45 protein-coding genes and 8 tRNA genes (1 of these 53 running past the window's edge) are annotated in these 57,671 nt (G+C 72.1%); 28 read left to right on the top strand and 25 right to left on the bottom strand.

Going from position 1 to position 57,671, the window contains the following annotated elements; genetic code table 11:
• From IE257_RS26395 to IE257_RS26365, 7 genes are all read right to left on the bottom strand, one after another.
• Positions 1-536, bottom strand: partial view of a response regulator transcription factor gene (locus IE257_RS26395; RefSeq protein WP_030390140.1) — the 5' portion only. 76 nt of this gene lie to the left of the window's left edge; 536 of the gene's 612 nt are visible here — the first part of the coding sequence; its start codon is at positions 534-536; the stop codon falls past the left edge of the window.
• Positions 533-1,777, bottom strand: a complete 1,245-nt coding sequence (locus IE257_RS26390) for a sensor histidine kinase (protein WP_189972416.1) — start codon at positions 1,775-1,777, stop codon at positions 533-535. Before IE257_RS26390 ends, IE257_RS26395 begins: the two co-directional genes overlap by 4 nt.
• A gap of 22 nt (positions 1,778-1,799) precedes the next feature.
• Complete coding sequence (locus IE257_RS26385; protein WP_189972415.1) at positions 1,800-2,561, bottom strand: ABC transporter permease; 762 nt, start codon at positions 2,559-2,561, stop codon at positions 1,800-1,802.
• Positions 2,558-3,508: an ABC transporter ATP-binding protein gene (locus tag IE257_RS26380; protein WP_189972414.1), complete on the bottom strand. Its 951-nt coding sequence runs from the start codon at positions 3,506-3,508 to the stop codon at positions 2,558-2,560. Before IE257_RS26380 ends, IE257_RS26385 begins: the two co-directional genes overlap by 4 nt.
• A 142-nt stretch (positions 3,509-3,650) precedes the next feature.
• Positions 3,651-3,723, bottom strand: a tRNA-Gly gene (locus IE257_RS26375).
• Between the two features lie 74 nt (positions 3,724-3,797).
• Positions 3,798-3,869: transfer RNA gene (locus tag IE257_RS26370), tRNA-Gly, on the bottom strand.
• 88 nt (positions 3,870-3,957) lie between these two features.
• Positions 3,958-4,275: a histone-like nucleoid-structuring protein Lsr2 gene (locus IE257_RS26365; RefSeq protein WP_189972413.1), complete on the bottom strand. Its 318-nt coding sequence runs from the start codon at positions 4,273-4,275 to the stop codon at positions 3,958-3,960.
• Positions 4,276-4,602: 327 nt separating this feature from the next.
• Here IE257_RS26365 and purS point away from each other — a divergent pair, with 327 nt between their 5' ends.
• The 5 genes from purS (at position 4,603) to IE257_RS26340 (ending at position 9,501) form a co-directional block, all read left to right on the top strand.
• Positions 4,603-4,848: a phosphoribosylformylglycinamidine synthase subunit PurS gene (purS, locus tag IE257_RS26360; RefSeq protein ID WP_030009438.1), complete on the top strand. Its 246-nt coding sequence runs from the start codon at positions 4,603-4,605 to the stop codon at positions 4,846-4,848.
• Positions 4,849-4,850: 2 nt separating this feature from the next.
• Positions 4,851-5,531 (top strand): phosphoribosylformylglycinamidine synthase subunit PurQ, encoded by a 681-nt coding sequence (gene purQ / locus IE257_RS26355; RefSeq protein ID WP_189972412.1) that lies wholly within the window; start codon positions 4,851-4,853, stop codon positions 5,529-5,531.
• Positions 5,528-7,777, top strand: coding sequence for a phosphoribosylformylglycinamidine synthase subunit PurL (gene purL / locus IE257_RS26350; protein ID WP_189972411.1), 2,250 nt, complete (start codon positions 5,528-5,530; stop codon positions 7,775-7,777). The genes purQ and purL overlap by 4 nt, the downstream gene beginning before the upstream one ends.
• Positions 7,778-7,851: 74 nt before the next feature.
• On the top strand, positions 7,852-8,643 hold the full coding sequence (locus IE257_RS26345) for a maleylpyruvate isomerase family mycothiol-dependent enzyme (protein ID WP_189972410.1): 792 nt from the start codon (positions 7,852-7,854) through the stop codon (positions 8,641-8,643).
• A gap of 51 nt (positions 8,644-8,694) precedes the next feature.
• Positions 8,695-9,501: an META domain-containing protein gene (locus IE257_RS26340; RefSeq protein ID WP_189972409.1), complete on the top strand. Its 807-nt coding sequence runs from the start codon at positions 8,695-8,697 to the stop codon at positions 9,499-9,501.
• Positions 9,502-9,526: 25 nt separating this feature from the next.
• On the opposite strand, the gene IE257_RS26335 is transcribed toward IE257_RS26340, so the two are convergent.
• Together IE257_RS26335 and IE257_RS39520 are read right to left on the bottom strand one after the other, a co-directional pair.
• On the bottom strand, positions 9,527-10,972 hold the full coding sequence (locus IE257_RS26335) for a sulfatase-like hydrolase/transferase (protein WP_229920669.1): 1,446 nt from the start codon (positions 10,970-10,972) through the stop codon (positions 9,527-9,529).
• A gap of 116 nt (positions 10,973-11,088) precedes the next feature.
• Positions 11,089-11,184: a putative leader peptide gene (locus IE257_RS39520; protein WP_324617183.1), complete on the bottom strand. Its 96-nt coding sequence runs from the start codon at positions 11,182-11,184 to the stop codon at positions 11,089-11,091.
• A 149-nt stretch (positions 11,185-11,333) separates the two neighbouring features.
• Here IE257_RS39520 and purF point away from each other — a divergent pair, with 149 nt between their 5' ends.
• Both purF and purM read left to right on the top strand, forming a co-directional pair.
• Complete coding sequence (gene purF, locus IE257_RS26330; RefSeq protein WP_189972407.1) at positions 11,334-12,851, top strand: amidophosphoribosyltransferase; 1,518 nt, start codon at positions 11,334-11,336, stop codon at positions 12,849-12,851.
• 91 nt (positions 12,852-12,942) lie between these two features.
• Positions 12,943-14,013: a phosphoribosylformylglycinamidine cyclo-ligase gene (purM, locus tag IE257_RS26325; protein WP_189972406.1), complete on the top strand. Its 1,071-nt coding sequence runs from the start codon at positions 12,943-12,945 to the stop codon at positions 14,011-14,013.
• An 87-nt stretch (positions 14,014-14,100) separates the two neighbouring features.
• Here the strand turns inward: purM and IE257_RS26320 are convergent, their stop codons facing one another.
• Together IE257_RS26320 and IE257_RS26315 are read right to left on the bottom strand one after the other, a co-directional pair.
• Positions 14,101-14,364 carry a DUF3073 domain-containing protein gene (locus tag IE257_RS26320; protein WP_030390150.1) on the bottom strand — a complete coding sequence of 88 codons (264 nt, stop codon included), beginning with the start codon at positions 14,362-14,364 and terminating at the stop codon, positions 14,101-14,103.
• A 290-nt stretch (positions 14,365-14,654) separates the two neighbouring features.
• The gene (locus IE257_RS26315; RefSeq protein ID WP_189972405.1) at positions 14,655-15,749 is read right to left on the bottom strand and encodes a Leu/Phe/Val dehydrogenase; all 1,095 of its coding nucleotides are present in this window, start codon (positions 15,747-15,749) and stop codon (positions 14,655-14,657) included.
• Between the two features lie 194 nt (positions 15,750-15,943).
• Here IE257_RS26315 and IE257_RS26310 point away from each other — a divergent pair, with 194 nt between their 5' ends.
• Positions 15,944-16,798 (top strand): DUF8083 family protein, encoded by an 855-nt coding sequence (locus tag IE257_RS26310; protein ID WP_189972404.1) that lies wholly within the window; start codon positions 15,944-15,946, stop codon positions 16,796-16,798.
• 567 nt (positions 16,799-17,365) lie between these two features.
• Positions 17,366-17,572, top strand: coding sequence for a developmental transcriptional regulator BldC (gene bldC, locus IE257_RS26305; protein WP_003949541.1), 207 nt, complete (start codon positions 17,366-17,368; stop codon positions 17,570-17,572).
• Between the two features lie 647 nt (positions 17,573-18,219).
• Here the strand turns inward: bldC and IE257_RS26300 are convergent.
• Together IE257_RS26300 and hrpA are read right to left on the bottom strand one after the other, a co-directional pair.
• Positions 18,220-18,293, bottom strand: a tRNA-Asp gene (locus IE257_RS26300).
• 82 nt (positions 18,294-18,375) lie between these two features.
• Positions 18,376-22,299 (bottom strand): ATP-dependent RNA helicase HrpA, encoded by a 3,924-nt coding sequence (gene hrpA / locus IE257_RS26295; protein WP_189972403.1) that lies wholly within the window; start codon positions 22,297-22,299, stop codon positions 18,376-18,378.
• Positions 22,300-22,410: 111 nt separating this feature from the next.
• Here hrpA and IE257_RS26290 point away from each other — a divergent pair, with 111 nt between their 5' ends.
• The 3 genes from IE257_RS26290 to IE257_RS26280 all read left to right on the top strand — a co-directional run bounded on the left by IE257_RS26290 (position 22,411) and on the right by IE257_RS26280 (position 24,606).
• Positions 22,411-22,830 carry a hypothetical protein gene (locus IE257_RS26290; RefSeq protein ID WP_189972402.1) on the top strand — a complete coding sequence of 140 codons (420 nt, stop codon included), beginning with the start codon at positions 22,411-22,413 and terminating at the stop codon, positions 22,828-22,830.
• Between the two features lie 217 nt (positions 22,831-23,047).
• On the top strand, positions 23,048-23,767 hold the full coding sequence (locus IE257_RS26285; protein WP_189972401.1) for a DsbA family protein: 720 nt from the start codon (positions 23,048-23,050) through the stop codon (positions 23,765-23,767).
• Positions 23,764-24,606: a cytochrome c biogenesis CcdA family protein gene (locus IE257_RS26280; protein ID WP_189972400.1), complete on the top strand. Its 843-nt coding sequence runs from the start codon at positions 23,764-23,766 to the stop codon at positions 24,604-24,606. Before IE257_RS26285 ends, IE257_RS26280 begins: the two co-directional genes overlap by 4 nt.
• Positions 24,607-24,643: 37 nt before the next feature.
• Here IE257_RS26280 and IE257_RS26275 read toward each other — a convergent pair.
• The 3 genes from IE257_RS26275 to IE257_RS26265 all read right to left on the bottom strand — a co-directional run bounded on the left by IE257_RS26275 (position 24,644) and on the right by IE257_RS26265 (position 24,928).
• Positions 24,644-24,720, bottom strand: a tRNA-Phe gene (locus tag IE257_RS26275).
• Positions 24,721-24,742: 22 nt separating this feature from the next.
• Positions 24,743-24,816: transfer RNA gene (locus IE257_RS26270), tRNA-Asp, on the bottom strand.
• A 39-nt stretch (positions 24,817-24,855) separates the two neighbouring features.
• Positions 24,856-24,928: transfer RNA gene (locus tag IE257_RS26265), tRNA-Glu, on the bottom strand.
• Between the two features lie 104 nt (positions 24,929-25,032).
• Between IE257_RS26265 and IE257_RS26260 the strand changes: the two genes are divergently transcribed.
• The 7 genes from IE257_RS26260 (at position 25,033) to IE257_RS26230 (ending at position 30,478) form a co-directional block, all read left to right on the top strand.
• The gene (locus tag IE257_RS26260) at positions 25,033-25,383 is read left to right on the top strand and encodes a metallopeptidase family protein (protein ID WP_030726307.1); all 351 of its coding nucleotides are present in this window, start codon (positions 25,033-25,035) and stop codon (positions 25,381-25,383) included.
• Between the two features lie 101 nt (positions 25,384-25,484).
• On the top strand, positions 25,485-25,952 hold the full coding sequence (locus IE257_RS26255) for a FluC/FEX family fluoride channel (protein WP_189972555.1): 468 nt from the start codon (positions 25,485-25,487) through the stop codon (positions 25,950-25,952).
• Complete coding sequence (crcB, locus tag IE257_RS26250) at positions 25,949-26,323, top strand: fluoride efflux transporter CrcB (RefSeq protein WP_189972399.1); 375 nt, start codon at positions 25,949-25,951, stop codon at positions 26,321-26,323. The genes IE257_RS26255 and crcB overlap by 4 nt, the downstream gene beginning before the upstream one ends.
• Before the next feature lie 134 nt (positions 26,324-26,457).
• The gene (locus IE257_RS26245) at positions 26,458-26,994 is read left to right on the top strand and encodes a hypothetical protein (RefSeq protein ID WP_189972398.1); all 537 of its coding nucleotides are present in this window, start codon (positions 26,458-26,460) and stop codon (positions 26,992-26,994) included.
• Between the two features lie 308 nt (positions 26,995-27,302).
• Complete coding sequence (locus tag IE257_RS26240; protein WP_189972397.1) at positions 27,303-29,510, top strand: DEAD/DEAH box helicase; 2,208 nt, start codon at positions 27,303-27,305, stop codon at positions 29,508-29,510.
• A gap of 218 nt (positions 29,511-29,728) precedes the next feature.
• A tRNA-Lys gene (locus IE257_RS26235) sits at positions 29,729-29,801 on the top strand.
• Between the two features lie 164 nt (positions 29,802-29,965).
• On the top strand, positions 29,966-30,478 hold the full coding sequence (locus tag IE257_RS26230; protein ID WP_189972396.1) for a GNAT family N-acetyltransferase: 513 nt from the start codon (positions 29,966-29,968) through the stop codon (positions 30,476-30,478).
• 92 nt (positions 30,479-30,570) lie between these two features.
• Here IE257_RS26230 and IE257_RS26225 read toward each other — a convergent pair whose 3' ends face one another.
• On the bottom strand, positions 30,571-31,845 hold the full coding sequence (locus tag IE257_RS26225; protein ID WP_189972395.1) for a hypothetical protein: 1,275 nt from the start codon (positions 31,843-31,845) through the stop codon (positions 30,571-30,573).
• Positions 31,846-32,158: 313 nt separating this feature from the next.
• Here IE257_RS26225 and IE257_RS26220 point away from each other — a divergent pair.
• From IE257_RS26220 to IE257_RS26210, 3 genes are all read left to right on the top strand, one after another.
• Positions 32,159-32,232, top strand: a tRNA-Met gene (locus IE257_RS26220).
• Between the two features lie 295 nt (positions 32,233-32,527).
• Positions 32,528-33,643: a PP2C family protein-serine/threonine phosphatase gene (locus IE257_RS26215; RefSeq protein WP_189972554.1), complete on the top strand. Its 1,116-nt coding sequence runs from the start codon at positions 32,528-32,530 to the stop codon at positions 33,641-33,643.
• A gap of 300 nt (positions 33,644-33,943) precedes the next feature.
• The gene (locus tag IE257_RS26210; RefSeq protein WP_189972394.1) at positions 33,944-34,975 is read left to right on the top strand and encodes a M23 family metallopeptidase; all 1,032 of its coding nucleotides are present in this window, start codon (positions 33,944-33,946) and stop codon (positions 34,973-34,975) included.
• On the opposite strand, the gene IE257_RS26205 is transcribed toward IE257_RS26210, so the two are convergent.
• The 4 genes from IE257_RS26205 to IE257_RS26190 all read right to left on the bottom strand — a co-directional run bounded on the left by IE257_RS26205 (position 34,884) and on the right by IE257_RS26190 (position 40,199).
• Positions 34,884-36,242, bottom strand: a complete 1,359-nt coding sequence (locus tag IE257_RS26205) for a PrsW family intramembrane metalloprotease (protein ID WP_189972393.1) — start codon at positions 36,240-36,242, stop codon at positions 34,884-34,886. The genes IE257_RS26210 and IE257_RS26205 overlap by 92 nt on opposite strands.
• A 43-nt stretch (positions 36,243-36,285) precedes the next feature.
• The gene (gene trmB, locus IE257_RS26200; protein ID WP_229920685.1) at positions 36,286-37,032 is read right to left on the bottom strand and encodes a tRNA (guanosine(46)-N7)-methyltransferase TrmB; all 747 of its coding nucleotides are present in this window, start codon (positions 37,030-37,032) and stop codon (positions 36,286-36,288) included.
• A gap of 138 nt (positions 37,033-37,170) precedes the next feature.
• A complete protein-coding gene (gene lhgD / locus IE257_RS26195; protein WP_189972391.1) occupies positions 37,171-38,403 on the bottom strand; it encodes an L-2-hydroxyglutarate dehydrogenase in 1,233 nt (410 codons plus the stop codon).
• A 44-nt stretch (positions 38,404-38,447) separates the two neighbouring features.
• Positions 38,448-40,199 carry an NsdA family TPR-like regulatory protein gene (locus IE257_RS26190; protein ID WP_189972390.1) on the bottom strand — a complete coding sequence of 584 codons (1,752 nt, stop codon included), beginning with the start codon at positions 40,197-40,199 and terminating at the stop codon, positions 38,448-38,450.
• 630 nt (positions 40,200-40,829) lie between these two features.
• Here IE257_RS26190 and IE257_RS26185 point away from each other — a divergent pair.
• Positions 40,830-43,067: an asparagine synthase-related protein gene (locus IE257_RS26185; protein ID WP_229920668.1), complete on the top strand. Its 2,238-nt coding sequence runs from the start codon at positions 40,830-40,832 to the stop codon at positions 43,065-43,067.
• Positions 43,068-43,104: 37 nt separating this feature from the next.
• Here IE257_RS26185 and IE257_RS26180 read toward each other — a convergent pair whose 3' ends face one another.
• Positions 43,105-44,412, bottom strand: a complete 1,308-nt coding sequence (locus tag IE257_RS26180; protein WP_189972388.1) for an MFS transporter — start codon at positions 44,410-44,412, stop codon at positions 43,105-43,107.
• 141 nt (positions 44,413-44,553) lie between these two features.
• On the opposite strand from IE257_RS26180, the gene IE257_RS26175 reads away from it, so the two are divergent.
• Both IE257_RS26175 and IE257_RS26170 read left to right on the top strand, forming a co-directional pair.
• A complete protein-coding gene (locus tag IE257_RS26175; protein ID WP_189972387.1) occupies positions 44,554-45,060 on the top strand; it encodes a MarR family winged helix-turn-helix transcriptional regulator in 507 nt (168 codons plus the stop codon).
• A 267-nt stretch (positions 45,061-45,327) separates the two neighbouring features.
• On the top strand, positions 45,328-48,663 hold the full coding sequence (locus tag IE257_RS26170) for an AfsR/SARP family transcriptional regulator (RefSeq protein ID WP_189972386.1): 3,336 nt from the start codon (positions 45,328-45,330) through the stop codon (positions 48,661-48,663).
• Here IE257_RS26170 and IE257_RS26165 read toward each other — a convergent pair.
• The gene (locus IE257_RS26165) at positions 48,650-50,647 is read right to left on the bottom strand and encodes a sigma-70 family RNA polymerase sigma factor (protein ID WP_189972385.1); all 1,998 of its coding nucleotides are present in this window, start codon (positions 50,645-50,647) and stop codon (positions 48,650-48,652) included. The two genes, IE257_RS26170 and IE257_RS26165, sit on opposite strands and share 14 nt — an antisense overlap.
• Before the next feature lie 148 nt (positions 50,648-50,795).
• A complete protein-coding gene (locus tag IE257_RS26160; protein ID WP_189972384.1) occupies positions 50,796-51,572 on the bottom strand; it encodes a TetR/AcrR family transcriptional regulator in 777 nt (258 codons plus the stop codon).
• A gap of 338 nt (positions 51,573-51,910) precedes the next feature.
• Between IE257_RS26160 and IE257_RS26155 the strand changes: the two genes are divergently transcribed.
• Both IE257_RS26155 and IE257_RS26150 read left to right on the top strand, forming a co-directional pair.
• Positions 51,911-53,329, top strand: a complete 1,419-nt coding sequence (locus IE257_RS26155) for an NAD(P)/FAD-dependent oxidoreductase (RefSeq protein ID WP_189972383.1) — start codon at positions 51,911-51,913, stop codon at positions 53,327-53,329.
• Positions 53,330-53,464: 135 nt separating this feature from the next.
• Entirely contained in the window at positions 53,465-55,279 is a 1,815-nt protein-coding gene (locus IE257_RS26150; RefSeq protein ID WP_189972553.1) for an ATP-binding SpoIIE family protein phosphatase, read from the top strand.
• Positions 55,280-55,359: 80 nt separating this feature from the next.
• On the opposite strand, the gene IE257_RS26145 is transcribed toward IE257_RS26150, so the two are convergent.
• Positions 55,360-56,682 (bottom strand): MFS transporter, encoded by a 1,323-nt coding sequence (locus tag IE257_RS26145; RefSeq protein WP_229920684.1) that lies wholly within the window; start codon positions 56,680-56,682, stop codon positions 55,360-55,362.
• A gap of 125 nt (positions 56,683-56,807) precedes the next feature.
• Here IE257_RS26145 and IE257_RS26140 point away from each other — a divergent pair, with 125 nt between their 5' ends.
• A complete protein-coding gene (locus IE257_RS26140) occupies positions 56,808-57,344 on the top strand; it encodes a MarR family winged helix-turn-helix transcriptional regulator (RefSeq protein WP_189972381.1) in 537 nt (178 codons plus the stop codon).
• Positions 57,345-57,671: the final 327 nt, after the last annotated feature.

Genomic DNA, 57,671 nt, shown 5'->3' with positions numbered 1-57,671 from the left:
GACAGGTAGTTCCGCACCGTTCCCTGCGACAGCGAGGCCCGCTCGGCGATCTCCGCGATCGGTGCCCCGTCCGCCGCGAGTTCGAGTACCTCCGCCTCCCGCGCGGTCAGCGGAGAGTCCCCCGCGCTGATCGCGTCGGCCGCCAACTCCGGGTCCACATAACGGCCCCCCGCGTGCACCGTCCGGATGAGCTCGGCCAGCCGCTGCGCCGAGACGGTCTTCGGGGCGAAGGCCCGCACCCCCGCAGCGAGGGCCCTCTTCAGGTGTCCCGGACGGCCGTGACTGGTCACGATCATGGTGCGGCAGCCCGGCAGTTCGGCCCGCAGGGATGTGGCGACACTCACACCGTCCGCCCCCGGCATCTGCAGGTCCAGCACCGCCACGTCCGGCCGGTGCGCCCGCGCCATCGCCAGCGCCTCGGGCCCCGAGGCCGCCTCCGCGACGACGAGCAGATCGTCCTCCAGTGCGAGCAGAGCGGCCAACGCGCCCCGGATCAGGTGCTCGTCATCGGCGAGCAGTACGCGTACGGGGCTCACGCCCGCACCTCCAGTTCTTGCGGTCGTCGATTCGGGATCTCCGCACGCAGCCGGAACCGGCCGTCGCCGACCAGGCCCGCCTGCAAGGTCCCGTCCAGGGCCGCGAGTCGTTCCCGCAGCCCGGCAAGGCCCGAGCCGGGCGGCCCGGCGGGGGCCTCGGGGGCCCCGTCGTTCTCCACCAGCAGGGTCACGGACCCCGTCTCCTCGGCGGTGAGCCGGATCAGGCAGCGGTGCGCGTCCCCGTGCCGCAGGATGTTCGTCGTCGCCTCGCGCACCACCCAGCCGAGGGCCGACTGGACCTCGGCGGGCAGCTCCGGCCCCCGCCCGGCCCGGAAGTCGACGCGACAGTCCATCCCGGCCGCGCTCAGCACCCCGCGCGCGCCCTCCAGCTCCACCGCGAGGTCCGCCTGCCGGTAGCCGCGCACCACGTCCCGCACCTCGCGCTGGGACTCCTGTGCGATCCGCTGGACCTCGATCATCTGCTCCACCGCCTCCGGCCGTTCGCGCCGGGCCAGCTGTATCGCCAGCTCGCTCTTGAGCGCGATCACCGCCAGGTTGCGGCCCATCACGTCGTGCAGGTCACGGCCGAACCGCAGCCGCTCCTCCGCCACCGCGAGCCGCGCCTGGACCTCGCGCGAGTGGTCCAGCTCGTAGACCGTTCGCAGCAGCCATGCCGAGAACCCGCAGGTGAAGATGAAGAACAGGGAGCCCAGCAGCACCACGACGGCGTAGCCCAGGGCCTCGCCGGCCGGCAGGCCCAGGGCGAGCGCGGTCAGTCCCGTCCCGGCCGCCGCGGCCGGGCCGACCCAGCGCATCTTGCGCACCGAGCGCAGGGCCAGCACCAGGGCGCCGGCCGAGAACCAGGTGAACGCCGGGAGCAGCATCGCCGTCACGCCCCGCTCGGGGATCTTCCCGGCCGCCTCCAGGGCGAGGACGATGAACGTCGCCGCGCCCGAGGCGACGGCCGTGACCACCGCCAGCCGGACCGGACGCTCGCGCCGGCCCACCACCCAGTGCAGGGACTCGGAGGTCAGCACCCCGCACAGCGCCGCGTGGCCGCACACCAGCGTGAACAGCAGGAGGGGCACCGTGTGCGAGCTCTTCCCCGCGGCGGCGGCCACCGGAACCATCCCGAAGGAGACGATCTCCAGTGCCACGAACAGGTAGAACGACCACCGGGTGTAGAGCTCGACCTTCCCCGCACTGCTGCGGTTCTTCCACCACCCCGTCATTTTCGACACGGTCCCCGTCCCCCGACTCGCTCTACCGGCGCGGTTCCCAGCGGAACCACCGCTGAACAGCAAACACGGTGTTCACCGTCCAGGCCAGCGTGACCAGGGCGGCCCCCACCAGGTCCGCGTCCCCCGCGCCGCTCCACCCGGCCCGTACGAGGGTCATCACCCCGCTCATCGGCAGCAGTTCGCACAGCCGGGCCACCGGGTCCGGCAGCGAGTCCGCCGGGACGAACAGCCCCGAGCCGAGCACGGTCGCCAGGAACAGCGGCAGCGTGGTGAGGCCGGCGGTTTCCACGGTGCGGGTGAGGGAGCTGGTCAGCGCGGACAGTCCGGCCAGCAGGACGATGCCGGCGAGGACGGCCGCCACCAGCAGCAGCGGGTTGCGCGGCATGCGTACGTTCAGGGCGGCGGCTCCCGCCACGGCGAGGACGGCGATCTGCCCGAGCGCCAGGGCGGCGGCGGGCAGGGCGGTCCCGGCGAGGATCTCCAGGTCGTTCGCCTCGCCGGTCCGCAGCCGCTTGAGGACGAGCTCCTCGCGCCGGGCGACGTAGGCGGAGACCAGGTTCATGTGGACGACGAGGATCAGCACCATGCCGGTCCCGCCGGTCAGGGTGGCCTCGCCGACCGCCTCGGCGCCCTCGGCCCCGCTGAGCGAGGAGCGCAGGACGAACACCATCAGCAGGGGCATCAGCACGGCGAGGGCGACGGCGGCCCGGTTGCGCACCAGCAGGGTGAGCTCGGAGCGGCCGAGTGCGGCGAGCCGCCCGGGGTTCAGGGTGAGCGTGTTCATCGCGGGGTCCCCGCCTTCGTGTCCTCGGTGCGGGCGCCGCCCGCGGTGCGGTGGTTCTCCGCGATCTCCAGGAACGCCTCCTCCAGGGAGGCGGACCGGGCGTCGAGCCCGATCAGTTCCGCGCCGCACTCCCTGGCCCAGCCCAGCAGTTCGGTCAGGTCGGCCTGGAGGTTCCCGGTACGGATCTCCACGCGCTGCCCGTAGGCAGCCGCGCGCAGCGCCAGCGGGAGCCGGGCCGCCGGGATCCCGGCCGGCAGGGTGAAGCGGATCCGGGCGGGCCGGGTGGCGGTCACCTCGGCCGGGCTGCCGGACAGGACGAGTTCCCCTTCGTGGAGCATCGCGAGGCGGTCCGCGAGCTCCTCGGCCTCTTCCAGGTAGTGCGTGGTCAGCAGCACCGTCGTGCCCTGCGCGCGCAGGTCCCGTACCAGCGCCCAGGTGTCCCGGCGCCCTTCCGGGTCCATTCCGGTGGTCGGTTCGTCCAGGAACAGCACCTCGGGCCGGCCCAGCAGGGCCAGCGCCAGGTCCAGGCGCCGCCGTTCACCGCCCGACAGCTGCTTGACGCGTACGGAGGACCGCGCGGCCAGGCCGACCAGCTCCAGCACCTCCGCCGCCGGGCGGGCGCCGCTGGTGACGCCGCCCCACATCCGGACGGTCTCGGTCACCGACAGGTCGGAGGGGAAGCCGCCCTCCTGGAGCATGACGCCGGTGCGCGGGCGGACCTCGGCCCGCCGCTTGTACGGATCGAGCCCGAAGACGCGGACCTGCCCACCGGTCGGCGCGGCGAGTCCCTCCAGCAGTTCGACGGTGGAGGTCTTGCCCGCGCCGTTGGTGCCGAGCAGGGCGAAGATCTCGCCCCGGGCCACGGAGAAGGAGACGCCGCGTACGGCCTCGAATCCTCCTGCGTAGCCGCGGCGCAGGTCCTCGGCCTCGATCACGGTGTCAGTCATGGTTCAAGGCTCGCGGCGCCGCGGCCGCATGAGCAGTGCGCACTGTCACCGCCGACCATGACATTTGTCAGGGCAGCAGCACCGCCGGCACGGGAAAACGAAGAAGGCCCCGATCGCAATGATCGGGGCCTTCTGCATACAGAGCGGACGACGCGACTCGAACGCGCGACATCCACCTTGGCAAGGTGGTGCTCTACCAACTGAGCTACGTCCGCATGCACTGCATTGCCGCGAGGCGATGCGTGCATCACTCTACCCGATCCACAGCAGTGGTTCGGAAGTGATGCAGAGCGGGTGACAGGGATCGCACACTGCGCCTTCCCTCTGGAAGAGGGATGTTCTGCTACTGAACTACACCCGCACGACCTCGGAGGCTTTGACCTGCGGCCTGGCCCCTTGGCGTGATCCACACACTAGCCGACGGATGGGGGTGCATGGCAAATCGACGCTCAGTGGGCCGCGTTGTAGGCCTCGTAGATCTTCTTCGGGATGCGGCCCCGCGGCGGCACCTCGTACTGGTTCGACCGGGCCCAGGCGCGGACGACCGCCGGGTCGGGGGCGACGGAGGTGTGCTTGAAGGCCTTCCCCGAGCGGGACTGGCGACGGCCGGCGGCCACGAAGGGGGCCAGCCCCTTCCGCAGTTTCTTTGCGTTCGCCACATTGAGGTCGATCTCGTACGACTTACCGTCCAGAGCGAACGCGACCGTTTCCGCCGCTTCCCCGCCATCGATGTCGTCGGAGAGCGTGACTACTACGCGCTGCACCACGGATATCGGTCCCTTCGTGCGACGTCACCACCTGCTGACGTGCGGTGATGTCGCCTGTGTGGATGTTTCGGGGCAATGCAACTTTCATCCGGAATCCGGAGTGATTCCTTTGTACCTCGATTCCCATTGCATTGCGAAGCCCAGTTAATTCTCTCCGCGTGTCCCGCCGCAATGCCGGGCGCGTGGTTTTCCGGGGGATTTTGCGAAGCGTTGGTGAAGCCGAAACGGCCCGGTGATCGCGGCCCCGGGATATCTATGCGCGTAGAAATTTTGGCCGGGTACGCTGATGGAACCGCCTTCGCACCAACCACCACACGGGAGTGCCCGATGGCACGCGTCGTAGTCGACGTCATGCTCAAGCCGGAGATCCTCGACCCCCAGGGCCAGGCGGTGCAGCGTGCACTGCCGCGCCTGGGCTTCGAGGGGATCGCCGACGTCCGCCAGGGGAAGCGCTTCGAGCTCGAGGTGGAGGGACCGGTCGACCAGGCCGCCCTCGACCGCATCCACAAGATGGCCGAAACGTTCCTCGCCAACACCGTCATCGAAGACTTCACCGTGAAGGTCGAGGCCTGACGGTGACCACTCGCATCGGAGTCGTCACGTTCCCCGGAACGCTCGACGACCGTGACTCGCTGCGCGCCGTCCGCCTCGCGGGCGCCGAGCCGGTCTCGCTGTGGCACCGCGACAAGGACCTGCACCAGGTCGACGCGGTCGTCCTCGCGGGCGGCTTCTCCTACGGGGACTACCTGCGCGCCGGGGCCATCTCCCGCTTCTCGCCGGTGATGGAGACCATCATCGAGCAGGCCAGGGGCGGCATGCCCGTCCTGGGCATCTGCAACGGCTTCCAGGTCCTCACCGAGGCCCACCTGCTGCCGGGGGCGATGCTCCGGAACAACCACCTGCACTTCATCTGCCGCGACCAGAAGCTGCAGGTGGAGAACGCGGAGACCGCGTGGACCGGCGACTACACCGCCGGCCAGGAGATCTCCGTACCGCTCAAGAACATGGACGGCCGCTACACCGCCGACGAGCGCACGCTCGACGAACTGGAGGCCGAGGGCCGCGTGGCCTTCCGCTACCTGGACGGCAACCCGAACGGTTCGCTGCGCGACATCGCCGGCATCACCAACGCCGCGGGCAACATCGTCGGCCTCATGCCGCACCCCGAGCACGCGGTCGAGCCGCTGATCGGGACCGGCCGCACCGACGGCCTCCCGTTCTTCACGTCGGTCCTGAAGAAGCTGGTTTCCGCATGACCCTCGACACCGTCAAGAACGCCACCGAGACCCCGGACTCCTCCCAGCCGTGGAAGGAACTCGGCCTCAAGGAGGACGAGTACGCCCGGATCCGGGAGATCCTCGGCCGCCGCCCCACGGGCGCCGAGCTCGCCATGTACTCCGTCATGTGGTCCGAGCACTGCTCGTACAAGAGCAGCAAGGTCCACCTGAAGCAGTTCGGTGAGAAGGCCCCCCAGAACGACGCCATGCTCGTCGGCATCGGCGAGAACGCCGGCGTCGTCGACGTCGGCCAGGGCTACGCGGTCACCTTCAAGGTCGAGTCGCACAACCACCCGTCCTACATCGAGCCCTACCAGGGCGCGGCCACCGGCATCGGCGGCATCGTCCGCGACATCCTCGCGATGGGCGCCCGCCCGGTCGCGGTCGTGGACCCGCTGCGCTTCGGCGCCGCCGACCACCCCGACACCCGGCGCGTCCTGCCCGGCGTCGTCGCGGGCATCGGCGGCTACGGCAACTGCCTGGGCCTGCCCAACATCGGCGGCGAGGTCGTCTTCGACGCCTGCTACCAGGGCAACCCGCTCGTCAACGCCGGCTGCATCGGCGTCATGAAGCACGAGGACATCCACCTCGCCAAGGCCTCCGGCCCCGGCAACAAGGTCATCCTCTACGGCGCCCGCACCGGCGGCGACGGCATCGGCGGCGTCTCGGTCCTCGCCTCGGAGACCTTCGACGACACCAAGCCGACCAAGCGCCCCGCGGTGCAGGTGGGCGACCCCTTCCAGGAGAAGCTCCTCATCGAGTGCACCCTGGAGATCTTCAAGGAGAAGCTGGTCGCGGGCATCCAGGACCTCGGCGGCGCCGGGCTCTCCTGCGCGACCTCCGAGCTCGCCTCCGCCGGTTCCGGCGGCATGCGGGTCGAGCTGGACACCGTGCCGCTGCGCGACGCGACGCTCTCGCCCGAGGAAATCCTCATGAGCGAGTCGCAGGAGCGCATGTGCGCGATCGTCGAGCCGCAGCACGTCGACCGCTTCATGGAGATCTGCGAGAAGTGGGACGTCATCGCCACCGTCATCGGTGAGGTGACCGAGGGCGAGCGCCTGGAGATCTTCTGGCACGGCGAGCAGATCGTGGACGTGCCTCCGGGCACCGTCGCCCACGAGGGCCCCGTCTACAACCGCCCCTACGCGCGCCCCTCCTGGCAGGACGCGCTCCAGGCGGACGACGCCGGCAAGCTGCCGCGCCCGCAGACCTCCGAGGAGCTGCGCGCCCAGGTCCTCGCGCTGGTCTCCTCCCCGAACCAGGCCTCCAAGTCCTGGGTCACCGACCAGTACGACCGCTTCGTGCAGGGCAACACCGTGCTCTCGCAGCCCGAGGACGCCGGCATGGTCCGCATCGACGAGGAGTCCAACCTCGGCGTGGCCATGTCCACCGACGGCAACGGCCGCTTCGCCAAGCTCGACCCGTACACGGGCGCGCAGCTGGCGCTGGCGGAGTCGTACCGCAACGTGGCGGCGACCGGCGCCAAGCCGCTGGCCATCTCCGACTGCCTGAACTTCGGTTCCCCCGAGGACCCGGACGTCATGTGGCAGTTCGCCGAGGCCTGCCGCGGGCTGGCGGACGGCTGCCTGGAGCTGGGCACCCCGGTGACCGGCGGCAACGTCTCCCTCTACAACCAGACGGGCGACATCGCGATCCACCCGACCCCCGTCGTGGCGGTCCTCGGTGTGATCGACGACGTCAACCGCCGCACGCCGATGGCGTTCGCGGAGGCCGGCCAGCTGCTGTACCTGCTGGGCGACACAGCCGAGGAGTTCGGCGGTTCGGCCTGGTCCCAGGTCGTCCACGACCACCTGGGCGGCATGCCGCCGAAGGTGGACCTGGGCCGCGAGAAGCTGCTCGCCGAGATCCTGATCTCCGCCTCGCGCGACGGCATGATCGACGCCGCGCACGACCTGTCCGACGGCGGCGTGATCCAGGCGCTCACCGAGTCCTGCCTGCGCGGTGGCAACGGTGCCCGGATCGTGGTTCCCGAGGGCCTGGACGCCTTCACCTTCCTGTTCTCCGAGTCCGCGGGCCGCGCCATCGTGGCCGTCCCGCGCAGCGAGGAGCTCCGCTTCACCGACATGTGCGGTGCGCGGGGCCTGCCGGTCGCCCGCATCGGTGTGGTGGACGGCGAGGAGATCGAGATCCAGGGCGAGTTCACGCTCCCGCTGGCCGAGCTCCGCGAGGCCCACGAGACGACGATCCCGGCCCTGCTGGCCTGATCCCACCGTCCGCGCCACGAGCCCCCGACCGGTCCTCCGGCCGGGGGCTCGTGGCTGCCAGTAGGGTCGGGGCCATGCCGCCCCGAGGGAAGAAGCCGCGTACCTACGACCCCGCCCGGATCCGGGCGGCCGTCACCGCGCAGTTCGCGCATGTCGGCCGTGCCGTCGGGGAGTTGGGGCCCGAGCAGCTGGAGCGGCCCAGCGGGCTCGGTGACTGGAGCGTCGCCGAACTCGCCGCGCACATCGCCTGGATCGCCGACTCGCTGGCCGGTGGCCTGGCCCGGCCGCCCGCCGCGGTCGTCGAGTTGTCGGCCGTCGAATGGCCCTTCGCCACGGCCTCCCTCGCCGGGAAGATCTCCGAGGCGGCCCGGGAGGCCCTCACGGGTGCCCCGCTGCCCGAGCTGTACTCCCGCGCGGCGGCCAGGATGGCCGGGGCGCTCGCGGCGCATTCCGGCGACCGCGTGCTGGACCTGTGGATCGGGGACATGACCCTGGCCGACTTCCTGGTCACCCGGACCGTGGAACTGGTGGTCCACACCGACGACCTGAACCGGGCCGCCGGACTGGACATCCCGATCGAGCGGCAGGCCCTGGCCGCCTGCACGCGGCTCCTCGCCGACGCCCTCGCGCTGAAGGCGCCGGGCGGTTCGGTCGAGGTACGCGTACCGCCCTTCGCGGTGGTCCAGTGCATCGAGGGCCCGCGGCACACCCGCGGCACCCCGCCGAACGTGGTCGAGACCGACCCGCTGACCTGGATCCGGCTCGCGACGGGCCGTACGGGATGGGCCGCGGCCCTCGACGAGGCGCACGTACGGGCCAGCGGCGAGCGGGCCGACCTGTCGGCGCTGCTCCCGCTGATGAGCTGAGGGGGGGCGGCCGCGGTGGAACCGCTCCGGCGCCCGGTCCGTCCCAGGGGCATGCGTACCTTCCGGCACGTCCACACCTCCGCGGGCCTGGCCCTCGTACTCGCGCTCGCCGTCGCCGGCTGCGGCCGGGAAGAGGCCGGCGGGAGCGCCCCGCTCCCCGACCCCGTCGGCTCCTGGGCCGTCGAGTCCCTGACCACGGGCGGTCGCACGCTGCACGCGCCTGATTCCGCCCGGCTGGAGTTCGGGCAGAACCAGGCCAAGGGGAACTACGGCTGCAACGGATTCACCGCGGTGGTCGCCTTCGCCGGCCCCTCCTCGGTGAACGTCACGCCCGGTCTCTCGACCACCATGGCCTGCGCGGACATGGAGTTCGAGACGGCCTTCGCCAAGCTGTTCCAGGGGAAGCTGACGATCGACCGGGGCCCCGACCGGCTCACCCTGAAGACCGCCGACGGGAGCACCATCGCCATGACCTCGGCACCCCCCGCCGCAGACGCCCCGCTCACCACGACCCCCTGGACCGTGGAGTCCCTGGTCAGCGGAGCGACCTCGGCCTCCCTGCCCGCCGAGGCGGCCGGGAAGGCCCGGTTCACCATCGCCCCGGACCTCGCGGTGAGCGGCAACCTGGGCTGCAACCGGTTCAGCGCCAAGGTGACCGTGGAGGGCTCCACGGTCACCTTCGGGCCGATCACCTCGACCCGAATGGCCTGCGAGGGCCCGGTGGGCGACGTCGAGCGGGCGCTGACCGAGCTGTTCGGCAGCGGCCCGCTGACCGCGAAGACCGAGGGCCGGACCCTCACCCTGACCGCGGCCGACGGCAAGGGCCTGAGCGCGAAGGCGGCCTCGGCCGCGGAATGACCCGCCGCGTCCGAGGGACCGGGGCTCAGGCCGGGTAGGGCAGGAGGCCGGCGTCGACCTTTTCCCAGGCCGCCCGCAGCGCGGCGAGCCGGGCCGGCTCCACGGCAACCCTGTCGGCCTGCTCGCGGAGGTCCCCGGCCAGGTTGAACAGCTGGTCCCTGCCCGTCTTGCCGCGGTAGTACTTCCAGTCCCCGCGGCGCAGCGCGCGCTCGCCCCGCACCCGCCAGAACAGGTCCCGCTCGGCCACCTTCTCGCCGCGCAGCAGGTATCCGGCCAGGCTCACCCCGTCCAGCGGGTAGGCCGGGTGCGGGCGGGCCCCGGCGACCTCCAGCAGCGTCGCCGTCCAGTCCGGGCTGAACACCGGGACGTGGCTGACCTGGCCGCCGTCCAGCCGGGCGGGCCAGCGCGCGATGTTCGGCACCCGGATCCCGCCCTCCTGGAGGGAGGCCTTGTTGCCGGACAGCGGCCAGTTGTACGAGAAGCGCTCGCCGCCGTTGTCGCTGGAGAAGACCACGAGGGTGTCCTCCTCCTGGCCCGAACGCTTCAGCGCTGCGAGCACCTTGCCGACCGAGCGGTCGAGGTCCTCGACCATCTCCTTGTACTTCTCGACCGAGCCGCCGTCCTGGTGCCACAGGGCGCGCCCGTCGCCCGCCTTGATCCGCCGGACGATCTCGGCGCTCTGTTCGGTGTCCCCGTCGGCGATCCACGGCCAGTGCGGGGTGGTGAAGTTGAGGTTCAGCAGCCACGGCTTGCCGTGGTGGTCGCGGGAGACGTACTCGCTCGCCCGCTCGGTGATGATCCGGGTGTAGTAGCGCAGGTCCTTGTACTCGGCGTCGCCCTCGTAGAGGTCGTACTCACCGCCCAGGCCCAGCTTGGAGTAGTACTCCAGCGCCCCGCCGAAGTTGCCGAAGAACTCGTCCCAGCCGGACTTGGTCGGGCTGTAGTCGGGCAGGTAGCCCGCGTGCCACTTGCCGATCAACGCGGTGGAGTAGCCGACGGACTTCAGCAGCGAGGCCAGCGTCGGGTGAGTGGGGTCCAGACCGGCCGACTTGTCGGCGATCGGCTCGGCCAGCCCGCCCTTGGTACGGGCCGGGTAGCGCCCGGTGTACAGGCTGAACCGGGTCGGCGAGCAGGTTGCGGAACCCGAGTAGGCGTCGGTGAACCGGACGCCCTGGCGGGCGAGGCGGTCCAGGTTCGGGGTCTCGATGTGCGGGGAGCCGTACGAGGAGAGGTCGGCCCAGCCCAGGTCGTCACCCAGGATGAACAGGATGTTCGGCCGGCGCGACGGCCGGTGCCGGCCGGCCCGGAACTCCCGCTCCTGCGGCGCGTTCTGCCCGGTCCCGGCCACCGCCTCGGGGGCCGGAGCGGCAGCGGCCGGGGAGGCGCCCAGCCCCACCGCCGCGGCGGCCGCGCTCACGCCGACCGCGCCGCCGAAGGCGCGCCGGGACAGGTTGGGTTCGTACGAGGTCACAGGTACTCCAAGGCATGGCCCACCGGCCGGCCCCGGGCGGCGCGGGACGGCGCGCGGCACGGCAGGGCAGGCTCGGGCAGGGATCAGGAAAGGAAAAGAACGAAAACGGCGTGTGACTACGCAGAACAGCGACAGATGGCGCTCGCGACACGGACAAGGTCCACGTGCCGGCGCTCGACGAGGGTGACGGTTCGGTCACCGAGGGGCTGCATGGGCCGAGAGCCTGTACGAATGCCCGTGGGCCTGTCAACAAGGGCATTCCGGATACCGAGACGGAATGGATCGGTCACCCTCTGTGCTGTGACATTTCCCGGCCGTCCCCAATTCGGACCAGTGGTCGATCTCGCCTACACTCGGAAGCGTGCCTCGTGGTGATGGACGACTCAACCACGACCTGCTCCCCGGCGAAAAGGGCCCCCAGGACGCTTGCGGCGTCTTCGGTGTCTGGGCTCCGGGTGAAGAGGTCGCCAAGCTCACCTACTTCGGACTGTATGCGCTGCAGCACCGTGGACAAGAGTCCGCGGGAATCGCTGTGAGCAACGGTTCCCAGATCCTCGTCTTCAAGGACATGGGCCTCGTTTCCCAAGTCTTCGACGAAACCTCTCTCGGCTCGCTCCAAGGTCATATCGCGGTCGGTCACGCCCGCTATTCGACCACCGGGGCCTCCGTCTGGGAGAACGCCCAGCCGACCTTCCGTGCGACCGCCCACGGCTCCATTGCCCTGGGTCACAACGGCAACCTGGTGAACACCGCCGAGCTTGCCGAGATGGTCGCCGACCTCCCCCGTCAGGACGGCCGCGCCACCCAGGTGGCCGCCACCAATGACACCGACCTGGTCACTGCCCTGCTCGCCGGTCAGACCGACGACGAGGGCAAGCCCCTGACCATCGAGGAGTCGGCCACCAAGGTCCTTCCTCAGGTCAAGGGCGCCTTCTCGCTCGTCTTCATGGACGAGGGGACCCTCTACACCGCCCGTGACCCGCAGGGCATCCGCCCGCTGGTCCTCGGCCGCCTGGAGCGCGGCTGGGTGGTCGCGAGTGAGACCGCCGCCCTCGACATCTGCGGCGCCAGCTTCGTCCGCGAGGTCGAGCCGGGCGAGCTCATCGCGATCGACGAGAACGGCCTGCGCACCTCACGCTTCGCGGAAGCAAAGCCCAAGGGCTGTGTGTTCGAGTACGTCTACCTGGCGCGCCCGGACACCGATATCGCCGGCCGGAACGTCTACCTCTCGCGTGTCGAGATGGGCCGGCGCCTGGCCAAGGAAGCCCCGGTCGACGCCGACCTGGTGATATCGACGCCGGAGTCCGGCACGCCGGCCGCCGTCGGTTACGCCGAGGCCAGCGGGATTCCGTACGGCGTCGGCCTGGTCAAGAACGCCTACGTGGGCCGGACCTTCATCCAGCCCTCGCAGACGATCCGCCAGCTCGGCATCCGGCTCAAGCTCAACCCCCTCAAGGAAGTCATCCGGGGCAAGCGCCTGGTGGTCGTCGACGACTCGATCGTCCGCGGCAACACCCAGCGCGCCCTGGTCAAGATGCTCCGCGAGGCCGGCGCGGCCGAGGTCCACATCCGGATCTCCTCGCCGCCGGTGAAGTGGCCGTGCTTCTTCGGCATCGACTTCGCCACCCGGGCCGAGCTGATCGCCAACGGCATGACGGTCGACGAGATCGCCACGTCGATGGGCGCGGACTCGCTCTCCTACATCTCGCTCGACGCGATGATCGAGGCGACCACCATCCAGAAGCCCAATCTCTGCCGTGCCTGCTTCGACGGCGAGTACCCGATGGAGCTGCCCGACCCGCAGCTCCTGGGCAAGCAGCTGCTGGAGTCCGAGCTCGCGGGCGGCACGGACGCCGCCGACGCGCTCCGTCGCCCGTAGCCCTGGCTCAACCTGCGCCGGGCCCTGTCTTTGAGGCTTCTCCCAGGGCCCGGCACCACACGCAGTAACGACACGAAAGCTCTCTCCTGTCATGACAGAGAAGACCACCGGTGCCAGCTACGCAGCCGCAGGCGTGGACATCGAAGCGGGCGACCGCGCCGTCGAGCTGATGAAGGAGTGGGTGAAGAAGACGCAGCGCCCCGAGGTCCTCGGTGGCCTCGGCGGCTTCGCCGGCCTCTTCGACGCCTCCGCCCTCAAGCGCTACGAGCGCCCGCTGCTCGCCTCGGCCACCGACGGCGTCGGCACCAAGGTGGACATCGCCCGCCAGCTCGGCGTGTACGACACCATCGGCCACGACCTGGTGGCGATGGTCATGGACGACATCGTCGTCTGCGGCGCCGAGCCGCTCTTCATGACCGACTACATCTGCGTCGGCAAGGTGCACCCCGAGCGTGTCGCGGCCATCGTCAAGGGCATCGCCGAGGGCTGCGTCCTCGCCGGCTGCGCCCTGGTGGGCGGCGAGACCGCCGAGCACCCCGGCCTGCTGGGTCCGGACGACTTCGACGTGGCGGGTGCCGGAACGGGCGTCGTCGAGTACGACCGCCTGCTCGGCGCGGATCGCATCCGTACGGGTGACGCCGTCATCGCGATGGCTTCGTCCGGCCTTCACTCGAACGGGTACTCGCTGGTCCGGCACGTCCTCTTCGACCGCGCCGGCATGTCGCTCGACCAGCACGTGGAGGAGCTCGGCCGGACCCTCGGCGAGGAGCTCCTGGAGCCCACCAAGATCTACTCGCTGGACTGCATGGCCCTCACCCGTACGGCCGAGGTGCACGCCTACTCGCACATCACCGGCGGCGGCCTCGCGGCGAACCTGGCCCGGGTCATCCCGGACCACCTGCACGCCACGGTCGACCGTACGACCTGGGCCCCCGGCGCGATCTTCGACCTGGTCGGCAAGGCCGGCCAGGTGGAGCAGCTGGAGCTGGAGAAGACCCTGAACATGGGTGTCGGCATGATGGCCGTCGTGCCGGCCGAGTCGGTGGACGTGGCCCTGACCGCGCTGGCCGACCGGGGTGTCGACGCGTGGGTCGCAGGAGAGATCCTGGACCGCGGCGACCGCACCGAGGGCGCGACCCTGACCGGTTCCTACGCGAGCTGAGCAGCACTGAAACCCGGCCCGGGGCGGATGCCCTGGACCGGGTTTCAGTCTCTTGTCTGTCGTGCTCCGTGCAGACGCCTCAGGGCGTCAAGCGCCGCGACGCTGTGCCGACGGCCCGGACTCTTCGTCCTCGTCGTCGTCATCGCTGTTGTAGAGGTCCGCGTACCGAGCGTACGGGTCGTCCTCGTCCAGCTCGTCGTCGTCTACCTCGACCGGCTCGCTGACAGGCAGCGGTTCCGCGGTCGATGCGCCCAGCTCGTTGGCCAGACGCGACAAGTCAGTCCCGCCGCTGCTGTACTTCAGCTGGCGGGCGACCTTCGTCTGCTTGGCCTTTGCCCGGCCGCGCCCCATGGCTCGACCCCCTCGGTGACGGGGCTCGACGGCCCCAGAGTCTGACACGCGTTCATGGTTCGGAGCGGGCTCTCCGTGGAGAGACCGTCCGTAGGGGTTTAACGGTACCTGCTTCCGCGGCCATACGGTACGCCGCCCGCATGACGCGCCCCGGTGCAGAACCAACAAGGCGCCCCGTCCTCGCTGGTCAGCTGCGATTTTAACCCTTTCCTGGCGGGCGACCCGCCGAAGTGCAGTGAGTTCCGTCTCGCCGCACCCCGGCGGGCGCACCCAGGAAGCCCTGTAAGGGCCTAGACCGCGCGCGTGGCGCGGCCGTCCGCCATCCGCTGCTCGGCGATCCGGTCGGCCGCCGCGGCCGGCGGGATCCCGTCCGCCTTCGCGCGAGCAAAGATCTCCAGGGTGGTGTCGAAGATCTTCGTGGCCTTGGCCTTGCAGCGGTCGAAGTCGAAGCCGCGCAGCTCGTCGGCGACCTGGATGACACCGCCCGCGTTGACCACGTAGTCCGGCGCGTAGAGGATCCCGCGGTCGGAGAGGTCCTTCTCGATGCCCGGGTGGGCGAGCTGGTTGTTCGCCGCGCCGCACACGATCGTCGCGGTCAGCGCCGGGACGGTGTCGTCGTTCAGGGCGCCGCCGAGCGCGCAGGGGGCGTAGATGTCCAGGCCCTCGGTGCGGATCAGCGCGTCCGTGTCGGTGACCGCGGTGACCTTGCCCGGGTGCTTGTCCAGGATCCGGCGCACGGACTCCTCGCGCACGTCCGTGATCACGACCTCGGCGCCGTCCTCCAGCAGGTGCTCGACCAGGTAGTGGCCGACCTTGCCGACGCCGGCCACGCCGACCTTGCGGCCGCGCAGGGTCGGGTCGCCCCACAGGTGCTGGGCGCTGGCGCGCATGCCCTGGAATACGCCGAAGGCGGTGAGGACCGAAGAGTCGCCGGCGCCGCCGTTCTCGGGGGAGCGGCCGGTCGCCCAGCGGGTCTCGCGGGCCACGACGTCCATGTCGGCGACGTAGGTGCCGACGTCGCAGGCCGTCACGTAGCGGCCGCCGAGGGACTCCACGAACCGCCCGTAGGCCTCCAGGAGTTCCTCGCTCTTGAGGACGTCGGGGTCGCCGATGATCACGGCCTTGCCGCCGCCGAGGTCGAGGCCGGCGAGGGCGTTCTTGTACGACATGCCGCGCGAGAGGTTCAGCGCGTCGAGGACGGCCTCCTCGTCGGAGGCGTACGCGTGGAAGCGCGTACCGCCGAGGGCGGGGCCCAGGGCGGTGGAGTGGATGGCGATGACGGCCTTCAGGCCGGTGGCGCGGTCCTGGCACAGCACGACTTGCTCGTGGCCGCCCTGCTCCGTACGGAACAGGGTGTGCAGGACGCCGTCGGTCATTTCGGTCACGGTGGTGACTCCCATGGAAGAGATGCGGCGGAAAGACGCCCGCCCTGCGGGTGGGGGAGGGCGTGCTGGGAGCAGAGTAAGACCTGTCGGCCGCCCGTAGGTGACCTGTCCGAGGATCGAAACACTCCTGGTGTACGGGAGGGTGCGGGCACCCGGGAGGTGAACCGCGCCCCGGAACAGGGCAGTACGAGAGCGTGAGCGAATCCTCCGATGCCCCGCTGCCGTCCGCGCGCTCGGCGCCGACCGTCCCGTACGCCTCCTACCTGCGCGTCTATGAGCCCCTGGCCGCTTTCGCCGAGCCGGAGCGCACGCACTGGTCCGACTACGCCCGGCGCGGGGCGGCCCCGTCGGCCCAGGACGAACTGCGCCGCTCGCTGACAGATTTGGTGCGGGTCCCGGTGGTGGGGGTGCCGGCCCACGAGAGCGCGGACGCCTTCACGGCGGTGGTGGACGGGGTGCTGCTGGTGTGCCCGTGGCGTACCCGGCTCCGCGGCTGGCTCGCCCTGGAGGAACTGGTGGAGTGGTTCCCGCGCCCGGTGCTGGACGCGGCGCTCCCGCCGGGCGCGCGCCGGCAGGCGGCCGAGGACTACGAGCGCTGGCGCGAACGGAACCCGGACGGGCGCCCCTGGATCCGTACGGGGGTGTGGCAGATCCCGCTGCGCTGGTTCGTCCTGGTGGCCGACGAGGAGCGGGACTACGTGCCGGGCGAGCGGCTGCGCTACCGCACCCCGATGGTGCAGGCGCGGCGGCGGCTCGCCCGGGCGCTGCGGACCCTGCGCGCCGCGGAGGGGTACGGGATGCTCGCCGACGGGCTGGTGGAGGTGGGGAGCTGGCTGGAGGAGTTCCATCCGCGCTCGATGGTCGAGCTGGACTACGGCGGGCTGCTGCACGCGCTGCCGGCGGACCGGCTGGCGGCCGACCGCTCCGCGGGGGACCTGGCGACCGGGATCGCGGCCCTGCGGGCCGGGGACACGGAGGGCGCGACCGAGGCGTACGGGGAGCTGGCAGAGCGGTGGCGGGCGGTCCGGGAGCGACTTTTCGCGAATTAGGCCGAAAGTGTCTTATGTGGCCGGTTTCACCTTCGGGTGCCCCAGACGTATCGTGCGCTATCGGTCGATCAGCCAATACTGGCTGATCAGAGGCCTGATCGTGCCATTTGGGACCTAGTGCCAGGACCTACGTCCCGATACGGGCCATTGGCCCAAGCGTGACGGACCGCACTAACTTCACCCTTGCGCCCTTCCCCTACCCTCGTGCCAAAATAGGACAAGGAGTCCGGGGAGGGTTCCTTCCGCCCAACTAAGGGCGGAATGCTCGGCATTGCACTCTACGGGGGGTCTGACGACTCCTGATCGCTCTGTGACTGATCGTCACAGTGGGGTGACTGTCCGTTATGGGACGGTCCATCGGCTTCCGCCGCTGATGAACACCTCGGAGGGCAATTCCGTCGGTTTGGCCGTCGAGGCTGGACGGATGGTGTAGTTGTAGTGCCGAGGACAAGCCGTTCGTCCTATAACCGACTCGGCCCGCGTATGTCCATTTCGGGCAACGCGGGCCAAGGTGCAGAATTTAGAGGAAAGAACCGAGATGGTTCGGTTCTCCCGAGGAGGCCGCTCATGACCGCTCGCACCCCTGATGCCGAGCCGCTGCTGACCCCGGCTGAGGTTGCCACGATGTTCCGCGTGGACCCGAAGACGGTCACCCGCTGGGCCAAGGCTGGCAAGCTCACGTCCATCCGCACCCTGGGTGGACACCGCCGGTACCGCGAGGCCGAGGTTCGCGCACTGCTCGCGGGAATTCCGCAGCAGCGCAGCGAAGCCTGAGGTCGCGTAAACACCCCGCTTTAACGGGTTTATGTCGGGTCCCCCAATCCGATGAAACCCACATAGCTTCATACGGCCGAGCCTGCCCCAACAGGCTCTCAGGTCGTTCGATCGCGCTGGACTCCGCCGGGTCCAGCGCGATCTTTTTTATGCCCAGGTCAGGGCGGTCGCGAGGCGCGTGCGGGGACTCCGGCAGGGTGGGTGCCATTGCACATATTCTATCGAGCAGGCGTATGGGTGCGATAAAAGTATGGGTCTCAAAAACTCATATGGTGACTCCCGTCACAGATGATCACTCTTGTATATCCGGCAATGCACCCCGTAAAGGGGATGCACATTGCCAGGAGCCTCATGCGAACGGGGGATTCCGGTTCGCGGGCAGTTCGCGTGCACTTCATGGGCGGTGCAGGGGTGGTTCAACGGCGGTCCGCCGGCGGCTCGCAGGGGTCGTGAGGGCGGGGGTGCGCTCAAGGGCCGCCCCGGAGCCCGGAGACGGCCCGGAGACGGCACGGCGCGTTCACGGGCGGCACGGGTGCTCCACGGGCCCGAGGCGACTCCGGGGCAGCTCCCGAGGCCGCCCGGGCGGCCTCGCCCGCCAACGCGTCAGGGCCCGTATCCCCAGAGGGATACGGGCCCTGACGTTTCTGCGAACCTGACGGGACTTGAACCCGCGACCTCCACCTTGACAGGGTGGCGAGCTAACCAACTGCTCCACAGGTCCTTGATTTTGCGGCCGCTCGGCGGCTGCGAATCAGACTGTACCGCAGCTCAGGGGGTGCAGTCGAACCGGACCGCTGCGCCGGTCACGGCGCCGCCGCATCCACCGCCTTCACGATCCGCTTGTCGGAGATCGGGTAAGCCGTCCCGAGCGCGTGCGCGAAGTAACTGACGCGCAGCTCCTCGATCATCCAGCGGATGTCGGTGACCGCGGACGGGACCGGCCGCCCCTTCGGCAACTGCTCCAGCAGCCAGGCGTACTCGTCCTGCATCTCGTGGACCTTCTCCATGCGCGTGGTGTCGCGCTGGACGCCCGTGGGCATCTGCTGGAGCCGCCGGTCCACCGCCACCAGGTAGCGCATCAGGTCCGGCAGCCGGCGCAGCCCGGTGAGCGTGACGAAGCCGGCCGGCATGAGGGCCGCCAGCTGCGTCTTGACGTCCTGGATGTTCGCGACCAGCGCCAGGCTGCCCGTGGCCTTCAGGCGGCGCTCACAGGCCTGCCAGGCGGCCAGCACCTGCTGCACCTGGCCGACCGTACGCACGGTCGTGTCCACCAGGTCGGCGCGGACGGCCTCGTAGAGCTTGCGGAAGCCCGCCTCGTCCCAGGCCGGGCCCCCGTGGTCGGCGATCAGCCGGTCGGTGGCCGCGGTCGCGCAGTCGTCGAAGAGCGCCTGGATGGAGCCGTGCGGGTTCCTGGACAGGGCCAGCTTCTGCTGGTTGGTCAGGTGGTCCGAGGCGAACTTCGCCGGGTTCACCGGGATGTTCAGCAGGATGAGCCGCCGGGTCCCCAGCCACATCGCCTGCTGCTGCTCGGCCTCGGTGTCGAAGAGCCGTACGGAGACGGTCGCGCCCTGGTCCACCAGCGCCGGGTACGCCTTCACGGGCTGGCCCGCCCGGCGGGTCTCGAAGACCTTCGTCAGCGTGCCGATCGTCCAGTCGGTCAGCCCGGTGCGCTCCACCGACTCACCGCCCGCCCGCTCGGCGGTGGCCGCGGCGGCCTTGGAGAGGGCCTGGCGGGCCTTCGGCTTCAGCTTCAGCCGCAGGGCCTCCAGGTCCTTGTCCTCGGCGAGGTTCTTGCGGCGCTCGTCGATGATCCGGAAGGTGATCTTCAGGTGGTCGGGGATCCGTCCGAGGTCGAAGTCCTCGGCCGAGACCGGGACCCCGACCATCCGCTGGAGCTCGCGCGCCAGTGTGACCGGCAGCGGCTCCTGCAGGGGTACCGCGGTGTCCAGGAAGCGGCCCGCGTAGTTCGGCGCGGGTACGTAGTGCCGGCGGATCGGCTTCGGCAGCGAGCGGATCAGCTCGGTGACGACCTCCTCGCGCAGGCCCGGGATCTGCCAGTCGAACCCCTCGTCGGTGACCTGGTTCAGCACCTGGAGCGGGATGTGGACGGTCACGCCGTCGGCGTCCGCGCCCGGCTCGAACTGGTAGGTCACCCGGAACTTCAGCTGACCCTGCCGCCAGGAGTCCGGGTAGTCGGCCTTGGTGACCCCGGCCGCCTTCTCGGTCAGCAGCATCTCGCGCTCGAAGTCGAGGAGTTCGGGCTCCTCGCGCTTCTTGTGCTTCCACCAGGAGTCGAAGTGCGCCCCGGACACCACGTGGGCGGGGATCTTCTGGTCGTAGAAGTCGAAGAGGGTCTCGTCGTCGACCACGATGTCGCGGCGCCGGGCCCGGTTCTCCAGCTCCTCCACCTCGGTGAGGAGCTTGCGGTTGTCGGCGTAGAACTTGTGGTGCGTGCGCCAGTCGCCCTCCACCAGCGCGTTGCGGATGAAGAGCTCGCGCGAGACCTCGGGATCGATCCGGCCGTAGTTGATCTTCCGCTGGGCGACGATCGGCACGCCGTACAGCGTGACCTTCTCGTACGCCATCACGGCCGCCTGGTCCTTCTCCCAGTGCGGCTCGCTGTACGTGTGCTTGATCAGGTGCTGGGCGAGCGGCTCCACCCACTCGGGCTCCACCTTGGCGTTCACCCGGGCCCACAGCCGCGAGGTCTCCACCAGCTCGGCCGACATCACGAACTTCGGCTGCTTCTTGAAGAGCGAGGAGCCCGGGAAGATCGCGAACTTGGCGCCGCGGGCACCGAGGTACTCGTTCTTGTCGGTGTCCTTGAGCCCGATGTGCGAGAGCAGACCGGCCAGCAGCGAGACGTGGATGACCTGCTCGGGGGCATCGGCCTCATTGACGTGGATGCCCATGCTCCTGGCGACCGTGCGCAGCTGCGAGTAGATGTCCTGCCACTCGCGGATCCGCAGGAAGTTCAGGTACTCCTGCTTGCACATCCGGCGGAACGAGGAGGAGCCGCGCTCCTTCTGCTGCTCGCGGACGTAGCGCCACATGTTCAGGAACGAGAGGAAGTCGCTGGTCTCGTCCTTGAAGCGGGCGTGGTTCTGGTCGGCCTGGGTCTGCTTGTCCGAGGGGCGCTCGCGCGGGTCCTGGATGGACAGTGCCGCCGCGATGACCATGACCTCGCGGACGCAGTTGTTCTTGTCGGCCTCGATGACCATGCGGGCCAGCCGCGGGTCCACCGGGAGCTGCGAGAGCTGGCGGCCCATCGGGGTGAGCCGCTTCGACGGATCCTTCTCGGCCGGGTCCAGCGCGCCGAGCTCCTGGAGCAGCTGCACGCCGTCGCGGATGTTGCGGTGGTCCGGCGGGTCGATGAAGGGGAACTTCTCGATCTCGCCGAGGCCGGCCGCGGTCATCTGGAGGATGACGGAGGCCAGGTTCGTCCGCAGGATCTCGGCGTCGGTGAACTCGGGACGGGCCTCGAAGTCGTCCTCGGAGTACAGCCGGATGCAGATGCCGTCGCTGGTACGGCCGCAGCGGCCCTTGCGCTGGTTGGCGCTGGCCTGCGAGATCCGCTCGATCGGCAGCCGCTGGACCTTGGTGCGGTGGCTGTAGCGGGAGATCCGGGCGGTGCCCGGGTCGATCACGTACTTGATGCCGGGGACGGTCAGCGAGGTCTCGGCGACATTGGTGGCCAGGACGATCCGGCGGCCGGTGTGCTGCTGGAAGACGCGGTGCTGCTCGGCGTGCGAGAGGCGCGCGTAGAGGGGGAGCACCTCGGTGAAGCGGAGATTGCGCTTGTTCAGGGCATCGGCCGTGTCGCGGATCTCCCGCTCGCCGGAGAGGAAGACCAGGATGTCGCCCGGTCCCTCGGACTGGAGCTCGTCCACGGCCTCGCAGATCGCGGTGATCTGGTCGCGGTCGGAATCCTCGGAGTCGTCTTCGAGGAGCGGCCGGTAGCGGACCTCCACCGGATACGTGCGCCCGCTGACCTCGACGATCGGTGCCTCGCCGAAATGCCGGGAGAAGCGCTCGGGGTCGATGGTCGCCGAGGTGATGACGACCTTGAGGTCGGGACGTTTCGGCAGCAGCGTGGCCAGGTAGCCCAGCAGGAAGTCGATGTTCAGCGACCGCTCGTGGGCCTCGTCGATGATGATCGTGTCGTACGCGCGCAGCTCGCGGTCCGTCTGGATCTCGGCGAGCAGGATGCCGTCGGTCATCAGCTTCACGAAGGTCGCGTCCTGGTCCACCTGGTCGGTGAAGCGGACCTTCCAGCCGACCGTCTGGCCGATCTCGGACTTCAGCTCCTCGGCGATCCGCTCCGCGACCGTGCGGGCGGCGATCCGGCGGGGCTGGGTGTGCCCGATCATGCCCCGGACGCCGCGGCCCAGTTCCATGCAGATCTTGGGGATCTGCGTGGTCTTGCCGGAGCCGGTCTCGCCCGCGACGATCACGACCTGGTGGTCGCGTATCGCCTCGGCGATCTCGTCCTTCTTCTGGCTGACGGGCAGGTTCTCGGGATACGTGACCTCCGGCATCCGCGAGGCACGGCCGGCCAGTCGCTCGGCGGCCCTGGTGGCCTCCGTAGCGATCTCGTCGAGCACGGCCTGCTTGGCCTCGGGCTTGCGGATACGGCGGGCGCCCTCGAGGCGGCGGCCGAGGCGGTGCGCGTCACGGAGGGAGATCTCACCGAGAAGCGTCTGCAGGGCGGCGAAGGAAGTAGACATACCTGATCGAGGATCTCACCTGGGCCCTCCGGGTGGCGAACGCATTTGTCGGGTGGACCCGTACCATTTCGGGACGAGTCCGTCGGTCGTCCCAGTGAGAGGCAGCCCACCTTGTCCCGCCCCCGCCACGTCTGGAGCCTGCTCGGCGTGGTGCTGGCGGTACTCCTGGGCTGCGCGGCCCCGGCGGCGGCGAGCACATCCGCCCGTCCGGTGCAGGCCGGGGCGACCGTCCCGGCCGCGGCTCACGGGCCGGCCGGTGTGCCGGCCCCGTCCACCGACTCGAGCCCGGCGCGGCTGCACCCGGCCGTGTTCACCGGCACCGGCGGGCCCGCCTGCGCCCCGGCGGCCCCGGAGCGCGGCGGTACGCCCGCCGTCCCCGCGCGTGCCTGGGGCGAGCACGCCCAGGTCCCGCCGGCCCGGGCGGCGCCCGAAGAGACCGGTCCGACCGCCGCCAGGCCCGCACGGATCCTCGTACGCGGCCCCGACCGTCCGGCACCCGACCGGCTGGAACTCTGCGTGCTGCGGATCTAGGCCGTCTCTTCCGGATCTTGCCGTCCCCGCGGCGCCCGGCACCGCACCTCGCTGCCTTGTCGGGCCCGCACCGGTACGTCCAGTACGAGGACGACCTCCGCCGTGCGATCCACGGCACCGGACGCCGCGGGCTCGGCCGACAAGATCCGAAAGAGACGCCCAGGCGACCGGTCCCCACCGGTCCCCGCCCCACCACCCGCAGCACTGGAGCACCCGCATGCCCCCTTCCAAGACCTCCACGAAGCCCCTGCTGATCTCCGCCGGGGTCGCCCTCGCCGCGATCACCCTCGGCATCGTCTCCTGGCAGGCCACCGCCCCCGCCGAACCCGGCTCGGCCGGCTCCACCGCCGCGGCCGCGCCGCGGACCGACCCCGTCGCCGAGCTCAAGGCGCTGGCCCGCCGTGAGTCCGGCGACAAGCTCGCCGTCGGCCGCGCCGACGCGCCCGTGGTGCTCATCGAGTACTCCGACTTCAAATGCGGCTACTGCGGCAAGTTCGCCCGGGACACCGAGCCCGAACTGGTGAAGAAGTACGTCGCGGACGGCACCCTGCGCATCGAGTGGCGCAACTTCCCGATCTTCGGAGCCGACTCCGAGGCGGCCGCCAGGGCCGCCTGGGCGGCCGGACAGCAGGACCGCTTCGAGGCCTTCCACGCCGCGGCCTACGCCGACGGCTCGAAGGAGAAGGGCTTCGCCGAGCCGCGCCTCGTGGAGCTGGCGCGCGAGGCCGGGGTCCCCGACCTGGAGCGCTTCAAGGCCGACCTGGCCGGCGAGCAGGCCGCGGCGGCCCTGAAGAAGGACCAGGAGGAGGGCTACCGCATCGGTGTCACCTCCACCCCGTCCTTCCTGCTCAACGGCAGGCCCATCGCCGGCGCCCAGCCGCTCGACACCTTCACGGCCGCCATCGCCCGGGCGAAGGCGGAGGCGGCGAAGCAGTGACCCACATCGGATACCTGGCCGCCCTGCTGGGCGGCCTCCTCGCCCTGCTCAGCCCGTGCAGCGCGCTGCTGCTGCCGGCCTTCTTCGCCTACTCCATCGACTCCACCTCACGGCTGCTGGCGCGCACCGGGATCTTCTACGCGGGCCTCGCGAGCACCCTCGTACCGCTCGGGGCGGCCGGCTCGTACGCCGGGCGGTTCTTCCACAGCAACCGCGACCAGCTCGTCCTGGCCGGCGGCTGGCTGATCATCGCGCTCGGCCTCGCACAGATCCTGGGCCTCGGCTTCGCCCCGAAGCGGATCTCGGAGCTGTCGGGCCGGATCCGGCCCACCACCGCCCTGTCGGTGTACGCGCTCGGTGCGGTCTACGGGCTGGCCGGTTTCTGCGCCGGCCCGATCCTCGGCAGCGTCCTGACGGTCGCAGCGGTCAGCGGGAGCCCCGTCTACGGCGGCCTGCTGCTCGCGGTCTACGCCCTGGGCATGGCCGTGCCGCTGTTCCTGCTGGCCCTGCTGTGGGAGCGGTTCGATCTGGGCCGGCGCCGCTGGCTGCGGGGGCGGGCCCTCGTGGTGGGCCGCTTCGAACTGCACACCACCTCGCTGCTGTCCGGGCTGTTCTTCATCACCCTGGGCGCGCTGTTCCTCGCGTACGACGGGGCGAGCGCGCTGCCGGGACTGCTGGACGTGGACGACTCGTTCGCGGTGGAGCAGTGGGTCGGCCGACTGGCGGACGCGGTGCCGGACGGGGCGCTGCTCGGGCTGGTCGTTGCCGGGGCGGCGGCCGTCGGCGTCGTGCAGTGGCGCCGCCGCTCCCGCCCCGCGGCCGAGGCCGAGGCCGAGTGACGCAGGAAGGCCCCGTCCGATGGACGGGGCCTTCCGATGGTGGCTGGGGCCGGGGTCGAACCGGCGACCTATCGCTTTTCAGGCGATCGCTCGTACCAACTGAGCTACCCAGCCACGAAACCGTTTCCGGCTTCAGCGATCCTGACGGGACTTGAACCCGCGACCTCCACCTTGACAGGGTGGCGAGCTAACCAACTGCTCCACAGGACCTTGCAGTGTGCGAGAACAAGTCTTGCACACGGTAATGCGTACCCCCAACGGGATTCGAACCCGTGCTACCGCCTTGAAAGGGCGGCGTCCTGGGCCACTAGACGATGAGGGCTAAAGGCCCGCCGGGCACTTCTTCAGCGCGTCGGGGACGTGAGAAGCATATGGGATCCGGGGAGCTATCGCCAAAACGGTTTCCCCCGGAGCGACAATGGCCGGGTGCTGGAGATGACGCGCGAGGAGTTCGAGGAGCTCGTCGCAGAGGCCCTGGACCGGATCCCGCCGGAGCTGACGCGGCTGATGGACAACGTGGCGGTGTTCGTCGAGGACGAACCGCCCGCCGACGACCCCGAGCTGCTCGGTCTGTACGAGGGAACGCCGCTGACGGACCGCGGCGAGTGGTACGCCGGGGTGCTGCCGGACCGGATCACCATCTACCGCAATCCCACGTTGCGGATGTGCGAGGACCGGGAGAGCGTGGTCGCGGAGACGGAGGTCACCGTCGTGCACGAGATCGCCCACCACTTCGGGATCGACGACGACCGGCTGCACGCGCTGGGGTACGGGTGACCCCCCTGCCGCTCCCCGGTGACGAGTCGGCGGATGCGGCGGATGCTGCGGATGAGGCCGAAGCGGCCGACGCGGCCGACGCGGCCGACGCGGCGGAGGCCATCGATCCGGACGTCGACCTGCACGTACCCGCGCAACGTGCCGAGCCCCGGGGCCGGGTGCTCGCGGCGGTGGCGGCCGGCGGCGCGGTCGGCGGCGCGGCGCGCTACGGGATCTCCCTGCTGTGGCCGGCAGGGCCCGGGGCCTTCCCGTGGGCGACCCTGTGGATCAACGCCTCCGGCTCTGCGCTGATCGGCGTACTGATGGTGCTGATCAGCGAGGGCGGCCGGACGTCCCCGCATCCGCTGCTGCGGCCCTTCGCCGGGGTCGGCGTGCTCGGCGGCTTCACCACCTTCTCCACCTACGCGGTGGACTTCTCCCGGCTGCTGGACGAGGGGGAGGCGGCGACCGCGCTGGCCTACGCAGGGCTCACGGTGGTGGCGGCGCTGGGCGCGGTGTGGGCGGCCGCCTCGGGGACGCGGCTCGCGGTCCGGGGCCGCGGGGCCGGCCGGGGCCGGGTCCCGCGGTGAACTGGCTGCTCGTGGTGGCGGGTGCGGCCGTCGGCGCGCCGCTGCGCTACCTGATGGACCGTGCGGTGCAGGCGCGGCACGATTCCGCCTTCCCCTGGGGCACCTTCGTGGTCAACGCGAGCGCCTGCCTGGTGCTCGGGGTGCTGGCCGGGGCGGTGCTGGGCGGGGCCGCCGGCTCGCGGCTCCAGCTGCTGCTGGGGACCGGGCTGTGCGGGGCGCTGAGCACGTACTCGACGTTCTCGTACGAGACCCTGCGGCTGGCCGAGCGGGGGCACCGGTTCCTGGCCGCGGCGAACGTGGTGATGTCGGTGCTGGTCGGGCTGGGCGCGGTACACCTCGGCTCACAGGTGGCGCGGCAGCTCTTCGCCTGAGGTTCGGCCGCCGGTTCGGGACGGGGTTCGGCGGAGGTGTTCCGTGGAGGGCGTGTCCCTTACGGGTCAAAGGGAGTTGGGCACATTGACCCGCTCATGCGGAATGTTCACCCTCAGGCTCCGGAGGTGCCCCCGTGCGCCAGTTGTCCGCTTCCCTCCGACTGGCCGTCACCGCGCTCGCGGTCGCGGCGACGGCCGGCTGCATGAGCGTCGGTGAGGACGCGGCGAAGCCCGGGCCCTCCGCCCCGGGGGACCGCCGCAGCGGTACCGAGGCGGGCGCCGGGACCGTCTCGGGGCGCGGCTCCGGGGTCCACGGCAACGGGCACGGCGCCAAGGACGGTACGGGGAGCCAGGGCGGCAGGGCCAAGGAGGACGGCAAGGCCTCCGGCGCGACCGGGGCCTCGCCGAGCGCGGGCGCGCCGAGCGGCCAGCCGGGGGTGCCCGCCCCCTCGGCGGGGCCCGGCGGCGGGGCCGGCGGGCAGGGCCCCCAGCAGCCGACATCGGGCGGCGGTTCGGGCGGCCCCGGCGGCCCGGGCGGTTCGGTCGGCGGGCAGCAGCCGGCGAGCCCGACCCCGGAGCCGCCGGCCAGCACTCCCCCTGTGACGGAACCCACTCCCGTTCTACCGAGCCCGCAGCCCGAACCCACCACCGCTCCGGCGCCGGAACTCTAGGCCGACGGGCCCCGCCGAGTGCCCGGTGGGGCCCGCCCCGCCACCGGCCCTTGGAGGCGTTCTTGCAGGTCAGAGGCATTCTCGTGGGAGCGACTTGCCAGACCCCGGGGAGGGTGCGTATGGTTATAGATCGTTTGATCCCATTGCCCGGCGCCGAATCCGAAGAGCGCCGTGTGGCGCGTACTCTCCCTAGCCGTGGCTGACCGCATTGAGGCGGTCGATTTGCGATTCACGGAGTTTGGGCGCGTGCCGAGACTCCGGAAGGTTTCGCATTTCGCATGTCCATTTCCAGCTCTGACCGTTCCGTCATGCCCGAGAACGACTCCAACGAGATGATCGACGCCGAGGCCCTCGTGGTCACCGAGGCGATCGAGGCCGCTGAGGCCAACGAGATCATCGAGGCTCTTGAGGCCGACGTGAACACCGACGAGTCCCTCGAGGACTCGACCACCGACTTCGACGACGCCGACGCTGACGCTGACGCCGAGCCCTCGATCACCTTCGGCGACCTCGGTCTCCCCGAGGGCGTCGTGCGCAAGCTCGCGCAGAACGGCGTCACCAGCCCCTTCCCGATCCAGGCCGCGACCATCCCGGACGCCCTGGCCGGCAAGGACATCCTCGGCCGTGGCCGCACCGGCTCCGGCAAGACCCTCTCCTTCGGTCTGCCGACCCTGGCCACCCTGGCCGGCGGTCACACCGATAAGAAGAAGCCCCGCGCCATCATCCTCACGCCGACCCGTGAGCTCGCGATGCAGGTCGCGGACGCGCTCCAGCCCTACGGCGACGTGCTCGGCCTGAAGATGAAGGTCGTCTGCGGCGGTACCTCCATGAGCAACCAGATCTACGCTCTGGAGCGCGGTGTCGACGTCCTCGTCGCCACCCCCGGCCGTCTGCGCGACATCATCAACCGCGGTGCCTGCTCCCTGGAGAATGTCCAGGTCGCGGTGCTCGACGAGGCCGACCAGATGGCCGACCTGGGCTTCCTGCCCGAGGTCACCGAGCTGCTCGACCAGATCCCCGGCGGCGGCCAGCGCATGCTCTTCTCCGCCACCATGGAGAACGAGATCGGCACCCTGGTCAAGCGCTACCTGTCCAACCCCGTCACGCACGAGGTCGACAGCGCGCAGGGCAACGTCACGACCATGACGCACCACGTCCTCGTCGTGAAGCCGAAGGACAAGGCGCCGGTCACGGCCGCCATCGCCGCCCGCAAGGGCCGCACCATCATCTTCGTCCGCACCCAGCTGGGCGCCGACCGCATCGCCGAGCAGCTCGTCGAGGCCGGCGTGAAGGCCGACGCGCTGCACGGCGGCATGACGCAGGGCGCCCGTACCCGCGTCCTCGCCGACTTCAAGGACGGCTACGTCAACGCGCTCGTCGCCACCGACGTCGCCGCCCGCGGTATCCACGTCGATGGCATCGACTTGGTCCTGAACGTGGACCCGGCCGGTGACCACAAGGACTACCTGCACCGCTCGGGCCGTACCGCCCGTGCCGGCAAGTCCGGTGTCGTGGTCTCGCTCGCGCTGCCGCACCAGCGTCGCCAGATCTTCCGCCTGATGGAGGACGCGGGCGTCGACGCCTCGCGCCACATCGTCCAGGGCGCCGGCGCCTTCGAGCCGGAGGTCGCCGAGATCACCGGTGCCCGTTCGCTGACCGAGGTCCAGGCCGACTCCGCGAACAACGCCGCCAAGCAGGCCGAGCGCGAGGTCGCCGAGCTGACCAAGCAGCTGGAGCGTCTGACCCGCCGTGCCGGCGAGCTGCGCGAGGAGGCCGACCGCCTCGTCGCCCGCTCCGCCCGCGAGCGCGGCGAGGACCCGGAGGCCGCTGTCGCCGAGGTGGCCGAGGCCGCCGAGGCCGAGGTGGCGGCTGCTGCCGCCGCCGCTGCCGCCGAGCTGGCCGCGCAGGAGCGCCGCGAGGAGCAGCGCGCCCAGCGTGACGACCGTGGCAACTTCGAGCGTCGCGACAACCGTGGTGGCGACCGCGGCGGTGACCGTGGTGGCTTCCGCCGCGACGACCGCGGTGGCGACCGTGGTGGCCGTCCGTCGGGTGGCTTCAACCGCGATGACCGTGGTGGCGACCGTGGTGGCTTCCGCCGCGACGACCGTCCGTCGGGTGGTTTCCGCTCCGGTGGTGACCGTCCGTCCGGTGGTGGCTTCCGTCGTGACGACCGTCCGTCCGGTGGCTTCAACCGCGATGACCGTGGTGGCGACCGTGGTGGCTTCCGCCGCGACGACCGTCCCTCCGGCACCTTCAACCGCGACGACCGCTCCTCGGGCACCTTCAACCGCGACGACCGTCCGTCGGGTGGTTTCCGCTCCGGTGGTGACCGTCCGTCCGGTGGTGGCTTCCGTCGTGACGACCGTCCGTCCGGTGGCTTCCGCTCCGGCGGCGGCGACCGCCCGTACGGCCGCCGCGACGACCACCGTCCGTCCGGCTCCGGCTCCGGCTCCGGTTCCACCGGTGGCTTCGGTGGCCGCCGCGACGACAAGCCGCGCTGGAAGCGCAACGGCTGATCGCAGCTGAGCTGAACCCCTGAGAAAGGGCCCGTACGACACCCAGGTGCCGTACGGGCCCTTTCTTCGCTCCCGGAAGCTGATGGTGCGTAACCCCCCTCCGGGGACCGGACCGAGGCCCTCCGGAGCACCACCGCGGCGGCGGCGACAGGCCGGTCGGCGGATACCCGATCGGCTGACCGGCGCGGTCCGGCTATGCTCTGGGGTGAGCACCTGGAGGGCCATTAGCTCAATTGGCAGAGCAGCGGACTTTTAATCCGTTGGTTGTCGGTTCGAGTCCGACATGGCCTACCGCTCACAGGGACGGGGAAGACCTCCTCCGACCTGTGCGAAGCGCCCCATCCGATTCCTTCGGGTGGGGCGCTTCGCGTGGGGCGGACGGTCCGTCAGCCCGGGTGCGGGCGGGCCGGAAAATGCGGTGAGGCCCTCGGACCGGGCCGGTAGCGTCGGTGAGCATGACGCCTGTCCTGCGGACCGAACGACTGCTCCTCGACCCGTACACCCCGGGGGACGAGGAGGGGTTCGTCGCTCTCTTCCAGGACGTACGGGTGTCCCGGTGGATGGGGGACGGCCCCGTCACCGAGGCCGAGGACCGGGCGCTCTTCGGGCGGGTCTTCACGAAGGTCTACGCCGAGAACCTCTTCGACGTCTGGGCGGTGCGCCGGGACGGCCGGCTGGTCGGGCACGCCGAGATCAAGCGCACCGAAGCGGTCGGCGGGCACGAGATCGTCTACGCGCTGGCTCCCGAGGCCTGGGGATCGGGCCTGGGCACCGAGCTCGCCGAGGCGATCGTCGCGTACGGCTTCGACTCCCTCGGCCTGGCCGAGGTGCACGCCACCGTGGCCGAGCCCAACACGGCCTCGCTGGTCCTGCTGGAACGCATCGGCTTCACCCACGTCCGGGACGTGCGGGAGGACGACGGGAGCACCACCCGAGTCCTGGCCCGCCGTCGCCGCACCGCCGTCTGACGGCGCCCCGCGCAGAAACGCCCCACCCGGGAGAACCGGGTGGGGCGCCTCTGGCTGCGGGCTACGGACGGGCCACGGGGATCGGGGACCGATCAGGCGGCGGTGCGGCGACGGCGGCCGAGCCAGGCGGCGGCCGCGCCGAGCGCGACCAGGGCGGCCGCGAGGCCGGCGTACAGGCCGGTGCCCGAGCCGGCGCCGGTCCGGGCGAGGGAGCCGGTGGACGCGGCGGTGGTGGTCAGGTTGGCGTTGCCCGTGGAGTTGGCGACGGCCTGCTGCACGGCGGGGGTGGCGGAGGCCGTGGTGGACGGGGTCGCGGAGGGGGTGCCGGACGGGGTGCCGGAGGGCGGGGCGGTCTCCACGATCGGGGAGAGCGGGAACTGCACGGAGCTGTTCTGGAACGGGTAGGTGTTGCCCTCGGCGTGGCGGACCTCGGCGTCCATCGTGATGACGGTCTTCTTCGTCAGCTCGGTGTTCTTGCCCAGGGAGAGCCGCAGCGGCAGGGTGCGGACGCCGGCGGCGGCGCCGAAGCCCGTGGGGACGCGCGGCAGCTCGTAGCGGCCGTACTCGCCCTGCAGGTCCTGCCAGCGGCCGTCGATCAGCGCCTGCAGCCGGAAGTCGGCCTTCTGCTCCCCCGGGTGCGACAGGCTCAGGGTGGTCGCGAGGGCGGTGTCGAAGGTGCCCTCGCCGGTGGCCTGGTAGTTCAGGTCGAGGTACGCGCGCTGCTCCTGGCCGTCCTTGCCGGAGCTGACCTGCTTGAACCAGGTCTTCAGCGCGCCCGCCTTGATCTGCGGGGCGACCTTGAACAGGTGGGAGTCCGCGCCGCCGGGCGCCACCGAGTTGTTGTAGCTGGTGGCGGTGAAGGTGAAGTCGCCGTCGTTGGTGGGGTAGTGGGCGCCGAGGCCGATGGTGACCTTCCAGGTCATCTTGCCGTTCGCGGGGATGTCGAAGCCCGCGCCGCTCTCCTTGCCGCCGGCCGTCGCCGGGTAGAAGAGGCCCTGCCATCCGCCGTCCTGCTGGCCGACCGAGGACTTGGTCGCCGGGGCGTCCACCGCGTCGACCTTGAAGACCACGTCGTCCTTCTGGAGACGGCTCGGGCCGGTCTGGTCGACGAGCATCCACGGCTTGTACTCGACCGTCTTGCCGGTCGGGTTCTTGACCGTGAGGTCGAAGGTCTCGGTGGCGCCGCCGCGGGTCAGCGAACCGCTGGGGACCGGGGTGCCCATCTCCGTACGCAGCACGGCCTGTTCGTCGGCGGCGGGCGCGGCGGGCGCGGCAGGCGCGGCGGACGCTGCGGTGGTCGAGAGCGGCAGCAGAGTGGTGACAACGCCGGCGACGACTGCGATGGCGGCTGCGGTGCGAACGGACATGGTGGACTCCCCCCAGGAATCACAGAGGCATCGGCAGAGCGCCGAGCCGAGAAGATGTGGTCGTGGTCGCCGGCCGGTGCGCGTTCCCCCTGGCCCTTGCGACAGGTGAATCATCGCCCGGATCGGATACCGGAACCATCCCCGCGGTGTCACCGCCGTGCAACAGAGATGATCTTCGTTCGCGGGGGGTGGTCCGCGGCCGGTTCCGGACTGGGTTTCAGGGCTTTGACCTGCGGTGATACGTATCTGCGGGCGAGGCGGCGGTTAATTGGCGAAGGGCTCCCCCCTGATGGCGTAGAGTTGTGTTTACCGACGCGGGGTGGAGCAGCTCGGTAGCTCGCTGGGCTCATAACCCAGAGGTCGCAGGTTCAAATCCTGTCCCCGCTACTCAGTACGAAGGCCCGGTTCCTCACCAGGAACCGGGCCTTCGTCGTGTTCTCCCGGGGCCCTCCTCATACGTCCCCTCTCGTGTTCGTTCTCGCGTTCCCTCACCCGTCCGGCCGCCGTCGGGTCGCCGTGTGCGGGCTCCTGGCGCCAGCGTTGAGGGGCGAGGCGGCAGCAGGCCCGCACCCGTGCGACGGACCGGGCGGCAGGAGAGAGCGTGGTGGGGCTGGGCCGGCAGGGCGACGGCGGTGGGCGCGCGGACGGCGCGGGTGGCGCCGGCAGCGGTGTGGCCCGGCCGATGGTCCGGGTGGCCCGCGTGCTGCCGGGCGCGCTGATCGCCTTCGGGGTCGTCTTCAACCTGCTGACCCCGCCCAGCTTCACCGGATCCCCGTTCTTCAGCGCGGCCCCGCTGATCGCCGCCCCGCTCTTCACGCTCCGGGCGACAGCCCTGACCGGCGCCCTGGCCGTGCTCGCGGTGTTCGTGCTGCAGATCACCAGCGGCGTCGGCTGGAAGGTCGAGGCGATGACCGAACTGGCCACCGTGCTGACGGTCTCCGGGCTGGCGCTCCTGATCAACCGCGTGGTGCGGCGCAGCGGCGAGCAGCTCGCCTCGGCGCGCGGGATCGCCGAGGCTGCGCAGCGGGCGGTGCTGCCGAAGCCCGCCGAGCGCATCGGGGGGCTGCACGTCTCCGTCCGGTACGAGGCCGCGCAGGCGGACGCCTTCATCGGAGGCGACCTGTACGCCGTCCAGGACACCCCGTACGGGGTGCGGCTGGCGGTGGGCGACGTACGGGGCAAGGGGCTGGGGGCGGTGGAGGCGGTCGCGGTGGTCCTGGGGGCCTTCCGGGAGGCGGCGGACACGGAGCCCACGCTGGAGGCGCTGGCGCAGCGGCTGGAGCGGGCGCTGGCCCGCGAGGGCACCCGGCGCGACAGCCTGGACGTGGTGGAGGGGTTCACGACGTGCGTGCTCGGGGAGATCCCGCCGGGCGCGAGCGTGCTGCGGCTGCTCAACCGGGGCCACCCCGAGCCGCTGCTGCTGCACGGGGGTGGTGAGGTGGCGGTCCTCGCCCCGGCGGAGCCCGCCCTGCCGCTCGGCATGGGGGATCTGGGGGGCTGGCCCGACCTGGTGCAGGAGTGGCCCTTCCCGGCGGGGACCACCCTGCTGCTCTACACGGACGGGCTGACCGAGGCCCGGGACGGGGCGGGGGACTTCTACGATCCGGCGGCCCGGCTGCGCGGGCGGATCTTCCCCGGGCCGCAGGCGTTGCTGAGCGCACTCAGCAATGATGTGCGCCGGCATACGGGTGGCGGGGCGACGGACGACATGGCGCTGCTCGCGGTGGAGCGTCCGGGGGAGCGGCAGCCGGAACGGCGCCGGACCGTGCCGGTGGTGCCCCGGGGCGATGTCACGTAACGATGCGTGATGGAAAGAATGCTCTCCGCAAGCAAATTGACGAATCGTCATGTTGGCGCTGTGGCTGAAGAGGTGGGGGAATCGGTTGATTTTTGTACCAGTTGGAGCCGATTTGCAGGCAAAAGGTGTGGCCAAAGCCGGTCAGTGAGTGGCTGATTGCCGGGAACGATCAAGCGGATAAGCTTGGAATCACTCCCCTCCGTCTATTACCTTTCGATAACGCAGCGCGGTCGTCCCAGCCGTCGCAAGAGACGGCACCGTGCGCGCGCGCCCACGCGCGTCCATGAGGAGTGTGCCCTGGTGGCCTCCAACTTGCCTGCCCCTGATGGCATCGAGATCCAGGAGCCGCCCACCGCGGGTGCCTGGGGCGAGTGGAACCCCACCGAGGATTCGGTGCGACCGGTCCGGGGCAAGCACCGGGTCGCCAAGCAGCGCGGGGGACTTGCCCGCAGCTCCACCGTGCTCGGTGTCGGCGTCATCGCGGCGGTCGGCGCCGGCGGCATCGCCACCGCGCAGGACCGGCCCCAGGTCGCGATATCCCTGCCGGCCCTGTCCGACCTGGTGATCGGGGACAAGGCGCAGCAGGACGACGGAGGTTCGGGAGCTGCGTCCCGGGCGGCGGGCGAGCGCACGGGGATCATGGCGCAGCAGTCCGTCCACGGCGCGGACGCCGGTGAGGCGCTGCGCAACCGCATCCTCCAGCAGGCCGAGTCCCAGCAGGACGCCGCCGCGGCCAAGGCCCGGGCGGAGGCCGAGCAGGCGGCGCAGCAGGCCGCCGCCCAGGAGGCCAAGGACAAGCTGGAAGCCGCCCGCAAGGCGGCCGAGGAAGCGAAGACCCAGGCCGAGGCGAAAGCCGCGGAGGAAGCCGCCGAGAAGGCTGCGGCGGAGAAGGCAGCCGCGGAGAAGGCCGAGCAGGCGCGCCCGGCCGCACCGGCCGGCAGTTACTCCCTGCCCACCTCCGCGTACACCCTCACCTCGCACTACGGGGACTCCGGCTCCATGTGGTCCTCCGGCCACCACACCGGCCTGGACTTCGCGGCCCCGACCGGGACCCCGGTCAAGGCCGTCTCCGGCGGAAAGATCACCTCGGCCGGCTGGTCCGGCGCGTACGGCTACCGGATCGTGCTGGAGCTGCCGGACGGCACGGAGATCTGGTACTGCCACCTCTCCTCGATGTCGGTGACCTCCGGCTCGGTGGGCGCGGGCGAGACCATCGGCCGTGTCGGCGCCACCGGCAACGTCACCGGACCTCATCTCCACCTGGAAGTACGCAAGGGCGGATCGACGATGGACCCGCTGGCGTGGCTGAACTCCAAGGGCCTGAACGTCTGAGGCCCGGGTCCGCGGCTGCCGCCGTCCGTCGCTGCGGGGGTACGTCCGCCCGCACGACAGCCGGGGCGAGGGGATCGAACCACGGCGGAACCAGCTCCTCCATGACCGCCGCCCGGGCCAGCGCGGGACCCGCCGTCGCGCGACCCTGCCACAGCCGGTGCAGCAACTCCCGCTCCCGGCCCGCGAAGTCCCGCTCCCGCAGGGGGCCGCCGCGCCGCGCCCGGTTCCGCAACAGGGCCAGGGCGGCCGCGTCCGCCTCGTACCGGGCGACCGTGCGCCCGGCGGCCCGGCCACCGCTGTGCCGGGCCAGGGCGCGGGCCAGTGACCGGGCCGGCATGGAGGCCAGGGCCGGCACCTCGGCCGGACCGAGCCAGCCCGCGGCCGCGTACAACGAGAGTTCCCGGGCGACGGCCCGCAGCCGGTCGCGCCGTATCCGCACGGCCAGCCACACCAGCAGCCCGAACGCCGGGACCATCACGCACGCGTAGACCATGTAGAAGCCGTGCTCCCCGAACTGCGAGGAGCCGTTCCACAGCGCGTGCATGCCCATGGCCAGCGCCAGGCCGAGCAGTGGCAGGAAGATCCTGCGCGAGCGGGGGGCGCTGACCGCGGCCACGCCGAAGCCGAGCCCGGTGAGCACCGTGAACAGCGGGTGCGCGAACGGCGACAGCACTATCCGCACGAAGAAGGTCGCCGCCGTCATCGATTCCAGTGCGCCGCTGTCCTCGGCCAGGTCCTCCACGAAGGCGTTGCCGAGGTAGAGGATGTTCTCGGTGAAGGCGAAACCGGTGGCGGTGAAGCCGGCCACCACGAACCCGTCGGCCGGGCCGGTGAAGTGTCGTCTTCGGAAGAAGAACACCAGCAGCAGGGCCGCCGCCTTGGCGCTCTCCTCCACCACCGGGGCGATGGCCACCGAGCCGAGGTGATCGGCGGCGGAGGCGTCGGCGGTGGCCGCGGCTATCCACTCGGTGGCGAAGTTGTTGGCCAGTATCGCGATCAGCGCCGCGGTGCAGGCACCCCAGCCGAAGCAGAACAGCAGCTGCGACCAGGGCGCGGGCGCGGCCCGGCCCAGCCACCGGAAGGCCGCCATGAGCGGGGCCACCGGCAGCAGGGCCAGGCCGAGACCGACGAAGAACCCGGAGGTGCCGGTCTGCTCCCGCACGAGTTCGAGGATGGCGATCCCGGTGCCGGCGAGCAGGGCGAGGAGCACGCACGTGCGGATCGTGCCGGACGGACGTGCGCGCACAGGGCGGGGCGCTCGGAACACACCATGACCCTAGCGAGCCGGTCTGACACGTGCGGTGACCTTGTCAGTTCTCCGTGCGACGGAAGAGCAAGTCGTGTACGAGGTGGCCCTTGTCGAGGCCCTGGCCCTCGAAGCGGGTGAGCGGCCGGAACTCGGGACGCGGCGAGAAGCCGCCGTCGGGCCGGGTGTTCTCGAAGTCCGGGTGTGCGGTGAGCACTTCGAGCATCTGCTCGGCGTACGGCTCCCAGTCGGTCGCGCAGTGCAGTACGGCCCCGGGCGCCAGGCGGGTGGCGGCCAGCGTCAGGAAGTCGGGCTGGATCAGCCGGCGCTTGTGGTGGCGGGCCTTGGGCCACGGGTCCGGGAAGTAGACGCGCATCCCGGCCAGGGAGTCGGGCGGCAGCATCTCGCGGAGCAGGATGATGGCGTCGCCGTTGGCCACCCGGATGTTGGTCATCCCGCCGCGCTCGGCGAGGGCGAGGAGGTTGCCCTGCCCGGGGGTGTGCACGTCGGCGGCGAGGATCCCGGTGCCGGGGTCGTCGGCCGCCATCTGGGCCGTGGCCTCGCCCATGCCGAAGCCGATCTCCAGGACGACCGGCAGGCCGTCGAAGAGCTCCTTGAGGTCGATGACCTCGTGGCCGTCGATGTCCAGGCCCCAGGTGCCCCACAGGCGCTTCAGCGCCTCGCCCTGGCCGGTGGTGACCCGGCTGCGACGGGGCTGGAAGCTGCGGATCCGCCGCTCGTGGTGCGAGCCGGCCGGGTCCGGCGCGGGCCCGTCGGGGAAGCGGGGCTCGGTGCGCCACTTGGGCGGCACGTACGAGTTCGCCTCCGGCGCGGCGTCCGGGAGGCGGGGCGACTGGGGGTTCAGGGACTCAGACACAATGCGCTGATTCTACGACGGGGGGTGCGGGAGCCGCCGCGCGAGCGGCTCCCGCACCCGCCGGAGCAGTGCTCAGGCCGAGCCGAGGGTGCGCAGGGCGCGGGTTGCGATCTCACGGCCGATCGGGAGCGAAGCGGTGGCCGCGGGCGAGGGGGCGTTGAGGACGTGGACCGTGCGCGGGGCGTCACGGATCAGGAAGTCGTCCACCAGGGTGCCGTCGCGCAGTACGGCCTGCGCGCGGACCCCGGCCGCGGCGGGGTGGAGGTCCGCGGAGGTGACGGCCGGCAGCAGGCGCCGTACCGCCCGGGTGAAGGCCTGCTTCGACAGCGAGCGGTGGATCTCGCCCGTCCCGTACCGCCAGTGCCGGGCGGCCATCCGCCAGGATCCCGGCCAGGCGAGCTCGTCCGCGATGTCCCGGGGCCGCACCGTCGACCACGCGTAGCCCTCGCGGGCCAGCGCGGGCACGGCATTGGGCCCGACGTGGACCCCGCCGCCGATGCCCCGGGTCAGGTGCACCCCGAGGAAGGGGAACGCCGGGTCGGGCACCGGGTACACCAGCCCGCGGACCAGTTCGGGGCGGGCCAGGTCGTAGTACTCGCCGCGGAACGGGACGATGCGCATCCCCGGGTCGTCCCCGGCCAGGCGGGCGATCCGGTCGCACTGGAGGCCCGCGCAGTTCACCAGTACCCGGGCCCTGACCACCAGGCCGGACGTGGTGCGCACGGCCACCGCCGAGGCCCGCCGGGAGATCAGATCGACCGCGCCGCCGTAGACGATCTCCGCGCCCGAGGACTCCGCCAGCTGGGCCGTCACCCGGCCGTAGTCCACGATGCCGGTGCTGCCGACGTGGATCGCGGCGAGCCCCCGCACCTCCGGTTCGTACTCGGAGATCTGCGCCGGGCCCAGCTCGCGCACCGGGATGCCGTTCTCCCGGCCGCGCTGGACCAGGGCGTGCAGCCGCGGCAGCTCCTCCCGCTCCGTGGCGACGATCAGCTTGCCCGTCACCTCGTGCGCGATCCCGTGCTCCGCGCAGAACTTGACCATCTCCGCGGCCCCGCTCACCGCGAAGCGCGCCTTCAGGGAACCCGGGCGGTAGTAGATCCCGCTGTGGATCACCCCGCTGTTGCGGCCCGTCTGGTGCCGGGCCGGACCCGACTCCTTCTCCAGGACCACGACCCTGGTCCCCGGAGCCAGGCGCGACAAAGCATGCGCCGTCGACAGGCCGACGATTCCGCCGCCGATCACCAGCACATCGCAGTCCACGCCGCCACCCACGCTGACACCTCCCACCCCTGCATACTGCACCCCGGTACCGACAACGCGGCCACGCGGCCCCCGGAAGCCGGGTCCTACGCCGGCGCCACCAACAGCGGCCGGGCCCGCTCCCGCAGCTCCGCAACACGCGGCTCGTCCCCGTACGGTTCCAGGCGGTGCAGCAGGTCCCGTACGTATTCGGTCGTCCGTGCCGAGGAGATCCGGCCCGCCACCTCCACCGCCCGGGTGCCCGCCGCGCACGCCGCGTCCAGATTGCCCGACTCCAGCTCGGCGACCGCGCTCACCACCAGCCGCAGCCCGTGCGACCGCACGTACTCCTCGGTGGGTCGGGACAGGGCCTGTTCGGTGAAACGCCGTACCTGACGGGGCAGTTTGAGGTCCCGGTAGCACTCCGCGGCATCTGCAGCGAAGCGGTCGTACGAGTAGAAACCCAGCCAGGTCGGATCCGGATCGCCCTGACGGGCCCGCTCCAGCCAGCCCTCCGCCGCCCGCAGGGCCGCCCCTGCGGCCACGGAATCGCCCGCCTTCGCGTGCGCCCGCGCCTCGACCAGCCGGAAGAAGCTCATGGTGCGTGCGGTGGCCAGGCCCCGGTTGCGCTCGACGGCCGCCTGCGCGAGGTCCACGCCCTCGTCGGGGAAGTCCCGGTAGGTCGCCTGCAGGGACATCGACGCCAGCACGTATCCGCCGAGCGGTACGTCCGCGGCCGCGCGGGCGAGCCGCAGCGCCTGGATGTAGTAGCGCTGCGCGGCCTCCTGCTGACCGGTGTCGAAGGCCATCCATCCGGCCAGCCGGGTCAGTTCGGCGGTCGCGCCGAACAGCGCGCGGCCCACCTCGTCGGTGTACGAGCCGAGCAGCAGCGGCGCCGCGTCCACCCGCAGGCACTCGGGGACCATCGACGAACGCCAGTCGCCGCCGCCGTACTTGGAGTCCCAGCGGCGTGCGTCCTCGGCCGCCTCGCGCAGTTTCGTCACATCGCTGTGGCCCACGCGCTGACCGTGGTCGCGCGGCGTTTCGGCGCCGGGCTGGGCGGGCACAACGGTGGACGGCGGGCCGGACGCCGGGCCCGCTGTCGGCCCTGTCGCCTGTCCTGCCATCGGCCCTGCCATCGGGCCCGTCGCCGGTCCGGTCGTGCGGCCGTCCGGCAAGGACCGGGGACCTGCTGCCGTCGCCTCGTGCGCCGGCGCGTCATGAGCCGAGGGGGTCGCGGATACGGGGCTCTGGACCATGGAGTGCTGCGCCGCGGGGTCGTCCGACGCGGAGGTGCCCGCCGCAGAGGTGCCCGCCCCCCGGGCGGTGGAGTCGTGGGCCGGGTGAGGGGCTGCGCGGTGCGCAGCCGCACCCGCACCCGCCGGTTCGCGGGCCACCGAGCTGTCGGCGGGAGATATCAGCCAGCGCGAGGCGGGCGTCGCGTACGCAGCCACCGAGAAGGAGCCCGCGAGCGACTGCCAGATCCCGCCACCGCCGCGGCGGCCGGCGAGGTCGAGCCGGTAGAGGTCGGTGGCCGAGCGCACCGCCGCGCCCACGTCGCGCGGGAAGGCGAGGCCCACCTCGGGCGCGGGGTCCGCGTCCGCCAGCCCGATCTCGTGCAGCGGCACCGGCCGCCCGAGCTTCGCGCCGATGGCGGCGGCGATCAGATGCGGGGCGGCGCCCTGCGGCACCATCCCCTTCGACACCCACCGGGCCACCGACGTCTTGTCGTACCGAAGCGTCAGGCCGCGCTGCGCGCCGAGGTCGTTGACCCGCCGGGCCAGCCCGGCGTTGCTGATGCCCGCGAGGGCGAGGACGGCGCCGAGCTTCTCATTGGGCTCGCGGAGCTCCCTGGACATGCGCCACCCCTCGTCACACGCGGAACGCAGACGCCGCCGGGGCATAGGCGCCCGGCATTTCGTAAACCCAGCGTAGTTCCCCGCCTCCCAAGCGTTAAGGCCCTTACTTCCGTATGGCGGGATTGTTGTCCGTTTGCACAGTCCGCCCCGGGCCCGGAGCCGGGGCGCACGTGTCATCGCGTGCTCCGTCCGTGTGGCCGTGCGCCCGCCCGTGCGCTCTGGCCGGTCCGGGGACCCGGCGATTCGATGTGCGGTGCGTGGGTCGGCCCGCTGCCTGGACCGGGCGGGTCGGGGGATGCCGCTGCCTCAATCCCCGCGGGTGGCGGAACGGTCCGGGGGGTGGATTCCGCCTCCCGGACCGCGCCCCCGCGGTGAGCGCCGGCCGCCTGCGACGGCTCTTCCGGCAGCCGAAGAATGGCTGAAAGCGACCTATGGGGCGGTGGGAACGGAACGCCAAATACCGCGTGGCCGGGGCGTGTTCCTTTGCGTGTGCGCCCCCTTTAACCACTCTCGCACGCCTGTCCCGTGGCAGCATGGACCCCGAGCCACCCGGGGTCCCGCGGCCGCGCGCCCAGCGCCGTCCGTCCTGCCTGTGCCCCGGTCATGTGCCCACGGGCTGGGGAGGCGGCGGTGCGCTGGTTGGTGGGTTGGAGCAGTATCGCCGCGAGCTTCGGCACGGCCGGAAGGGTCTCGGGCCAAGGCCCCGGTCAGAGCCCCGGCCATGGCTTCGGTCAGAGCTCCGGCCAGGGCTTCGGCCAGGGCGGATACGGCGACGGCGGTGCGCCCCTGCACGGCGGCATCGCGGACGCCGCCCACGCCGACGACCCGGGCGCGGACGCGGAACGCACCGTCCACCCCGTCGGCGCACAGCTGCTCTGGGGCGACCCCGACCCCCTCTGGGCCGTCGGCGACTGGCGCCCCGACGAGATCCGCACCCTCACCGCCGACCCCGCCGACCCCTTCACCCGGCTCGCCGTCCTCGGCTGCTGCGGCGCCACCGACGCCGAACTGCGCCGCGCCCTCTACGCCGCCCGCGGCGGCGCGCTGCGCCACCTCACCCAGTGGTCCGGCAGCTACACCGCCGTCGTCCAGGCCGGCCGCCGGATCACCGTCGTCGGCGACCTCGCGGGCGCCCGGCCCGTCTTCTACACCCCCTGGGCGAGCGGTACGGCGTACGCCACCGCCGCCCTTCCGCTCGCCGACCTCATCGAGGCGCAGCTCGACATCGGCCATCTCGCGGCCCTGCTGGCCTGCCCCGACAGCCCGGAGGCGCTGGGCGACGGCACACCGTACGCCGGGGTGCGGCGCATCCCGCCCGGGCACGCGCTCATCCTGCGCGAGGGCTCCCGCGAGATCACCGGCTACGAGCAGGTCGCCTCGCTCGCGGTGGCCGCCCCCGAGGCCGATGCCGAGCGCGCGGTGGAGGGCGTACGGGAAGCGTTGGTGGATGCCGTGCGCGCCCGGCTCACGGCTCCGCGGCATGCCCCCGACGCAACTCCGCCGTACGATCCCGGCCCCGTGCCCGGAATGGGTCCCGCCGACCGGCGGGCCGCGCGCGGCGCCCCGGCCCCCGGGGTGGGCGCCGACCTGTCCGGCGGCAGCGCCTCCGCGACGCTGGCGCTGCTGGCCGCCGGTCTGCCGGGGGCCCCGGGCACCCTGCTGAGTCCCGCCGGGGCGCGGCTGCTGGCGGTCACTTTCAACGACCTGGCCACCCCGCAGGGGCGCGAGGCCGAACTGGAACGGGCCAGGGCCATCGCGGCCGACCCGCGCCTGCACCACGTCGTGGTGGCCGCCGCCGACGAGGCCCTCCCGTACGCCGAACTCGACGGCCCGCTCACCGACGAACCCGCTCCCTCACTGGTCTTCGCCGCCCGCGAGCGCCGCCGTCTGGCGGCCGGCTCGGCCGACCACTTCACCGGTCACGGAGCCCGCCAGGTCCTCGACGCCCACCCGGCGCGGATGGCCGACCTCCTGATGGACCGGCGGCGGCGGCACCTGCTGCGGCCGGTGGCGGCGCTGGCCCGGTCGGCCTCGGCCTCGGGAGCCGCCGGGGAGTCCCTGCTGGTCCCGCTCACCGTGTACTCGGCGGCCCGAAGACTTGCCCGTACGACGTACCGCGCGGGCATGGAGGCCGCCGCGGCCCGGCTCCGCGAGGGCGGGGTCCCCGAGCGCACCACCGGTCCGGTGGACGCTTCCCTCGCCGCCCTGACCTGGTCCCGCCCGGGGCCGGCGGCGGGCTGGCTCACCGGGGAGGCACTGGCGGAAGTATCGATCCGCCTGACCGTCGCCGCCGGCCGGCCCCCGCTGTCGCTGCGACCGGGGGAGGCCCGCGCCCGTTCGCTGCTCGCCCGCCACGCCGCCGACCACCGGGTCTTCGAGCAGGCCGTGGAGGTCCGCAGCCAGCGCCTGCACGCCCCCTTCCTGGACAACCAGGTCGTACGGGCCGCCCGCGCCCTGCCCGAGTCGCTGAGGGTCCAGCCCGGGGCCCGGGCCGCGATCCTGCGCAGCGTCCTGTCCTCGGCGGGGGTGCGCGAGTTCCCGCCGGGCTGGGGTGTCACGGACCGCACGCCGAACGAGACGGCGACCCGGCTGGGGCTGCGCGCGGCCCTGGGCGACCTGCTCGACCTGTTCGCCTCGCCGCTGCTCGCGGACGCGGGCCTGATCGAGGCCCGGGTCGTGCGGCAGGCCCTGCTCGACGCAGCGGACGGGCGTCCGGTCCCGTTGGACGGGCTGGCCGAACTCGTCTCCATGGAGCTGTGGTTGCGCCGCCTGCTGGCCCGGCGCGGCACGTGCTGGACGGGTACCTCCGCGGCCCGGCGCCGGGCGGTGCCGGAGGGGGTCCCCGTGCACCGGCCGGCGCTGTCCTGACGGTCTTGCTGTTCCTGGCGGTTGCGGCGGCGCCGGCTCAGGCGGCGAGCACCAGGGCGGTCGCGAGCGCCGGGCCGAAGGCCCCGCCCAGCTGGTAGCAGAGGGCGAACAGGCCGATCGCCGTGGGGCGCTGCGGATCCGGCGCGCTCGACGCGGCGTGCATCGACAGCACGGCGTTGGACCCGGTCGCCGCGAACACTCCGCCCAGGGTGGCGACCAGAAGCAGTGGGCCCGAGCTCGCGAACACCGCGGTCGCCGCGGCCAGCGCGCCGACCCCGACCAGCACCGAGCGGACGGCGGCCCGGCTCATGCGCGCCGAGGCCGCGGCGAGCAGCCAGGACAGCGCGGACCCGGCGAGCAGGGCCACCAGCTGACCGGTGCCCGCGGTGGCCACGTCCCAGCCCGCCCGGTCGGCGAGCAGCCGGGGTACGGAGAACAGCAGGGTGAAGTACGAGCCCGAGAGCACGAGCGCGAGGAGTGCGGAGCCGAGGAAGAGCGGCTTGCGGATCAGCGCGGCCGGGACGAACCCGCCGGGGCGCCGCCGTACGTGGAGCGTGAGCAGCATCGCGGCGAGGATCGCGACGCCGAGGGCTGCGGCCGGTGCGTGGGGCAGCAGGACCAGGCCGGTGGCGAGCGCCGCCAGCAGGGCCGCGCCGCGGGCGTCGAACCGGCCCTGCGGGGTGGCCGGCGGGGCCGTCGCGTACCGGCTCACCGCCGGCACCGCCAGGATCGCGATCACGGAGACGGAGAGCGAGAGCCGCCACGAGACGGCCTGCGAGAGCTGTGCGCCGAGCAGCGGACCACAGGCGCCGAGGATGCCGAAGCCCGCGCTGATCACGCCCATCCGGCGGGCCGAGCCGGCCAGGCTCATCGCGACCGCTGCCAGACCGGCACCGCCGGCGGCCTGGGTGGCCCGCCCGGCGAGGGTGAGCGGCAGCCAGGGGGAGGCGGCGACGAGGAGGGTGCCGACGACCAGGAGGGTGCCTGCTGATCGGAGCGCCGCCCGCAGGCCCCGGCGGCGCAGCAGCCCGGCCAGCAGCGGGGTGGCGACGGCCATGGCCCAGGCGTAGGCGGCGACGAGCCAGCCGGCGGTGGAGGCGCTCACCCCGAGGGAGCGGGCCATGTCCGGAAGGATCAGGACGGGGGCGTTGGCCCCGGCGGCCATGGGGGTGGCCAGCAGGGCGAGCCAGAGGACGGGGACGGGGCCGGGGGCGGGGCCGACCCGTGTACGGGACGGGGCCGGGCCCTCGGCGGCGGCCCGGTGGGTGGTGGTGCCGGCGGTCGTGGCCGTGCCGGCGGTCGTGGTCGTGGTCGCGGCGGTGTCGGTGTCGGTGTCGGTGGTCATGGTGGCACCCGCTCCGATTCATCTCAATGATCAGAATCTCAACGTTGAGATAAAAACAGGCAGTCCTCTCAACGTCAAGTCTCTCAACGTTGAGATAATCTGGCGGGGGTGCGAGGGACGCGAGCGATGGAGGAACACGTCATGAGCGACGCAGTGGACGCGATCGTCGGCCAGTGGACGGCGGAGCGCCCCGACCTGGCGGCCGGCCTGTGGCCCGTGGAGGTGATGGCCCGCATCCAGCGGATGAACCGCATCATCGACAAGCACCAGAAGGCCTTCGCGGCCGAGCACGACCTGGAGCTGGGCGAGCTCGACATCCTCTTCACCCTCTGCCGCTCCGGCCCCCCGTACGCGCTCACCGCCGGCGCCCTCATCCCGGCCGCCATGGTGACCTCCGGCGCGATCACCAACCGCATCGACCGCATGGAGGCCAAGGGCCTGGTCGAGCGGGTGCGGGACGGCCAGGACCGCCGCACGGTCCGCATCCGGCTGACCGAACGGAGCATCGAGCTCACCGAGTCGATGATCGCCGAGCACCTGCGCCGCTACGCGGAGATGCTCGCCCCGCTCGATCCCGCCACCTGCGCCACCGTCGCCCAGGCCCTGCGCACCCTCCTGGAGACCCACGGGGACACCTCGATCACCTGAGGCCGACCCCGACTCACACGCCGACCCCGACCTCGACCCCGACCTCGACGCCGGGCCGGCCCGACCCTGAGCCCGACGCCGGGCCCGATCTCGACCCCGACCCCGAGTCCGAGTCCGAACCCGACCCTGAGCCGCACCTCGACGCCGAGCCCCACCTCGGCCCCGACCCTAAGCCCGACCCTGAGCCGCACCTCGACGCCGAGCCCCACCTCGGCCCCGACTCCGACCCCGCCCCCGCAGCCCGAACGGGCCAGGCAGAATTGCCCGGTGCGGTATTTCATCCTGGGCGTCACCGAGGCGCGCGACGAGACGGGCGCCCCCCTTCCCGTGGGCGGCGCCCGCCTGCGCGCGCTCCTCGCCGCCCTCGCCCTCCGGGCCGGCCGTCCGGCCTCCGTCGCCGAACTCGTCGACGACGTCTGGGGCGACGACCCGCCGCAGGACGCCCCCGCCGCCCTCCAAGCCCTCGTCGCCCGGCTCCGCCGCGCCCTCGGCGGTCGCGGTACCGTCCGCTCCGCCCCCACCGGCGGCTACCTCCTGGCCGCCTCCCGCGAGGACATCGACCTGCACCGGTTCGACCGGCTGGCGGTCCAGGGCGGCCAGGAACTGGCCACTGACCCCGCGGCCGCCGCCCGCACCCTGGGCACCGCCCTCGCGCTGTGGCGGGGCCCCGCCCTGGCCGACCTGCCCGAGCCCGCCCGCGCCGTCCATGCGGCCGTCACCGAGGCCCGCCGCTCCGGCGCCGTCCGCCAGCGCATCGAGGCGGACCTGCGCAGCGGCGCCACCGCCCCGGCGGCACTCCTGCCGGAGATCGAGATCCTGGTCCAGGAGTCTCCGTACGACGAAACACTGCGCGCGCAGCAGCTCCGGGCCCTGCGCGCCGCCGGCCGCCCGGCCGATGCCCTCGCCGCGTACGAAGCCGTGCGGCGCGCCCTCGCCGACGGCCTCGGCACCGATCCCGGCCCCGAACTCGCTGCCCTGCACGCGGAACTCCTCCAGGCGCCCGCTCCGCAGTCGCCGTCGCCGTCGCAGTCGGCTCCGCAGCCGGAACCGCAGTCGGCTCCGCAGCCGGAACCGCAGTCGGCTCCGCAGCCGGGAACGTCGCAGCGGCAGCCGGATCAGCCGCCGCAGTCCCGGCCCGAGGCACCCCGCGGGAACCTCCGCCCCCGCCTGACCTCCTTCGTCGGCCGCGAGCCCGAACTCGCCGCCCTCCACGCCGACCTGTCCCGGCTGCGCCTCATCACCCTCACCGGCCCCGGCGGTTCGGGAAAGACCCGCCTCGCCGAGCACGCCGCCGCAGCCCACCCCGAAGCCGTCTGGATCGTCGAACTCGCCCGCCTGGACCACCCCGCCGCCGTGCCCGGCGCCGTCCTCAGCGCCCTCGGCCTGCGCGAAAGCTCCCTCGTGGCCCGCGAGACCCCGACCCCGGCCGCCACCGACCCCACCTCCCGGCTCGTCGAACACTGCACCCACCGCCGCCTGCTCCTCGTGCTCGACAACTGCGAGCACGTCGTCGGAGCCGCCGCCGAGCTCGCCGAGCGCCTCCTCACGCACTGCCCGGGCGTGCGGATCCTGGCCACCAGCCGCGAACCCCTCGGCGTCCCGGGCGAGACGGTCCGCCCCGTCGAGCCCCTGCCGCCCGCCCCGGCCCACCGGCTCTTCGCGAACCGCGGCGCCGCCGTTCGCCCCGGCTCCAGCCCTGCAGACGAGGACCCGGCCGCCGTCGTGGAGATCTGCGCCCGCCTCGACGGGCTGCCGCTCGCGATCGAGCTGGCCGCCGCCCGGCTGCGGCTGCTCACTCCGCGCCAGATCGCGGACCGCCTGGACGACCGGTTCCGGCTGCTGACCAGCGGCAGCCGTACGGTCCTGCCGCGCCAGCAGACCCTGCGCGCGGTCGTCGACTGGTCCTGGGACCTGCTCGACGAGGCCGAGCGGACCGTCCTGCGCCGGCTGTCCGTCTTCGCCGGCGGCTGCGACCTGGCCGCCGCCGAGGCGGTCTGCGCCGACCCGCGCGATGCGGCACCGTACGACGCCGCCGACATCCTCGGTTCCCTCGTCGACAAGTCCCTCGTCCTGGCCGAGCCCGACGAGGACCACGGCATGCGCTACCGGATGCTCGAAACCATCCACGAGTACGCCGCCGAGCGCGCTGCCGTCCACCCGGCCGACGCCCGGGACACCGCCCGCCGCCACGCCGCCCACTACCTCGCCTTCGCCGAGGAAGCCGAACCCCTGATCCGCTCCGCCGCCCAGCTCCCCTGGATCCGGCGCGTCGAGACCGAACTCGACAACCTCCGCGCCGCCCTCCACACCACCGCCGTCGAGGACGCCGACACCGAGGCCGCCCAGCGCCTCGTCTTCGCCCTGGGCTGGTTCTGGTGGCTGCGCAACTACCGCGCCGAGGGCGCCGAGTGGACCACCCGGATCCTCGCCCTCACCCCCGGCATCCCCGCCGAGGGCACCCCCGCCTACTGGCGCTGCATGCGCCTTCAGGTCCTCGACATGTTCCTGCTCGCGGAGAGCAACTCCGCGGACAGGTTCCGCACGCCCGAGTACCGGGACCTCGCCGCCCACCTCAAGGAGACCTTCCGCCACGGCTCCCCCGAGACCACCCGCTTCCCCGGGATGCTCTGGCCCGCGACGTCCTTCCTCACCGGCACCGCCCTCGAGTTCCAAGCCGACCTCGACCGGTCCGTCGCCAACTGCCGTGTCCACGCGGGTGAATGGGAACTCGGCATCGTCCTCATGCTCCGCGCCCACGTCGCCATCGACGTCACCGGCGGCCTGGCCGCCGTCGATGCCGACCTCGCCGAGCTCCACGAGATCGCCCGCCGCGTCGGCGACCGCTGGACCCGTGCCCAGGTGGCGAGCGCTGCCGGGGAGGTCGCCCTTTCGCGCGGCCGGTACGCCGACGCCCGCGTCGAGTACGAGGAGTGCCTGCGCCTCGCCCGCGAGGTCGGCGCCAGCGTGGAGGCGCCCTTCGCCATCGCCCGGATCGCCGAGACCGCTTACTGCGCGGGGGACCTCGACGACGCCGAGCAGCTCCTGGCGGAGGCCGCCCGGGAGTCCGACCGTTTCGGCGGGGTGTACGACGTCGCCACCTTCGCCGGGCTCCTCTCCGCGCTGGTCGCCCTCCAGCGCGGAGACGCCGCCGGGGCCCGCAGGGAGTGCGACCGGGCCCGCGCCGACGCCGAACGGATCACCGTGCCCGCACAGCTCACCGCCGGGCTGGACACCGTCGACGCCGTCCTCACCGGCCGCGAACGGGGCCCGGCGGCCGGCCTGGCCAGGATCGGCCCCGCGCTCGCCGCCGCAGTCGCCGCCCGCTGCGCCGAGCGCATCCTGGCCGGCATGGCCGAGGCGGCAGCCATGCTGCTGGCCGACGCGGACCGACCGGCCGAGGCCGTACGGTCCCTCGCGGCGGCCACCGCCTGGCGTGCGGGCCATCCGCGCTCGGTTCCGGAGCGCGACGCGGTGGACGGCATGCCGGAGCGGACCCGCACGGTGCTCGGCGCCGATCGTCACCGCCGGGAGGAGGCGGCCGGCGCGGCGCTCACCCCCGCGGCGCTGGCCGCGATGCTGAGCGCGGAGTTCAGCGGCAGCTGACGACGGCGTCGCCCCAGCTCGCCAGCGTAGGCAGGCTGCCCGGCCCGGCCCTGTCGACCACCAGCCGCAGCGTCCTGCGTCCGGCGAGGGAGACCTGCACGGCCGCCGGCGGGTCCTCGTGGCCGAGCTCGCCGGAGTGCCACACCCGCTGCCCGTCGGCGTATACGGAGAACCGCACCGCGCCGTCGGTGAACAGCGACAGGCCGTCCACCCCGGCCTGCGCCGAGAAGCTCGTGCACTGCCGGTTGAGGGCGATCTCCACCGAGGAGCGCGAGCTCACGGTGATGCCGTGTGCGAACCGCCGGCCACCCACCTCCAGCCCCCGGCGCTGCCACACCCAGCTGCTGCGCCAGGTCTGCAGTTCCGGGCCGCTGTGATCCCCGTACGCCGAGTGCGCGAGAGCGGCCAGCGGGAAGCCCTGCGGCTTCGGGGTCGGCGACGGCGATGGTGGCGTCGGCTTCGGCGAGGGCCGGTCCGGAGACGGCGTGGGAGAGGCCTTCTCCCGGCTGGGGGAGGGCGACGGAGCGGGCGCGGGAGCGGCGGAGACCGGAGCCGAGGGCGTCGGACTCGGCCTTGGCGCTACGGAGCCCCGCGGGGCCGGCACCTCCGGCGCGGCCACCTCCGGCTCGGCCGACGGTGAGGCGGGTGCCTGCGGCACGGCGGGCGCCGCGACCGTGGGCGCGGGGTTCGCCCGGGCCTGGGGCTCGGCGTCCTCGCCGGTCAGCGCGAACACCACGCCGGCGGCCGCGGCCACCGCGATCCCGGCGGCGATGGCGGCCTTGGCCGGCAGCCCGAGGCCCTCGGCGACCACGGCACCCCCGCCCCCGCCGCCCACTCCGGCGCCACCACCGGCGCCGCCCGCTCCGGCGGCACTACCGGCACCACCAGCGGTCCCGGCCGTCGCGGCTGTTCCGGCGCCCGCAGTCGACCCGCCCGCGGCAGCCGCCGCTGCCCCGGCCCCGCCCGCGGCGACGGCCCCACCGGCCAGCACTCCGGCGGCCTTGGCCGCGTATCCGGCGGCGAACCACCCGATGACCGCGACCGGAAGCAGCGCCGGAATGCCCGCGTTGACATCCTTGAGCTCCCCGGCGGCCAGCCGGCACTTCACGCACTCCTCCAGGTGCTTGCGCAGCCCCCGCTCCGCCCGCATTCGCAGTCCGCCGCGCGCATAGGCGCCCAGCCGGTCCGCATATCGCGCGCAGTCGCCGCCCTCACTCAGCGCCGAACTCACATGGGCCTGCAGATACGCCTGCTTGAGACCCTCCCGGGCTCGACTGGCCAGCACGGCGGTCGCATTGGCACTCAGCCCGAACAGCGGTGCGATCGCACTCGGCGAGGCCTCCTCGACGGTGGTGTGCCACAGCACGGCCTGCCACCGCTCGGGCAGGCTGCGGAAGGCCTGCATGGCCAGCGACTGCTCGGCCTCGTGCATCGCCCGCACGTCCGCACCCAGTTCGAGCGTGTCGTCCCCGGACAGCCCGGACAGTCCTGCGCCGCTGTCCGCCCCCGTGGAGGCCTGTTCGGCGAAGACGGCGAAGTCCTCGACGAGATGCTCCCGTTTGGCGGTCTTCGCCCAGGCAGCGGCCACCCTGCGCACGGTGGTCAGCAGATAGGCCCGCACGGACTGGTCCGGCCCGGCCCCGCCCCGCACCGCCTGCAGGGTCCGCGCGAACACCTCGGCGGTCAGGTCGTCGGCGGTGTGCGCGTCGCGGCAGCAGCTTCGCGCGTACCGGCGTACGGAATCGGCATGACGACGGAACAGCTCCTCGTACGCACCGTCGTCACCGCCCCGCATGCGGGCGATCAAGTCCCCGTCGGACGGCGGCAGCTCGCTCCCGACGCCCCCGGGTCCGGAAGAGCCCGAGGAGCGTACGTGCCGCCCGCCTGGGCCGCGCTGCGCCGGCACCTGCCGGGCGGGCAGGCTGCCTGCCTCCACGTCGCTGCCGCCGCCACCGAGCGGCTCTTCCCGACCGTCAACGCTCATCGCGGAGACTCCCGCACGACACACTCCACCGGTCCACCGGTCAAGCGTGTCACACGGGGGACGGGCGCCGAACCCCTCGACGCCCCATCCACTCATCCGGGCACATTCCGGCGAATCGCCCTACCGGGCCCTCACCGATCCGCCGAGGTCACGCGGTCCGGGACCGCAGCCCTTCGAGCAGGATGTCGAGCAGCCGGGTCGAAGCCGCCGCCTGCTGCGCCGGATCGGGCAGTGCAGGCGCAGCCGTCGCTATCACCAGCAGCACATCGGCCACCGTGACGTCGGCCCGCAGCTCACCGGCCTCCCGCGCGCGATGCACCAGCCGGCCCACGACCTCCAGCAGCGCACCCGCACCCGCGTCGTCGGACGGCTCGTCCTCCATCGCGGAGCGGGTGCCGCCGACCCGCAGGTCGAGAGCGCCACCGCCCACCACGGCCGCCTGCCGCTGGTGCGGAACGCGCGCGGCCTCCGCCTCCTCGGCCCCGTCCTCGACGGCCGAGCCGACCCGCAGCACCTGCGGCGGCAGCAGCCGCCCGGCACCCGAGGCCACGGAGGTGCGCAGGAAGCGCGACAGCGCCTGCCACGGCTCCTCCTCCTGGCCCAGTGCGGCCTTGGCCTGCTCGGTCAGCCGGGTGGTCTCCTCCTCGGCTATGCGCCGCACCAGGACGTCCTTGCTCGGGAAGCGCCGGTACACGGTGCCGACACCGACGCGGGCGCGGCGTGCCACGTCCTCCATCGGAGCCCCGTAGCCCAGCTCGCCGAAGACCTCGCGGGCCGCCCGCAGGACGTGCTCCAGGTTGCGCTGGGCGTCGACGCGCAGCGGTGTGGACCGCCCTACGCCGTGCGTGGTGCTGCCCGAGATGCCACGTCCGTTGCTCTCGACCGAGAGCGTGGTCGCAGAACCATGGAAATCGGAAATGTTCATATGTATCCCCCGGTAATCATTTGTCTCCCCCCGGAGACACTCCCCGCCTTCACGCCGAGGGGGCCACGGTCTCGGGCCCGGTCCTACTCCTCGACGAGATACGAACATAGTTGAGCCAGAGTCAATTCAGAAGAGGCAGCCCCGGACGGAGCACCGCCCGATCGGAGCATTCACCCCCACTTTTCCGGTCCAAGCCTCCGGAATCTCCCCTTCCGTACTGCCTGACCTGCGGACTTCCGCCATGACTTGAGGTCCCCTTCCACCCCGCCCCAGGGCCACCTCCGGTCACACAATTTGTCGGGCCTGTGGACAAACTCCCGGCCACGTTGCGTCATGGGATGGTGAAGGCTGCTAACTCCCGGGGCACGGCCCCCGGTACCCCGCCCCGTACGCGCATCCTGATCGTCGGCGGCGGCTACGTCGGCATGTATACGGCTCTCCGCCTCCAGCGAAAGCTGAGAGCCGGCGAAGCCGAGGTCACGGTGGTCAGCGCCGAGCCCTACATGACGTACCAGCCCTTCCTCCCCGAAGCGGCCGCGGGCGCGATCTCCCCCCGCCACGTCGTGGTCCCGCTGCGCCGTGTCCTCGGCAAGTGCCGCATCGTCATCGGCGAGGCCCAGCGCATCGACCACGCCAAACGGACGGTGACCGTCAGTACCCTCGCCACCGCCGACGAGGGCGGCGGCCCCATCGAGATGGAGTACGACGAACTCGTCCTCGCCCCGGGCTCCATCTCCCGCACCCTCCCCGTCCCGGGACTCGCCGACTACGGCATCGGATTCAAAACGGTCGAAGAGGCCATCGGCCTGCGCAACCACGTCATCGAACAGATGGACATCGCCTCCTCCACCCGCGATCCCGCCCTCCGCGACGCCGCCCTCACCTTCGTCTTCGTCGGCGGCGGCTTCGCGGGCGTCGAAGCCCTCGGCGAGCTGGAGGACATGGCCCGCTACGCAGCGCGGTACTACCACAACATCAAGCCCGAGGACATGAAGTGGGTCCTCGTCGAGGCCAGCAACCGGATCCTCCCCGAGGTGGGCCCCGACATGGGCGTCTACACGGTCCGCGAACTGCGCCGCCGCAACATCGACGTCCGCCTGGAGACCCGGCTCGATTCATGCGAGAACCGCGTCGCCGTCCTCAGCGACGGCTCCCGCTTCCCCACCCGCACCGTCGTGTGGACCGCCGGCGTCAAACCGCACCCCATCCTGGCCGCCTCCGACCTCCCCAAGAACGAACGCGGCCGCCTGGCCTGCACCGCCTTCCTCACCGTCGAAGGCGTCGAGCACGCCTGGGCCGCGGGAGACGCCGCCTCCGTCCCCGACATCACGGCGGCCGAGAAGGGCAGCGAATGCGCCCCCAACGCCCAGCACGCCGTCCGCCAGGCCAAGGTCCTCGCCGACAACCTCCTCGCCGCCCTGCGCGACGAGGTGCTGACCGAGTACGCCCACAAGTACGCGGGCTCGGTCGCCTCCCTCGGCCTGCACCGCGGCGTCGCCCACATCTACGGCCGCAAGCTCAAGGCCTACCCGGCCTGGTTCATGCACCGCGCCTACCACCTCAGCCGCATCCCCAGCTTCAACCGCAAAATGCGCGTCCTTGCCGAATGGACCCTCTCAGGTCTCTTCAAGCGTGAGATCGTCTCCCTGGGTTCCCTCGAACACCCCAGGGCAGAATTCGAACTGGCCGCAGGCGGCGGCCCCAAGCCACCTCCCCCGCCCTCCGCCCCCAACCCCCCGCAGAACGGCCAGGGCTGACGTTGTCAGTGCGGTCGGCCACACTGGACGTGTGACCATAGGTGGGCTCACCCCTGCACAGAGTGACATCGTCCAGTCAGCGACCGCCCACGAGCGACACAGCGACCACTCGCGACACCACGAGGCTTGAACGCAGTGAACTTCACGCGCTGGAGCGCCCGGTTTCCCGGAACGCAGCGCCGCGCCGCCGCCCGGTCCGAACACGCCGCCGCCCAGGCCAAGCGGGGTGAAGGCGCCGTCCCGGCAGCCCGCGGCGGCCGCGCCGACCCCGGATCCGAGCGAGCTGCGCCCGCCGACGGCCACCCCGCCGATCCCACGGTCTGCGGGACCGGAACCGGCAGCGGCAGCAGCAGCGGCAGTGCCACCGACACCGGTACGGGTACCGCCACGTCCCCGTCCCGCACGACGGGCGTCCTCACCGCCGTGCCCTCCCTCGACGAGCTCTCCGTACGCGAGGTCCTCGGCCGGCTCCCGGCCCTGGTCGCCGTCGTCCACGGCCCCGAGCACCGCGTCGCGTACGTCAACGACGCCTACACCGCCGGCTTTGGAGCCCGACCCCCCGGCGCCCCCGCCCACGAGGCCCTCCCCGAACTCGGCGAGCTCGGCCTCCTCCCGCTCCTCGACCAGGTCCAGCGCAGCGGCAAGTCCCGTACCGCCAAGAACCGCACCGCACCGGGCGGCAGCAGCTCGTACACCGTCACCTGCACCCCCGTCGAGTTCCCCGAGTCCGACACCGACGGCGAGCCCGACCCCCACCACACCGGCGTCCTGATCCACCTCGCCGACGTCACCGACCACGCCGAAGCCGTCGAGCGGCTCCGCGCCAGCGAGCGCCGCCAGCGCGAGGCCGCCGTCACCCTCCAGCGCTCCCTGCTCCCCCAGGAACTGGAACAGCCCGACGACCTGCGCGTCGCCGCCACCTACCAGCCCGGCGGGACCGAGGCGGCCGTCGGCGGCGACTGGTACGACGTCATCACCCTCGGCGCCGGCCGCACCGCCCTCGTCATCGGCGACGTCATGGGCCGGGGCGTGCGCGCCGCCGCCGTCATGGGCCAGCTGCGCACCGCCGTCCGCGCCTACGCCCGCCTCGACCTGCCGCCGCACGAGGTGCTCCAGCTCCTCGACGGCCTCGCCGCCGAGATCGACGCCAGCCAGATCGCCACGTGCGTGTACGCCGTCCACGACCCCAACGAAGGCCTCCTCGCGTACGCCTCGGCCGGCCACCTCCCGATCCTGGTCCGCGACGAGGACGGCACCGTACGCAGAGCCGCCGACCCCACCGGCCCACCGCTCGGCACCGGCGGCTGGCTGCACACCTCGGGCACCATCGCGCTCGGCCCCGGCTCCACCGCCGTCCTCTACACCGACGGCCTGGTCGAACGCCGCGGCGAGGACATCGACGAAGGCGTCGCCGCCCTGGAACGCGCCCTCTCCGGCGCCCAGGGCACCCCGGCCGTCATCTGCGACCGCCTGATGCGCGCGCTCGGCGTGGACGCCGACCACGACGACGACGTCGCCGTGATGGTCCTCCAGCAGCCCGCCCGCACCGGATCGGACGCCGAGCTGTTCCACAACGCCGCCCTGGAACTCCTCGGCGGCATCGAAGCCGCCCCGCGCGCCCGGGCCTTCGCCCAGGGAGTCCTCGCCTCCTGGCGGTTCCCCGTCGAGCTCTGCGACCTCGGCGTCCTGGCCGCCAGCGAACTCGTCGCGAACTCCCTCCAGCACGGCACCCCGCCCATGCGCCTGCGACTGCGCCGCACCGACCGCCGGCTGATCATCGAGGTCACCGACGGGGACGACCACCTGCCGCGCCGCCGCCGCGCCGAACCGGCCGACGAGACCGGCCGCGGCATCTCGATCATCGCCACCATCGCCTCCTCCTGGGGTTCCCGCCGCACCCCGGGCGGCGGCAAGGCCGTCTGGTGCGAGTTCGCCCTGCCGGACAAGTAACCGAACAGCAGGAAGGCCCCGATCCACCCGGACCGGGGCCTTCCTGCTTCTCGCACATATATACGTACGGTCATACGTTCCTACGCGTGCACGCGCTCCCCGACGACGTCCTGGGCAACGTCCTGGACGACGGCCTTCTCGGCCGCCACGGCCGGACCACCCTGTGCCACGACCCTGCTCGCCACCCACGGATTGTCCTGCGCCGGGCTCAGCCGCCTGCCGAGCCGCAGCGCCAGAGCCGCGATCCCGAGCGAGACGAGCACGAAGATCCCGATGTAGAGCATCGGAACGCCCGCACCGAGCGGCACCCCGAGCGGTCCCAGCGCCAGTGCCATCTGCTTGACCAGCGCGAAGGCCGAGTTGTACTGGCCCACCGAGCCCTCGGGCGCCAGGTCGGCGACGAGCGGCGCCAGGGTCGGCGACAGCATGGCCTCGCCGATGCCGAAGAGCGCATACGTGGTGACGAACGCGCCGGCGGCCATCATGGCGCTGCCGTGCCCCAGCCCCGAGAACCCGGCGATGACCCACGCCACGGTCCAGATCAGGCCGGCGAGCGCGATCACCCGGGACCGGCGGCGCTTCTCGACCAGCTTGAGCACGACGAACTGCGCGACGACGATCGCACCGGTGTTCGCGGCGAGCGCGAAGCCGAGGGTGGAGGGGGAGATCCCGGCGGCCTCGGTACCGAAGGCGGCCAGACCCGACTCGAACTGTCCGTAGCAGGCGAAGAACACCACGAAACCCAGGACGCACAGCTGCACCATGGCCTTGTGCCGGAGCAGCCGCTTCCAGCCGCTGCCGCCCGCCTGCGACGGGTCCTTCGGCACGGCGTCCTTGATGCTCGGCACGTGCGGCAGCCGCACGCTGAGGATGACCCCCGCCAGCACCAGGAACATCACGGCCTCGATGCCGAACAGCAGGGTGAAGCTGCCGGGCCGGCTCTCGTCGACGATCTGGCCACCGAGCAGACCGCCGATGCCCAGACCCAGGTTCTGCATGAAGAACTGCAGCGCGAAGGCACGGGTCCGGGTGGACGGCGTGGAGCACCACACGATCATCGTGGCCAGAGCCGGCTGCATCACGGCCTGCCCGGCGCCGAGCGCGAGGGCGGACAGCAGGATGGGGACGACGCCGGTGGAGAGCCCGAGGGAGAGCGCACCGGCCGAGGCGGTGACGGCCGCCCCGATGACCACGGGCACCGGACCACGTCGGTCGATGACCCGACCGGTGAAGGGCAGCGCCACGAGGGCGCCCAGGGCGAAGGCCACGAACGCGCACGTGGCGGCCATGGAACCCAGATCGCGCACCTGCGCCACATAGATGTAGAGGAACGGAACCGTGAAGCCGATGCCGAACGCCGTCAGCGCGTTCCCGGCCTGGATCCGCCGCATCGCAGCGCCCATCACCTTGGTCACTTCTCACCTGCCTTTGAGACCTGAAGCCTGAAGACTTCATAGCTAAACTTCAAGCCTTAACAGTACACACCGAAGGAGTTAGATGCCAACGGGCTCGTGCGATACTTCGACCCATGGGTGACACCCCCGACGGCACTGCGCCCGTCCACGAGCCGAGCCTCGACGAACAGATCGCCGTCTATCAGCGCGAGTTCCAGGACCTGGACCCCCAGGTCGAGAAGGTCGTCTCGGCGCTGAGCCGGCTGAACCGCCGGATGAACGTCGCGTACGGCCGCCAGACCGCGGCCCTGGGCATCAGCAACGCGGAGTGGGAGGTCCTCAAGGCCCTCGTCATCTCGGGTGCCCCCTACCGGATGGGCCCGAGCGAACTGGCGAAGCAGCTCGGCCTCACGCCGGCGGCGATGACCCACCGGATCGACCGGATGACGGCGGAGGGCCTGGTCACGCGCGAGCGGGACGAGTCCAACCGGGTCCGCGTGATCGTGGAGCTCACGGACGAGGGCCGCAGCAAGTGGCTGGACGCGATGCGCGCGGCCACGGTCTTCGAGGAGGACCTCCTCCAGGACCTCTCCACAGCGGAGCGCGGGGTGCTGGGCGACATGCTCGCCCGCCTGCTGGAGCGCGTGGAAGACCTCCAGTCACCCAGCTGACCACCGGGGTTGACACAACCTCGGTGGATCCGTAAGGTTCTTCGAGTTGTCCCAGAGCCGGAAGGTTTCGGCGACGACAAATCCCGCCGCCTCGTTGCGGCACCCAACTCAGCACGATCTCCCACTGGGAACGAATTCGGCGTGCCCGAATTCATTTCCGAAGGCCGATTATGAATCGACGGGGAAATCCACTAGAGTTCAGGAGTCGGAAGGGCCCAACAGCCCCGAAGACGAGCCCCGCTGACTGGGGGTCAGGCCCGAAAGAGTCTGATAGAGTCGGAAACGCAAGAACAGAACGAAAGCCCGGAGGAAAGCCCCAGCGGATGT

Origin of the sequence: Streptomyces avidinii (genome assembly GCF_014650695.1) — a bacterium.
Lineage (GTDB): Bacteria > Actinomycetota > Actinomycetes > Streptomycetales > Streptomycetaceae > Streptomyces > Streptomyces avidinii.
The sequence above is the reverse complement of the archived record's forward strand: the minus strand, read 5'-3'. Positions and strand labels throughout refer to the sequence as shown.

Excerpts from the sequence above, each read along its gene's own strand:
- IE257_RS26385 (WP_189972415.1), bottom strand. The coding sequence starts at position 2,561 with ATGAACACGCTCACCCTGAACCCCGGGCGGCTCGCCGCACTCGGCCGC.
- IE257_RS26380 (WP_189972414.1), bottom strand. The coding sequence starts at position 3,508 with ATGACTGACACCGTGATCGAGGCCGAGGACCTGCGCCGCGGCTACGCA.
- purS (WP_030009438.1), top strand. The coding sequence starts at position 4,603 with ATGGCACGCGTCGTAGTCGACGTCATGCTCAAGCCGGAGATCCTCGAC.
- purL (WP_189972411.1), top strand. The coding sequence starts at position 5,528 with ATGACCCTCGACACCGTCAAGAACGCCACCGAGACCCCGGACTCCTCC.
- IE257_RS26345 (WP_189972410.1), top strand. The coding sequence starts at position 7,852 with ATGCCGCCCCGAGGGAAGAAGCCGCGTACCTACGACCCCGCCCGGATC.
- IE257_RS26340 (WP_189972409.1), top strand. The coding sequence starts at position 8,695 with ATGCGTACCTTCCGGCACGTCCACACCTCCGCGGGCCTGGCCCTCGTA.
- IE257_RS39520 (WP_324617183.1), bottom strand. The coding sequence starts at position 11,184 with ATGCAGCCCCTCGGTGACCGAACCGTCACCCTCGTCGAGCGCCGGCAC.
- purM (WP_189972406.1), top strand. The coding sequence starts at position 12,943 with ATGACAGAGAAGACCACCGGTGCCAGCTACGCAGCCGCAGGCGTGGAC.
- IE257_RS26320 (WP_030390150.1), bottom strand. The coding sequence starts at position 14,364 with ATGGGGCGCGGCCGGGCAAAGGCCAAGCAGACGAAGGTCGCCCGCCAG.
- bldC (WP_003949541.1), top strand. The coding sequence starts at position 17,366 with ATGACCGCTCGCACCCCTGATGCCGAGCCGCTGCTGACCCCGGCTGAG.
- hrpA (WP_189972403.1), bottom strand. The coding sequence starts at position 22,299 with ATGTCTACTTCCTTCGCCGCCCTGCAGACGCTTCTCGGTGAGATCTCC.
- IE257_RS26285 (WP_189972401.1), top strand. The coding sequence starts at position 23,048 with ATGCCCCCTTCCAAGACCTCCACGAAGCCCCTGCTGATCTCCGCCGGG.
- IE257_RS26240 (WP_189972397.1), top strand. The coding sequence starts at position 27,303 with ATGCCCGAGAACGACTCCAACGAGATGATCGACGCCGAGGCCCTCGTG.
- IE257_RS26230 (WP_189972396.1), top strand. The coding sequence starts at position 29,966 with ATGACGCCTGTCCTGCGGACCGAACGACTGCTCCTCGACCCGTACACC.
- IE257_RS26225 (WP_189972395.1), bottom strand. The coding sequence starts at position 31,845 with ATGTCCGTTCGCACCGCAGCCGCCATCGCAGTCGTCGCCGGCGTTGTC.
- IE257_RS26215 (WP_189972554.1), top strand. The coding sequence starts at position 32,528 with ATGGTCCGGGTGGCCCGCGTGCTGCCGGGCGCGCTGATCGCCTTCGGG.
- IE257_RS26190 (WP_189972390.1), bottom strand. The coding sequence starts at position 40,199 with ATGTCCAGGGAGCTCCGCGAGCCCAATGAGAAGCTCGGCGCCGTCCTC.
- IE257_RS26180 (WP_189972388.1), bottom strand. The coding sequence starts at position 44,412 with ATGACCACCGACACCGACACCGACACCGCCGCGACCACGACCACGACC.
- IE257_RS26175 (WP_189972387.1), top strand. The coding sequence starts at position 44,554 with ATGAGCGACGCAGTGGACGCGATCGTCGGCCAGTGGACGGCGGAGCGC.
- IE257_RS26165 (WP_189972385.1), bottom strand. The coding sequence starts at position 50,647 with ATGAGCGTTGACGGTCGGGAAGAGCCGCTCGGTGGCGGCGGCAGCGAC.
- IE257_RS26160 (WP_189972384.1), bottom strand. The coding sequence starts at position 51,572 with ATGAACATTTCCGATTTCCATGGTTCTGCGACCACGCTCTCGGTCGAG.
- IE257_RS26155 (WP_189972383.1), top strand. The coding sequence starts at position 51,911 with ATGGTGAAGGCTGCTAACTCCCGGGGCACGGCCCCCGGTACCCCGCCC.
- IE257_RS26145 (WP_229920684.1), bottom strand. The coding sequence starts at position 56,682 with ATGGGCGCTGCGATGCGGCGGATCCAGGCCGGGAACGCGCTGACGGCG.
- IE257_RS26140 (WP_189972381.1), top strand. The coding sequence starts at position 56,808 with ATGGGTGACACCCCCGACGGCACTGCGCCCGTCCACGAGCCGAGCCTC.